Genomic DNA, 57,671 nt, shown 5'->3' with positions numbered 1-57,671 from the left:
AGGTACAGATGATGGAATTAAATTAGTAGCGGCAAATAAAGCTGACTTAGCTATAAGCTATCCTAAGCAAGTTATTTTAGCAAGAGGAGAAAACATTCCAGTTAAATCTGTTGGTGCAATAGTTAGAAGTCCACTAAACCAACTTATGGTACGTAAGGACTCAGGAGTTAAAACTTTAAAAGATCTAGAAGGTAAAAAGGTTGGATATGCATCCTTTGATATAGATAAGGAAACAGTTAAGGCAATGGTAAGTGCTGCTGGTGCAGATGCTTCAAAAGTAGATTTTGTAGATGTTGGTTACGACTTGATGCCTGCTATGGAAACAAAAAGAGTTGATGCAATAATAGGTGGATATATAAATCATGAAAAGTTGTTGTTAGAAAAAGAAGGTATTGAGCTTATCACTTTTAATCCAGTAGACTATGGAGTAGCAAACAGCTATGAACTAGCATTTATTGCAAGTGAGGATGGACTTAAGAATAACAATAGTGCAATACAAGCTTTTTTAGCAGCTGCAAAAAAAGGTTATGAATATACTAAAAATAATCCTGATAAAGCTTTAGATTTAGTGTTAAAGGCTCAAAGCAAAGATTTTCCACTGGATTCAGAAGTAGAGAAGAAAAGCTTAAGTATATTACTTCCGCTTATGGAGAATGAAAGTGGCAAATTCTTAAGCCAGGATGAAAATGTTTGGGATAAGAATATCAAATGGTTACAAGAGAAGAATTTACTTAAAGGAAAAGTTAAAGGTAAAGATCTAATTCAATAAACCTATACAGTATAGTACTTAGGGCAGTAAGCTCTAGGTACTTTTTCTTGAATAAAATATAACATAAGCTCTCATTAAAGTATATAATTAGAATTATATAGACATATAATGGCATAGTATTAAAATACTTTGCGTAAAAATAAGCATGGCGGTGATAATTTCGATAGTCATTTAATTAAAATATCACCTGATAATCTACTTTCTCCTTTAACTTCTGCTCATAGATATTTATAAGATAGAGAAATATTAGTAGATGAAATAGAAGACATATTAAGGGAAAGGATTTAAATACTCTTGTAGATGAACTAGGACAAGGCCAGTGCATTAGTTAGAAAGTTTGTAGATTATGGCTGGTTTTATATAGAAGCCACTATTAATTATAAAGATAATAAACTTTAATGATTATGCTGTAACCATGATTGAGGCTCTGAAAAAGCTAATAAATAAAGAAAGTGTTGAATATCAAGGAAATATAATTTCTATTTATCACTATCGATATTCCTCAGAAAATTTCGATAGTGGTATTTTGCTTAAGCAAATATTTGAAAACACAAAAGAGATTTTAAGTGCTTTAAAAACTCTTAATACAAATATAAAGAAGTACATAGATAAATTAACCAAACAACAAACTCCTGAGGAAATAATGGAGACCTTGTTTAAAGACTATATGATAAATATTATAGATAGATTTTATCATAAGATTAAAACCTCTGATAACATATCGAAATATAGACATAAGATTGTAGCAAAACTTGAAGAGTTATCCTATGATGATGATTTCATAAGATCAGCTTCTAGCTTTTATATAGAAGAAGGAAAATAAAAGGTAGTTAATCTAATTTAAGAGGTTATATATGCCTTTAACAACCTAGATAATTACATAAATAAAGAAAAGATAGATCAAGCACTTTGTTACCTATAACATGAACCTAGAAACCTTAAAACAAGGAAGAAACTACTGCAAGTCACTAACCTTAAATGATAGAAAAATTCTAGAGGAAATGTTAGAAGATGATTTTTATATAAAGTTTCATGAATTGTTTAGATATATGATAGATGAAGATTTAAAGCTAGAGCAGGAATGGTTTGGGTAGATGAATAATAAAATATTTTCAATGAAGAGGAACTGTCTATGATCAGGCAGTTCTTTTTATTTGGTAAGAGAATTTTAAAATATAAATTTTTATACGAAGTTGTAGATCCATATAAGGATGCAAATTGAGAAAGGTGGCATGGCTTCTGCAAATAATCATAGAAGTTAAGAACTAAAGAATTTAAAAAGATAAGAAGTTAAAAAAGTTAAATTTAAATGAAGATATAATTATATGTTTATATAATTAAAAAATCATATAAATATATAGGAAACATGCGGGTTTAGGGATGGTATTGATCCATTTGTAGTATAGGAATACGTAAAAATTGATTTAGTTGATATATTTTTAAGATAAGTATTATGGATGTATCACTTCATTATAAAATTTATATTTTCAAAGCTGCCTCTCAGAAGCTAGAGGCATTTTAAAAATAGTTTTCCGATTTAAGTGGTACAGCTGTATAACTATTTATATTAAGTTTAATTCAATGATTAGAGTAAGCTAAAATTAGTTGATCATTTTGAAATATTTATATTTGAAAGTTATTATAACAACAAAATATTACAGAAGACATTTTGACTGATTGCAATATAAAAATATATTATTACTTAGACGGCAAGCATGATAACTACAACTTTAATGAAATTGATAAGGATATTCTCTATAATTTTAATTTAATGGCTAAAAAAACTAAAATGTCAATAGAAGTACAAAAGCTTATTATATTAAGGATGATTGAATCAATAGACAATATGACTGGTGGAAGTTCTTGTAATAGAATGTATCTTGAATTATTAGGAGTTAATTTTACTGTATATGGAGTTTTAGGTTGCAGCTGGTATTCATAGTAAAAATATGTAGAATCTTTGAAAAACATGGTTCGATCTCCTTATATAATACGTGAGGTGAACAATAGAATGGGATTATTTAATAGAATGAAAGAACCAGTTTTTCTTAAGGAGAGCAGTGATGTGGAATTACAATTAGAAAAACTTAAAGAATTAGAACCCTTACTTAATTCAGAAGGTCAATATATAAGGCGATTTCATTAGAAGTAGTCTCGAAAATTAGCACAATTGAAGGAATTTTGCGAGCAATATTTCACAAAATGCGAAATATTGTATATAGAAATACACTAAAAATGAAGGTTGTACATTTTTATATTGCATATATTGAGCTATTAAAGATGTATCACTTCAATTGGAAATGCTATTTATCATAAAAATGTCCAAAGGCATATATTCCATGATAAATTCTAGTAAATTTAAATACGTGTTTCGGGCTTATATCATTATTTAATGTACTATTTATATATTATTCATGTGTAAATGATTTTAAAGATAATAAGTGCTCTTGTTTTGTACCATTAAAATAGGTCTTAAACTACGGAATTTAAATATTGAGGACGTCTTTGAAATGATTTATTACTGTAGGGGAATTGTAGAATAGAGGAGTAGCAGCAATAGAAATAGGTTATTTAAGAAATAAAAAATTAAAGAATTAAAGGAATTTATATTATAGATAGTATAGGTAATAAAGCCTTTGATAATAATTAAATATGTAACCCTTAAGAATGGAGTTATGTGGAAAATCAAAATGATAATAGTCCATTCTACAGAAAGTGGTTTAAGGGTTTCAATAAATAAAGAGCTGTTGAGAACTCTGAAGAGTTCTATGGGATAAAAAGAAGTGATATTATAGCTGTTTGATATAGCGTCACTTAGTCGAGTTTACTCCAAACTCATCGGTGCATAAACATTGTATTTGAAAGCTGGGGATATAATTTTGTTCACGATTTTGCTTTCTTCCTTATTGGCACAGTATGCCTTTATTGAAAGAGTCTTTGTCATCATCTGGTCATAAACAACACTGGTTTTTATGGCGATGTTTGCACTTCTTAAAATATCTGCAAACTCTTTGCCGCTGTGCATATTGTCTGCGGTTATATCAAAGATATAAAGTTTCTCTTTCTCAGACTTTTTAACTGCAAGCCCTGGAATTAAAGTGCCGATAAATGTTGCAGCACATATAGCAATGATGCTTAGTATCCCGTCTGACTTTGCCATCCTCACAACAGCAATCATGTATATAGTTGTAGATAACGCTGCTAGTAAGCTTGAAAAGAAGAACTTTCCACGGGCTAGATATATATTCTTCATTGTGCCCAAAGTGTTGTCCAGCAGTTTTAGTAAAAATACTATTAAAATTTCCATTTTTCCTCCTAATTTTTATTTAAATAAAAATAAAAGACTCTTGCAATAAAAATCACAAGAGCCAAATAATATCTTAATTTATGGATAAAATTGTTTTGCACCGTTAGGTACATTCTTCTGTAACTATCTTAGTATATCACAAAACATATGTTTTGTATATATCCACATTTTTACAACATATTAATATGTCTCTTTATTTGCTCTGAATTATATAGTTTTAACTCTAATTATTAATTTGTACATGTAGTAAAAGCTTGATAACACTCGATTTCTTAACAAATATAAAATGAGTTTTTGTAATAGAGCCTCATGTAGATTTCCAACTTCAATTATTTATTTATGCATGTCTAAAATTCATTGGTGCACGATTTTTGAACAGGCACAAATTAGGCTCTTGTAATGGAGCTCCATATTTACATTTACAATCAATAATGATATATTTTAATATATCAAATGGAAATAAGGTGCTGAGATGAAATATGCCGATTTGCATATACATTCTAATTACTCTGATGGGGTATTAAGCCCTTCAGAAATAATACATATCGCAGAACAAAAGAACATAAATACTATTTCTATTACGGATCATGACTCAATATGCTCACAATTCGTTTTAAAGGGTTGTGAGACTTCGGTTAATATTATATCTGGAGTTGAGATAAGCACAATCTGCAATGATTCGGAGTTACATATATTAGGCTATTTTATAGATATCAATAATACTGAACTTAACGATGCTATGAATAAGCTTAAGGCTATAAGGTTAGATAGGATAAGACAAATAATATCAAAGCTGAATGATCTTTCTGTAGATATAAGTATGCAAGACATTGAATGTTGTTGTAGGGATACTGCTGGAAGATCTCATATAGCTAAGATTCTTGTTGAGAAAGGCTATGTAGATAATTATAAAGCAGCTTTCAATAATTATCTTATAAAAGGTCGTCCTGCTTATGTAGAAAGATATAAATTTAATTATACTGAAACCATAAGTTTGATAAGAAAAGCTGGAGGAATTCCAATTCTAGCTCATCCTGGGAAGATCTATAGAAATATAGATGTAGAAAAGGTAATAAAAAGATTAAAAGATTACGGCCTTTGTGGCGTTGAGGTTTTCCATCCAAGTCATTCAGGTATGCAAGTAAATAAATTTTTTAATCTTTGTAAAAAATATAAACTTTTAGTTTCTGGTGGTAGTGATTGCCATGGAGTATGCTCTAATGATGGTAGTAACTTAATTGGACAGTATGGAATTGATAAAGAATACTTAGATAAGATTGTTAGATTTTATAATAAATTATAAAGGTGGGGTATCATGACATTATCAAAAAAAATAGAAGCTTTAACGCCTTCTATAACACTATCAATAACAGCAAAAGCAAATGAAATGAAGAAAACTGGGGTGAACGTAATAAGTTTTGCAGCAGGAGAACCAGATTTTAATACTCCTAAGAATATTATTGATTCTGCAATTAGTGCTATGGAAAATGGGCACACTAAATATACACCAGCGTCAGGACTTTTGGAATTAAAAAAGGCTGTATGTAAGAAATTTTCAGATGATAATCAATTAGAATATTCGTCTTCACAGGTTATTATATCTAATGGGGCTAAACAATGCTTAGGAAATTTATTTTTAGCTTTATTAAATCCCGGTGATGAGGTAATAGTACCTACACCTTATTGGGTAAGTTATCCTGAACTTATAAAAATAGCTGATGGAGTTCCTGTTTATGTACAGTGTGAAGAGGCAGATGACTTCAAATACACTATAGAAAATTTAAAACAAAGTTTAACAGCAAAAACTAAAGCTTTATTAATTAACTCTCCTAATAATCCTACTGGAACTATATATTCTAAAGAAGAGTTAGTTGAAATAGCTAATTTTGCAAAAGAAAATGATCTTTATATAGTATCAGATGAAATTTATGAAAAATTAATATATGGTGGAGAGAAACATTTTAGTATTGCAGCAGTATCAGAAGATACTTTTAATAGAACAATAGTAATAAATGGACTTTCAAAAACATATGCTATGACAGGGTGGAGAATAGGTTATGCTGCTGGTCCGGAAAACGTAATAAAGCTAATGTCTAGCATACAAAGTCATATGACATCAAATCCAAATACTATAGCTCAGTATGCTGCTATTGAGGCGTTAAATTCTCCAGTGAAATTAGTAGAGGATATGATTCTTGAATTTGAAAGAAGAAGAAATTATATGGTAGATAAGCTAAATGAAGTAGAAAACGTAAAAATAATTAATCCGAGTGGTGCGTTTTATGTTATGGTAAATATATCATATTATTTAAAAAAGAAATTTGGAGAAACTATAATTGAAGATTCGAAAATGTTTTCTGAACTTCTGCTAGAAACTAGTGCTGTAGCCACTGTTCCTGGTATAGCTTTTGGACTTGATGACTATATTAGATTATCTTATGCCACTTCTATAGACAATATAGAAGAAGGTGTAAAAAGATTAAAATCTTTTATAAATAAACTAAAATAACCAACTTGTCCAAAACTTATTGATATTTTGTCCAAAAATTATTATAATGTAATAGTTAATGATATAAAATATAATTAAAGAGGTGGATATAATGGTAACTAAAGAAGTATTAGTTAAAAATTCAACTGGTTTACACGCTAGACCAGCAACATTATTAGTAAAGAAGGCATCATCATTTAAATCTGATATTAGCATTGAATTCAATGGAAAGAAAGCTAATGTTAAGAGTTTAATAGGAGTTCTTTCTTTAGGCGTAACTAAAGATGCTAACATAAAAGTAATAGCTTCAGGAGATGACGAAACTTTAGCTGCTGAAGAAATCGTTAAATTAATCGAAGGTTTAGACGAATAATAAAAAAGGTTCCGAAAGGAACCTTTTTTATTTATGTTCAGCAACTTTTTTTGAAATCGGTTTTACTTCTTAGTAATACGACTATAAGGTTAACGGCACCAGCAAATACCAAAATATAAATTATTCTTTCGATATAACAGTTACCTAGAGAGATTAGCCTAACTAGATTAAAATTAAGTAATCCGATTAACCCCCAATTAATTGCTCCTATAAGTACTAGTAGAAAACTTAGCTTGTCGATAAGACTTAGCTTGTACACAATTTTCAACTCCCATCAAATTAAATTCCCATAGTATATATATTAAAATAAATAATAAAATATACCTGTAAAAAAAGAAAAAATATGATATAATACGAATGATAACTGTATTTTTTTACATTTTATTCGCAGGAGGAAAGAAAATGAGAAATTTGTATAGCACACCTTTAAATTCAAGATATGCATCTAAAGAGATGTCGTATTTATTTTCCGATGATATGAAGTTTTCTACTTGGAGAAAACTTTGGGTAGTACTAGCGGAGAGTGAAAGGGAATTAGGGTTAAATATCACTGAAGAGCAAGTTAATGAGCTCAAAGAGCATATATACGATATAAATTATGATGAAGCAATAAAGAAAGAAAAAGAAGTAAGACATGATGTTATGAGTCATGTATATGCGTATGGATTACAATGTCCTAGTGCTAAAGGAATAATTCATCTAGGAGCAACTAGTTGTTATGTAGGGGATAATACTGACATAATAATAATGAAAGATGCTTTATTATTAGTTAAAAAGAAGCTTATAAATGTTATAAATCATTTAAGTAATTTTGCAAATAAATATAAAGATTTACCTACACTTGGATTTACACATTTCCAACCAGCTCAGCTTACCACAGTAGGGAAGAGAGCTACATTATGGATTCAGGATTTATTAATCGATCTTGAAAACTTAGATTTTGTTATTGAAAAGCTAAAACTAAGAGGAGTTAAGGGAACAACTGGAACTCAAGCAAGTTTTATGACTTTATTTAATGGTGATGAAGAAAAAATAAGAACCTTAGATAAGATGGTTGCTGAAAAAATGGGGTATACTAGCAGTTATGCTGTTACAGGTCAGACATATCCTAGAAAAGTTGATTCTATAGTACTTAATACGTTATCAGAAGTTGCTCAAAGTGCTTACAAGTTCAGTAACGACTTGAGACTTCTTCAAAGCATGAAGGAAGTAGAGGAGCCGTTTGAAAAAAATCAAATAGGATCTTCAGCAATGGCGTACAAGAGAAATCCTATGCGTTCAGAAAGAATGGGAGCTTTGGCTAGATACATAGTTGTAGATGCTTTAAATCCTGCTATAACAGCTTCAACTCAATGGTTTGAAAGAACCTTAGATGATTCTGCAAATAAGAGAATAGCTGTAGCTGAAGCTTTCTTAGCTTTAGATGGAGTTTTAAATCTTTATATAAATATAGCTGAAAACATGGTTGTTTATGATAAAGTTATATCAGCACACGTGTTTAATGAATTACCTTTTATGGCTACAGAAAACATAATGATGGAAGCTGTAAAAAGAGGAGCAGACAGACAAGAAATGCATGAAAAAATAAGAGTGCATTCAATGGATGCAGCTAGAAGAGTAAAAGAAGAAGGATTGAACAATGATCTAATAGAAAGAATCGTTGCTGATGATAGTTTCTTATTATCAAAAGAAGAAATATACAGTATAATAGACCCGCTTAAATTTGTTGGTAGAGCACCAGGTCAAGTGGATGAATTTTTAAGAGATGAAGTTTCGCCAGTGCTTGAAGCTAATAAAGAATTATTAGGTGTAGAAGCTCAAATTAATGTTTAATAAAATTTAAATTCAAATTAATAAGGTTAAGAAATCAAATTAGATTTCTTAACCTTATTTTATTAGTATTAACTTTACATAATGTTTAATATGTTATTATGTAAAGTTAATAGAGAGCATTAGCAACAAAAAAACGAAGAGAAAACAATTCTCATTTGTGAGAGTTGAAAATGTAGAAGTCTAAAAATATAAATGAAGTAATAAGTCTAACTTATGATTTTAGCTGAGAATATTTTTTACTTAAGAAGAGAATTAGGATAATATATATCACTTATAAATGAAAAATTAAGTTTTAAGTATATATTTAAATATAAGCTTAAATAAAAAAATAATTAAGAAACTATTATTAATTATTATAAAAATATTCAAGCTCGTATTTTAAATAATTCTAATAAATTTTAATAAAAATATATGGTTAATTTGTAGAAAAATAATATTTTTAGAAATTATGTAAGATATATAGTAATGATTTTGAAAATTCTCCGTAGAAAATTTTCGTCAAAATCAATGATAATTTTTAATAAAGATTTTACTGTCAAAAATTGTAGTTTTATGATCGGAAAATAAAATTCTTATAATAAATAAAAAATATCATTTCAAGTGAATAAATTGAATTTATTTCAAACTTATTAAAATTCAACGCGAGATTATTGATTTTCAAATAAATTTACGAAATCCAAGTAATAAATGATGATTTATATGATATAAACCAATAAAAGCACCTAAAAATGCGTAAAATTAATTTCGCTAAATGCTAATTTAGCGAAATTATACTATAATTTCAAAGGAAAATATGGTATAATTTAATAAGAACATATGATTAAGGAGATTTTTCAATGAAATATGATATAAAAGCAATTCAAGCATATAATAACTTGCCAAATTCAGTTATAGATTTTTTGAATTACTTAGAAACTATAAAAGGTAAATCAGAAAGAACTATTGCCGGGTATAAATTTGATTTAACAGTATTTTTTAGATTTATAAAATTATATAAAGGATTATGTAACTCAGAAATTGATTTTAATGAAATTCCTTTGACGGATATAGACGAAAACTTTCTAAGAACTATAAAACTTACGGATTTATATGCTTTTATGAGTTTTGTAGAAAAACAAAGAATCAATGGAACTTATGCTAGAGCTAGAAAAGTTGCTGCCTTAAAATCTTATTTTAAATTTATTTCTACAAAAGCAAAAATACTTACCGAAGACCCTACTGTAGAATTAGAAACGCCAAAGATAAGCAAAAGACATCCAGTATATCTTACATTAGATCAAAGCATTAATTTGCTTAATTCCTTAGATCAGAAAAACAAAAACTACTTAAGGGATTATTGTATTTTAACATTGTTTTTAAATTGCGGATTAAGATTATCTGAACTGTGTAATATACAAATAGATAAAATTAAAAATGATACTCTTACTATAATAGGTAAAGGAAATAAAGAAAGAACTGTATATTTAAACGAAGCTTCTCTGGATTCTATCCAAAAATATATTGCTGCAAGAGATTCTTCTAAATGTGATGCAGAAAATAAAAGATTTTTATTTCTTTCTTCTAGAAATAAAAAAATTGATAAAAGAACCGTTGAAATATTAGTTAAAAAGCATATTACAAATAGCGGGCTGACACAAGATAAATACACTCCTCATAAACTTAGACACACTGCTGCTACCCTAATGTATAAGTACGGCAATGTTGACATAAGAAGCCTTCAACAGATATTAGGTCATGAAAGTGTTTCAACAACCCAGATATATACTCATATTGATGACGAAGGTCTAAGAGAAGCTGTAAATTCAAACCCACTTTCAAAAATAAATAGATATAAATAGAGCGTTCAAAATGAACGCTCTTCTACTCTCTTCTTTTAATTTTAATTAAACCAGGATAAACTTCTTCGGTTAGTTTTTGTATACTTGTATCATCATCTAATATATCTTGTAAATCATCTATGTACTCTATGTGATCCCAGGCATCTTCATACTCTTCTTCTTCGTAAATCACTTCATCATTTTCATCGTCAACGACGTCTAGATCTAAATCATCATAATTATCTTCATCTAACTCTATTAATTCTTCTTCAACAAAATCATTTTCATCGACATTTCTAGCTATATCTTCAATTTTAATAGCTTTTAGGTCTATCCCCTCATTTTCAAGGCATTTGCCGCAGTTATCACATACCTTGTTAGGGAAAATATCACATAACTCATCTGCTAGATTACCGTTTGTATTCATTTCTTCTCTCCTATCCTAAAGATTATAATATTAAGTTTATATTGTATAAGATATTGCTTATATAGATTATTGACTGTACAAATTAACTTATTCACTTAAATTAGCGGAAATTGAATATCTTTTCTCTATAATCACATCCACTATATTTTTTAATTATAAGTTTATAATCACTCTCAATTATCTAATTACTTTACAACATCAACTCAATAAAATAAAACATAAAGTTATAGTTCTACTAAAGTATACTATTCTACTTTGCATGTATTGTCAATATTATATGTTAATATACCCAGTAATTATATCAAAACTTAGTAATAATATCAATAAATAGAGAACGTTCGTTTGATTAGCGCTAACATCTGTGATATAATCAAGTTAATTAGATTGAGAGGTGTAAGTTATGCTTGAAAATACTAAACAAAATGAGATATATGAATTCCTGAAAAATTATACTGAAAACAAAGGATACCCACCTTCAGTAAGAGAAATTTGTGAAGCTGTTTCATTAAAATCAACATCAACTGTTCATGGTCATCTTAAGAGATTGGAGAAAAAAGGGTTAATTAAAAGGGATCCTACTAAACCAAGAGCTTTAGAAATAGCTGAGTTATCTACTCCTAGAAAAGAAATGATACATATTCCTATAGTTGGTAAGGTAACTGCAGGCGAACCAATACTCGCAACCGAAAATGTAGAAGATGTTTTTCCTATGCCTATAGACTACATAAAACATGATAATGAATTATTTGCTTTAAGAGTAAGCGGTAGTAGCATGGTGGATGTCGGTATTGAAGATGGCGATCTTGCTATAATAGAGCAATCTAGTCACGCTAACAACGGCGAAATAGTTGTCGCTTTGATAGAGACAGAAGCAACTATAAAAAGATTCTTCAAGGAAAATGGCCATATAAGATTGCAACCAGAAAACAAGACAATGGATCCAATAATAGTTGATGATTGCGCTATCTTAGGACGCTTAGTTGGATTGTTCAGATCATATTAAATTACATACTTAAACTTAAATCGCTCATATATCTATTGATATTAAGAAATGTAGGTTTAAAAGTAAGAAGAGTTATACCTTTTGTAAGAGGTATTTATATCTATATACTAGGATGTTTGTATAATTTATATTGTATTCCTAGATGATTTTAATTTTGTTATTTTAACTTATAGGTTAAAAATGAAAAGAACGGTTTAATCCGTTCTTTTTATTTTGCATATATGTATTAGCCTATATTAGATAAAGCTATTAATATACCTATTTTTGCATGATCAAAGGTTAATCCACCTTGCAAATATGCAATATAAGGTTCTCTAATTGGAGCATCTGCAGACAATTCAATTGATGACCCCTGTATAAATGCTCCTGCAGCCATTATAACTTGATCGTTATATCCTGGCATATCCCATGGTTCGCATTCAACAAAAGAGTCTACAGGAGATCCTTTTTGGATTCCCTTACAGAAATTAATTAACTTTTCAGGATTATTGAATTTTATAGCCTGAATTATATCGCTTCTTTTTTCATCAAACTTTGGAAGAACTTCAAAATCTGCAAGTTCCATAATTCTAGCACAGAATACAGCACCTTTTACTGCCTCAATAGCTACATGAGGTGCTAAAAATAAACCTTGGAATAACTGTCTCATCACTCCGAAAGTAGAACCGCACTCTCCTCCTATTCCAGGTATAGTTAATCTGAATGCAGCCTGTTCTACATATGCGCTCTTCCCTGCTATATATCCACCTGTAGGCGCTATTCCTCCACCTATATTCTTGATTAGGGAACCAGCTATTAAATCAGCTCCAACATCTGTTGGCTCAATAGTGTCGATAAATTCACCATAGCAGTTGTCCACAAACACTATAACATCTTCTCTAATTGATTTAACAAGCTTTATAGCTTCTCCTAATTCTGCCACAGAAAAAGAATTTCTCCAGCCGTAGCCAGTGCTTCTTTGCATATGTACAACTTTTATACTCTTATCTTCTTTTAACTCTTTTTCTATTAAGTCAAAATCAAATTTACCTTTTGAAGTCAAATCTGCTTGTTTATAATTAACGCCATATTCTTTTAAAGAACCTATGTTTTCATTTCCACTTATTCCAATAATATTATGTAATGTATCATACGGCTTACCACTTACAGTAAATAAAGTATCATTAGGTCTAAGATTACCAAATAAAGCAGCTCCTATAGCATGAGTTCCATTTACAAAGTGCGGTCTAACTAAAGCGCTTTCTGTATTAAAAATCCTTGCATAAACCTTATCTAAAGCATCTCTACCAACATCGCCATATCCATAACCAGATGAGTTAGTGAAATGTGTATCACTTATTCTTTCTTCTTGAAGTGCATTAAGAACCTTTAATTGATTAAACTCTCTTATTTTATCGTACATATCAAATTGCTCTTGTACATCTTCAATAGCCTTTTCATAAAGAGCAAAGGTATTTTCGTTAATATTGTAGCTTTTTCTTAAAAAATCTTTTGTAATATCTAACATGTATAAACCTCCAAATTTATCCTATAGCAATAAAATTATATTAACACATAAATGAAAAAATCGCTAATGTGTCTTTCATTAGTGATTTTTTGCGCATCTATTTAAAGCATAATTGCTTAAAGAGCAAAAATTAGGCAAACAATTTGTTTGCCTATGCTAATACTTATAAACTTTCATCAACTTGTGGTGTATTAAATAGTATTGGCTTTGCTGGGGTTACTGTAGTTATCGCATGTTTATAAACTAGCATCTGTTTTCCATCTGAATCTAGAACAACAGTAAAGCTATCAAAACCCTTTACAAAACCTTTCAATTGGAATCCGTTAACTAAATGTATTATAACTAAAATCTTATTCTTTCTTGCACCATTTAGGAAAATGTCCTGTAAATTATTTGTTGACTTGTTCATAACCGTAACCTCCAAATTTTCTTAATCTTATATATTATTATAATGCTATTGAATATTTATGTCATCAACTATTTTGTTTATTATTTCGGCATCTGACAATATATCCTTATCTAAATAAACAACTCTAGGGTCTTTTCTAAACCAAGTAAGCTGCCTTTTGGCATAGTTTCTGCTGCCCTGTTTTATCATCTCAACAGCTTTTTCTAAGGAAATTTTATCCTCAAGATAGTATAGTATTTCTTTATAGCCTATTCCCTTCATTGACTGCATATCTGGAGTAAGCTCCATATTCATTAACATCTTTACTTCTTCAATCAGTCCATTATCAAGCATAATATCTACTCTTTTATTAATGCGGCTATAAAGCTTCTCTCTATCCATAGTTAGAACATAATAATAAAGATCATAATCACATTGGTAAATTGATTCTTTTTCTTTATACTCACTAAATTTTTTACCTGTAGTTTTGTATACCTCAAGGGCTCTTATAACTCTTTTTCTATTATTAAAATGGATATTTTCATAACTTTCAATATCAATAGCTTTAAGCAGCTCATGAATATATTGGTTACCATGTTCGTCAGCCAAACTTTCTAGGTAAGCTCTATATACTTCATCTTTCTTACTTTCCGTAAAGCTTAAGTTACAAATTATTGAATCTATATAAAGCCCTGTACCTCCAGCAATTATAGGTAATTTCCCCCTGCTATGTATATCTTCAATATAACCTTTAGCTAGATTTTTAAAGTCAGAAACACTAAATTCTTCTTTTGGATGTACTACGTCAATCATATAATGTTTAACTCCGTCCATCTCAGTTTCTGTAACTTTCGCAGAACCTATATCCATATATTTATATATTTGCATCGAATCAGCTGATATTATTTCCCCATTTAGCTCTTTAGCTAATTTTATGGATATATCAGTTTTCCCAACTGCAGTAGGTCCTCCGAGTACTAATAATTTATTCTTTTCCATAAGTCTATTCCTTTATTGTATCCTTCTAAATTTCTTTTCTAATTCATTAAGCGTTAATTTAATTATTGTAGGCCTTCCATGCGGGCAATGAAACGGATCATCGATGAATCTAAGAGTATTTAGTAGTTCATACATCTCTTCGGTACTTAACAAATCATGTGCTTTTACAGCAGCCTTGCAGGCCATAGTAGCGATTCTGTTGTACTTTACTTCACTAGTCTTACCAGAACCGAGATTTTTTAAATTGTCAATAATATCTAGAAGCAAACTTTTAGGGTTTAGTTTATCTAAAAAGTAAGGAACTTCCTTTAACAATATACTATTATCTCCAAAATCCTCGATAAGAAAACCTGCTTTTTCAAATATTGATTTATTTTCTAAAATAATCTCATAGTCGTCCATTATTAAATTTATTACACAAGGTACCAGTAAGCTTTGTACTTGTATATGAGAGTTTTCTATATCCTTTAGATATTTTTCAAAAAGGATTTTTTCATGTGCAGCATGCTGATCAATTAAGTACATGGTATCGTCGTACTCACCTATTATATAGGTTTTGTTAAACTGGCCTATAATTCTAAGGTTAGGTATTTTAGCATTACCCTTTTCTTCTACGGCTTTATAATTATTCTTAACTGAGCTATCAGTTTCAATAACCTGGTTATTTTCAATATAAGATTTATTTGCGTCTGAAGCTCTGTTACCAGTGTCAGTAATTTGGTTATTATCTGTTACCTCTTCCTTAGTAAATGAAATAGGCTTTAAATCAATCGGTAAGTCTACAACTTTCTGCTTATCCTCATAAGTAGATTCATCATCATTTTCTTTAACTATATAATCATTTTGAGTATTTACATATGGATGATAAACTTTATCAAAATTATGAAAATCTAAATCTAGAGGAATATTTTCTACCTTTTCCTCTTGCGCTTGTTCTTCAGGCAATCTAAAAGATTCAAAAACATCATCTTTTAATGCTTTATGAACACTATCAAAAGCAATCTTATATATACTTCTATCATCTTTAAACTTTATTTCTGCTTTTTGAGGATGAATATTAACATCTATAAGCTCAGGGTAAATATCAATAAGTAAAATAAAAAACGGAAACTTATTCACTGTACTGAAGGATTTAAAAGCGTTTTCAACAGCTACAGTAGCTAATCTGTTTTTTACATAACGCTTATTTACAAAAAGAATTTGATTATTACGAGAACCTCTGCTTATTTCTTCTTTACCTATATATCCATAAGCAGAAGAAGTATCTGTATGTCCTTCAAAGTATATAAGGTTATCTACTATATTCTTGCCAAATATTGTTCTGATAGCATCTAGCATGTTGCCATTTCCATATGTATTAAATACTTTTTTCCCATTGTTATGATATTCAATAGCTATATCAGGATTAGCTATTGCTATTCTACTTATTATCTCATTTATCAAAGCAGCTTCTCTAGATTGAGATTTTAGAAACTTTTTTCTAGCAGGAACGTTGAAAAACAAATCTTTCACTTCGATTTGAGTTCCATTTGGCATACTTACTTCTTCATTTATAACTGTTATTCCACCTTCAATTTGAAGCATTCTACCAGTATCAAATTCTGTGCTCTTAGATTTTATGTTTATATGAGATATTGAAGCAATACTTGGAAGCGCTTCACCTCTAAAACCTAAGGTGTTTATATTATAAACATCTTCAATTGATTGTATTTTACTAGTAGCATGAGGCATAAATGCTTTCTCAATGTCATCTGGGTGTATTCCATTACCATCATCAGTAACCTTTATAAGACTTTCTCCGCCATTTTCTATCTCTAGGACTATCTTCTTAGCTTTAGCATCTATACTGTTCTCAATCAACTCTTTAACCACTGAAGAAGGCCTTTCGACAACTTCTCCAGCAGCTATTTTATTTGAAGTATTAGTATCTAGTAGATTAATTCTTTTCAAATTATCACCACCTATAATAGCTCCTTAGCTCTTTTCACCAAATCATACAATTTATTCATTGTTTCAAGTGGTGTCATTGACATAATATCCATTGAAGCTATTGATTTTAACAAGGTTTCTTTTTCTATATCAGTAAAGTTCAATTGCATCTGCGGTTCAAAGAAATCTTCTTTTTGTTTTTTGTTTTTACCAGTTTTAATATGTGAGTTAGCAGTATCTTTAATTGTATCTACAGCTACTTCTGATTCATCACTTTTAGACGTATCATTGTTACTTGCAGCTACCCCGTCAAGTTTGTCGTGAATTTTATTATCTTCAAGAGAAGATAGTATTTCTTTAGCTCTATCTATAACCTTATTTGGTAAGCCTGCAAGTTTTGCAACTTCAATACCATAGGATTGATCGGCTCCACCTTCAACTATCTTTCTAAGGAATATTATTGTGTTGTTTACTTCCTTAACTGCAACTGAAAAATTCTTAACACCTTTAATATCTTTTTCTAATCTAGTAAGTTCATGATAATGAGTAGCAAATAATGTTTTGCATTTTAAGCTATCATCTTTTGTCATGTACTCTATTACTGACCATGCTATGCTTAAACCATCATAAGTACTAGTACCTCTTCCTACTTCATCTAATAACACCAAACTTTTTCTAGTGGCGTTATTTAAGATATTTGCAACTTCCCACATCTCTACCATGAAGGTACTCTTTCCACCAGCTAAATCATCAGATGCTCCGATTCTTGTAAAGATCTTATCACATACAGATATATTGGCATAAGATGCTGGAACAAATGAGCCTATTTGAGCCATCAAGGTAATTAAGGCTACCTGTCTCATATAGGTAGATTTACCTGCCATATTAGGTCCAGTTATAATCAGTAGCTGTTCATCATTAACATCTAATTTTGTGTTATTAGATATAAATTCACCTTTAGAAATCACCTGTTCTACAACTGGATGTCTTCCGTCTTTAATATCTATTACATCATCTTCATTAATAAGTGGCTTTACGTAATTGTTGTTAATAGCTACATTAGCTAAGGAACATAAACAATCCAGCTCAGCTATTATTTTTGCAGTGTGTTTCATTCTATCTATTTCTGCTTCAATTTTATCCCTTATTTCAACGAAAATACTGTATTCTAAACTTGTTAATTTTTCTTCAGCTCCAAGAATTTTTTCTTCCATTTCTTTAAGCTCTTGAGTAACAAATCTTTCAGCATTAGCTAAGGTTTGTTTTCTTATATATCTTCCTTCCGGAATAGATGAATAATTTGCCTTAGATATTTCTATATAATATCCAAAGACCTTGTTATAGCCAACCTTTAGAGATCTAATGCCAGTAAAATCTCTCTCTTGATTTTCCAAAGCAGCAATCCACTCTCTACCATGAATTTTTGCTTGCCTTAGCTCATCAACTTCTATTGAATAACCACTTTTTATTATGTTTCCTTCCTTTACAGAAAGAGAAGGTTCATCAGCAATTGAAATATCAAGTAACTCACTAACATCTTCTAATTCATCTATGCTATCATAGAATTTTGTAAGCATTGATGAGTTACAATCTTTTAGTAATTGCTTTAAATTTGGTATCTTTTGAAGTGATACTTTTAAAGATATCATGTCTTTAGCATTTACATTGAAGTTAGCTATTTTACCAGTGATTCTCTCTATATCGTATATATCCTTTAATGTTTCTTTTAGCTGTTCCATTAGATATAAATTGTTGTGTAATTCCTCTACTCCACTTAGCCTATCTTCAATTAATGACTTTACTATTAGAGGCTGGTCTATCCATCTTCTAATTTCTCTACTTCCCATAGCTGTGGAGGTCTTATCTAATACCCATAAAAGAGAGCCTTTTTTTGTCTTCTCTCTAATATTTTCTGTAAGCTCGAGATTTCTTCTTGAATTGGTATCTATAGTCATAAAATCTACTATTGAGTAGGTATCAATTCTATTCAAGTTGCTCAAAGCTATCTTCTGGGCATCAATAACATATTTAATTAAACCTATAGAGCTATATAAAGAGAATGAATCTAGTTTTTTCTTTTCATCACCAAATTGAGAAGACAATAGATCAGTTGTATCCTCTTCAAAATAATTTACAGGCTTTCTTGTGATTAGAGCATTACAGCTATCTGATATAGAAGATATTAAACTTGTATCTTCTAGTATATTTAATATTATCTCCTTAGGAGAGAATTTTGATATCTCATCTAAAATAATATTTTCATTATATTGAAAGCTTGTAGTCAAAAAATCACCAGTAGAAATATCGGTCGTACTTAATCCTACAGTGTTTCTTGAAGGATCCACAAATATGCACATTATATAATTGTTCTTAGATTCGTCTATGTAATTTGAGTCGCTATATGTACCAGGAGTAATTATCTTAATAACATCTCTTTTAACTAATCCTTTTGCTAGTGCTGGATCTTCAACTTGTTCACATATCGCTACCTTGAAACCTTTAGAAATAAGTCTTCCTATATATGAATTTGAAGCATGATAGGGTATACCGCACATAGGAGCTCTACTTTCAAGTCCACAGTCTCTGCCTGTAAGAACAAGCTCTAATTCCTTGGCTGCAACCTCAGCATCTTCAAAGAACATTTCATAGAAATCCCCTAATCTGAAAAAAAGAATGCAATCCTTATAATTTTCTTTTATCTCCATGTATTGCTGCATCATTGGAGTTAATCCCATAGTTAAACCTCCTTAAACGAAAAAGCTCTTATAATAAGAGCTTTATACTTCTTCACCTACAAGAGAGAATGATTGTGCTCTTGTTATTTTAACATTTACAAGCTTTCCTACGCTTTCCTTGCAGCCGTCAAAATTAACAAGTTTACCATTTCTAGTTCTTCCCATAAGTCTGTTTTCATCATTTTTACTTGTGCCTTCAACTAGAACTTCAACAGTCTTTCCTTCATAAGTAGAGTTCTTCTTTGCAATAATTTCATTTACTGCATCTACTAATTTATTAAATCTTGCATGTTTTACTTCATCTGATATTTGGTTTTCCATTCTGTCAGCTGGAGTATACTTTCTTCTAGAGTATATAAAAGTGAAGGCTGAATCATATTCTACTTCTTTCACTAAATCCAAAGTATCATTAAAGTCTTCCTCTGTTTCTCCAGGGAAACCAATAATTATATCTGTAGAAATAGCAACATCTGGTATTTCCTTTTTTATCATTCTAACTAATTCGATGTATTGTTCTTTAGTATAACTTCTATTCATTTCTTTAAGAACTCTAGAAGAACCACTTTGAACAGGAAGATGTATTTGCTCACAAAGCTTATCACATTCTTTTATGGCCATTATAACATCTTCAGTAAGATCCTTTGGATGTGAAGTCATAAATCTTACTCTTTCAAGTCCATCTATTTCATTTATTCTTCTTAAAAGACCAGCAAAAGTAAGCTCTTCTTCTAAGCCATTACCGTAAGAATTTACATTTTGACCCAGTAGAGTTATTTCTTTATATCCTGCTGCTACTAGTTCCTTTATTTCTTTTTCAATATCTTCTGGCTTTCTGCTTCTTTCACGTCCTCTTACATATGGTACTACACAGTAAGTACAGAAGTTATTGCATCCATACATTATTGTAACAAAAGCTTTTATATCACTTTTTCTATCTATCGGAATGCCTTCTACTATTTGTTCTTCTTTATTAACAATTTCCTTAACCTGAACGCCTTGTTGTTTTACTGTATTTAAATATTCAGGGAATTTATAAGCATTATGTGTTCCAAATATAATATCTACATAAGGGAACTTACTAAGAACTGTATCTGCCATATCCTTTTGTTGCATCATACATCCGCATATAGCAATTATAAGTTCTGGTTTCTTTGCTTTTAAAGCCTTAAGAGCACCTAAGTTACCAAATACTTTATTTTCAGCATTTTCTCTAACACAACAGGTATTAAAGATTATTATTGAGGCCTCTTCTTTTTCTTCAGTACGTTCGTATCCAATTCTTTTAAGCATACCTGAAAGCTTCTCAGAATCTTCTTCATTCATCTGACAGCCCCATGTTTCTATATAATATTTATCCATTACGTTACTCACTATTTTATTCCTCCAATTATTCAATTCTTTAATATTATACTGAATTTGTGAAGATTTTTAAAGTGTTTATATATAAGTTTCACTAATTTAATTACATATATTGTGGAAAAAATAATTAATTTAGGTCTTACAATACAAATTAACTAAAACTTATTGACTTCTTTTTCTATTTTAACCGATAATAATAGATAATTAAATTATCTTAATTAATTAATATTGAATTGGGGGCATAACATTTATGAAATTCTCGAAACGCGCGAGTAACATTAAAACTTCTGAAATAAGGGAGATTTTAAAACTGATTGAGAATCCAGAAATTATTTCTTTTGCTGGAGGGCTACCAGCACCTGAATTATTTCCCAAAGAAGAAATAATAAAATTAACTGCAGAGGTGATTAATAACGAAGGAAATGAAGCACTTCAATATGGTACTACCGAGGGATACAACCCATTAAGAAAAGCCATTCTTGAACAAAGACTCAATCCTTTTGGAATCACAGGAACCATTGATAATATTTTAATAACTAGTGGTTCTCAACAAGGTCTAGATTTTACCGGAAAGTTATTTATTGATAAAGATGACGTAATTATAGTAGAAAAGCCAAGTTACCTTGGTGCTATAAACGCTTTTAGAGTTTATGAAGCACAATTTGTAGAAGTTTCAATGGATAAGGATGGTATGATAATTGAAGAGTTAGAAGAAAAATTAAAACTGTATCCAAACGCAAAATTTATATATACCATACCAGACTTTCACAACCCTTCAGGAATAACTATGTCTTTAGAAAGAAGAAAACAACTTGCTGATATTGCAAATAAATATAAAGTGCCAGTGTTAGAAGATAGCCCATATGGTGAACTTGTACTTGAAGGCGAAAAACTTCCTCCTATAAAAAGCTTTGATACAGATGGATATGTTATATATTTTGGCACTTTTTCAAAAACCTTTTGCCCTGGATTAAGGCTTGGTTGGATTTTTGGTGATGAAAAAGTAATTTATAAATATGTAACTCTAAAACAAAGTTCTGACCTTCAATGCAGTTCATTAGATCAAAGAATAATTGCTTATTATCTAAATAGCTATAATTTAGATGAGCATATAGAAAGAATTAAAAGCGTATATAGAAAAAGAAGAGATCTAATGTTTGATTGTATGGATGAATTTTTGCCTAAAGAAATAAAATATACTAGATCTAAGGGTGGATTATTTACTTGGTTAGAATTAAGGGAGAATATAGATACGGTAAGGCTACTAGAAGAGGCATTAAAATTTAATGTGGCTTTTGTTCCTGGAAGTTCTTTTTTTGCTAACGGAGGACATAATAATTATTTGAGACTAAATTATTCAAATATGCCTGAGGATAAAATAGTGGAAGGTATTAAAAGATTATCAAAACTTTTAAAAGAATATTATAAAGAAAGTTAGTTGAATAAATAAAATCCCTGCTTATTGGAATAATAAATAAGGAGGGATTTTTTATGTATGATTTAAAGAAAAATCAAGAAACAAATGACACCTCTAAGGAAACAGACTTAAATAAAGAAAATGACTCAAGAAACATAGGTGACAGAGCGTATTACAGAAGTCATTTAACTGACAGTGTATTATACACTAAGTCATCCTATGTTCCAACAGAATCCCTATTCTAAGAAAATGAGCAATAAGGTAGTAATGTTGCTACTTTATTGCTCCCAAATGCTCACCATGTTTACAAACTTGAACCCATTGTTTAAGTAAAGCTTTTTAGCAATTGCATTCTGCTGATCGACTCTAATATAGATTTTTTTTATACCTCTATCATAGCAAACCTTTATCAAATAATTAAGTAGATATGTACTAAAACCCTTCCCTCTTTGTTCTTTTACAATACCTAAATTAACAATAAAAAAACTATCATTATTGAGTATTATTTGCCCATAACCTACACATTCATCATAATCTTTTATAAATATCGATGCATTTTCTAAATAATAGTCTTGACACTGATCATAATATATATCATCTATTGTTAAAGGAATTCTGCTGTCATCTTCAAAGATGTTGTTTTGTAAGTTGCACCTTAAGTTCTCATCTTTATTATTTTCCATAAATCTAAATGTTATATTAGATGGCACGTTTTCTATATATTTATCTTCTATAGATTTTTCCATAAGCAATGTTTCACCAGATTTTTTAAAACCCAGTGTAGTTAATATAATATTACTTAAAGAATTATCTTCGCACTCATATATAAAGAGACCCTTGGAGAAGAAACCGTTTTTCACTGTACTTTCTTCTAAGGCTTTTGATAAATCAGCTCTAGTATTTACTACAAAATCTTTTATCGAATAAGTTTTTTCATATATCTTTTCAAACCAAAAGTAGCCTACAACTTTTTTGTTTAAATATATAAATCTTATATTCCTTAGCAAAAGTAATCTTATGATTGGTGGTTTAGATTTATAGAATTTAATAAAACTATTATTGAAGGAATTGAAGCTTTTGGACCTTTCAAATAAGTTAATTAGTCTATTTTTATCAAAACATAGTCTCTTAATTTTAATCATACCATTATGTCCTTTACATTATTTACCTAATAATATTTTAATATTGTTCGTAAAATAAATCAACTAACTATTATATTACTTTCCTACACAGTAAAAAAATCGCTGAAAAAAGCAACAGAATTATCTGCTGCTTTTAGGTTATACATCTTTAATGCTTAAACCAATACGCTTATTGTCTTTCTCAACTTTTATTATTCTAGCTTTAACTAACTCTCCTGCCTTTAATACTTCTGAAGGATGATTTATTTTGTTGAAGGATATTTTTGATATATGTGCTAATCCATCAACTCCAGGTTCTAATTCAAGGAAAGCACCAAAATCATTAAGTCTAGCTACCTTACCTAAAACTATGCTTCCTTCAGGATATTTCTCTTCAATATCCATCCAAGGGTCTTGAACTAATGCTTTAATGCTAAGAGATACTTTTTTATTTTCAATATTTAAAGCTATAACCTTTGCTTTAATTTTTTCACCAACTTTTAATACATCTGAAGGATTATTTATTTTGCCCCAAGAAATTTCAGATATATGAACTAAACCATCAATACCATTTACTTCAACGAAAGCCCCAAAATTAGTAAATCTTCTAACTGTACCTTCAACCACATCACCTACATTTAATGAGTTAAGAGCGTCTTGCTCACGTTGATGTTTTTCTTGTTCTAACAATACTCTTCTTGATGCAACTATTCTTACATGTCTTTCCTTTTCAACTTCAATAAATTTAACTTCTATGTCCTTACCAACAAAATTATTAAATTCCCCGGTATATCTTATATCTAATTGAGATGCAGGAATAAATACCCTAAGCCCTTTAAAAGTTGCAACTACTCCACCGTTCACTACTTCAGTTACTTTTACAGTTACTATACTTCCGTTTTTGAAAGCTTCCAAGGTTTCATCAAAGGCTTTTTCTTTTTCTAATTCAATTCTTGATAAAACAACATAACCTTCTTCATTTTGTAGCCTTAAAACTTTAGCATCTACTAATTCTCCAACTTTAAAATGTTCTGATAGCTTTGACCTAACACCGTCATTAACTGAAATTTCTGAATTAGGGATTACACCGTCAGCTTTATATCCATCAATAGCAACAATTAACTCGTTTTTAACTATTGATAAAATTTCGCCATTTAATATTTCACCCACATGTATCTTTTTTGTAGATTTCTCCATCAATTCTAGTTGTTCATTATATTCGCTGTTATTCATAGTCATTTTATCAATAACCTCCTTAATTATCCAGTCAGGTGTAGAGGCACCTGCGGTTACACCTATGGCGCGGATAGAATTATCATTTATCAGTTCTTCAGGCAGTTCTTCTATGTTTTCTATGTGAATAGTATTTTCACAGTTATTTCTGCATATTTGAAATAACTTTGTTGTATTCGAACTATTTTTTCCGCCAATAACAATCATTGCATCAACCTTTTTTGATATTTCTTCAGCACTTCTTTGCCTTACATCCGTAGCTGAACAAATGGTATTAAATGCAAGAACATCAGTGCTTTTCTCATTAACTACATTTAATGCCTTATCCCAATTAGATTTTTTCTCTGTTGTTTGAGAAACTATACAAATCTTTCCTGGGATATCATCATTGAATTCACCACTTTTTGTTACCATAGCTTCGTTATTACACCATCCGTTGATTCCAACAACTTCAGGATGATCTTTATCACCTACTATGATAATATTGTATCCTTCATCATGATATTTATTTACTTTCTTCTGAATATTAGTAACGTATGGGCACGTAGCGTTTACTACAGTTAAGCCTTTATCATTTAATTTATCAACTAAAGCTTTTGGAACACCATGTGAACGAATTACAACTACATCATCATTCGCTAAGGAATCAATATCATTGATATCAATAGCAAAAATATTATTATTTTCTAACATTTTTACTACATCGTTATTATGTATTAAAGGCCCTATCGTAAAAATTTTCTTATTATATTGCTTTTGAACTTTTAAAGTTTCATCAACAGCTCTTTTAACTCCAAAACAAAATCCAGCACTTTCAGCTAATAATATTTCCCTCATATTTTTACCTCATACTAAGTTCTAATCCATTATTTATATACTCGCAAATTTTACTAACAACCTGATCTATATTTATTCCAGTAGTATCTACTTCCAATGCATCATCCGCCTTGGATAGAGGGTCAACTTCTCTGTTACTATCTAAATAGTCTCTTTGAATTATATCCTTCAAGATATTACTGTAATCTACTTCCAGACCTTTAGCTTTTAGTTCTTCATATCTCCTAGTTGCTCTTTCTTCAGGACTAGCTGTTAAGAAGAATTTAAAAGAGGCATCCTTTAAAACTACAGTACCAATATCTCTACCATCCATAATTACGTCATACTTTTTAGACATATCTCTTTGAAGCGTTACGAGTCTAGTTCTTACTTCCTTGATTGATGCGTAAGCAGAAACATTCTTACTAATGTTAGGTATAGTCAACTGATCATTTATATTTACACCGTTAAGATATAATTCATCATTTTCAAAATGCATTTCCATAGTCTCTATTAAATTGCATAAAGCCTCAATGTTTTCAGGAGGTATATCCTTTTCTAAAGCTTTATATGTAACAGCTCTATACATAGAGCCAGTGTTTATATACATTAAGTTATATCTTTTAGCCACAATTTTAGCTATTGTGCTTTTACCTGCACCAGCTGGGCCATCAATAGCAACTGATAATCTCAATTAAATCGTCCTCTCTTTATGTAGTTTTCTTTCTGATTATACCACATTTTATGAAATTCAATAAATACCTTTTCTGGTATATAAAAAAACGTTTTTATCTAATCATTTATATGAGTTCCTGCTATATAACCAGTTGAAAGTGCAATTTGAACATTATATCCACCAGTAAATGCATCAACATCAATTACTTCTCCAGCAAAGAATAAATTTGAAACTATCTTTGATCTCATAGTAGATGGATCTATTTCTTTTGTATCTACGCCACCAGCTGTAACAATAGCCTCTTCAATGGGTCTTAGACCTTTAACTGTAAAACTGAAATTCTTTAGAAGATTTACAAGTTTCTTTCGTTCTTCCTTAGTTATTTCATTTACCTTTTTATCACCAGAGATCTCACTCAAATGAATTATTGTTTCAATAAGCCTCTTTGGCAATAAATCAACCAATGAATTTTTAAAATCTTTATTTATATACTTTTGAAAATCTTTCTGTATCCTTAAATCTAATTCCTTGTCGTCTAAGGCTGGCTTTAAATCCAAAGATGCAGTATATGTAATACCATCACTTTTAACGAATCTACTACCACTAAGTACCACCGGTCCAGATATACCGAAATGTGTAAAAATCATCTCGCCAAAATCTTTGAATAACACCTTTTTCCCATTACTTATAGTAAATTCAATGTTTTTAAGCGAAAGTCCTTGCAATTCCTTTACCCAGTCCTCTCTAATTTCTATTGGAACCAAAGATGGTTTTGGATCAATAATCTTATGCCCTAATTTTCTTGCAAAGTTAAACCCTTCTCCAGTAGAACCTGTAAGCGGATATGATTTTCCACCAGTACACAAAATAAAACTATCACCTTCTAGTACTTTACCATCAGCCAAAACAACTGCCTTTATAATATCTCCTTCAGTTAGTATCTTACTAACCTTAGAATTAAGCATTACTCTGACATTAGCTTCATCTAAAGCCCTGCTAAGACCGCTTATTATATCTGAGGATTTATCTGATTCAGGAAACACTCTGTTTCCTCTTTCAATCTTTAGCTTAACTCCAAGTTTTTGAAAAAAATTCATAGTATCTTCATTTGTAAAAGTATATAAGGAACTATATAAAAAATGTGGATTACCAGGAATCATATCGAAGAAATCACTGATATCTTTAGCGTTAGTAACGTTACATCTACCTTTTCCAGTAATAAAAAGCTTTTTACCTAATCTATTATTACCTTCTAATAAAATAACTTGATTATTTTTAGCAGCAGAAATAGCTGCCATCATTCCTGCTGGTCCAGCTCCGATAACAATAACCTTACTCATGTGCATTACTCCTTCTATAAAAATAGTTCATTTATTTTTTTGTTTTTTTACTGTATCGCAATAAAAAGCTTCTAAAAACATTAAAATATCTAAGTTCAATAGACATAAAAATTTTATATTTTCGTTTACAGTAAAAAAGTCGCTGAAGCGACCTTCCTATACAGTAAAAAGAGGCTACTATGCCTCTTTATCTAGATTCATTACCACTTTTGTTGTATGAATATACATGATATTCTTTCCAAAGGCTTTCAAGATCAGCAAAAGTCTTGGATATTTTTTCCTTTTCTCTCATTCCAACCGCTATTATTAGTGCATTTATAATGCTTAGAGGTGCTACAAGAGAATCAACAAAAGAAGCCATATTACTTTGTGCTATTAAAGTATAATCAGCCTGTGAAGCTAATGGTGAAAGTAAGCTATCTGTTATTGCAACAACCTTAGCGTTTCTAGATTGTGCAAATTCAAGTGCATCTATAGTTTTTACAGCATACCTTGGAAATCCTATCCCAATTACTAAATCACCATCTCCAATATTAATCATCTCTTCGAAAACATCGCTTATACCATTACCTATTATCTTAACATTATCTAATATTAAGTTTAAGTAGAAACCTAAGAATTCTGCTAAAGCAGATGAACTTCTAAGACCAATTATATAAATTCTTTTGGCAGTAAAAATATTATGAACAACATCTTCAAAGGTTTTATGATTTGTTTTTTCTAAAGTTGCTCTTATATTTTCCATATCAGCTTTTAAAACACCTTTAAGAGCATTTTCTTCACTTATATAGTCATTAGAAAGCTGCAACCTTTGAACCGATGTCAACTTATTTTTTATAAGTTCTTGAAGAGCTTTTTGCAGCTTTGGATAGCCACTGAATCCTAATTCATTTGCAAATCTAACAACTGTTGACTCACTAACCCCTACGCTAATTCCTAATTTTGCAGCAGTCATAAATGCTGCTTTATCATAATATTTAAGTATGTATTCAGCAATCAGTTTTTGACCTTTACTTAAACGTGGAAATTTTATTTGTATTAATCTCATTAAATCGTGATTATCGTTGATACTCATACTAGCTATCCCTTCTTCCATTGCCGATGATAAAATGCAATATTTATTTCATTTTATCATCAAATATGAAGATATTCAATATTATAGAAACTTATTTCTTTTCTATAACAACTAGTTCTGGTGGGCAATTAGTGCGATTTAGATATTTATGATGCATTACACCGAAGAACTTTTTATCAAGATTTCTTGCAAAATTTATTACTTCTGAGCTTTCTTTTTTTCCTTCATTATGTCCGTTATATAACGCAATAGTTATTATACCTCCAGAGGATAAAAGATTAATTGATGCATTTAAACATTTAAGTGTTGAATCAGTAAGTGTAGTAATCTCTTTTGAGCCACCAGGTAAAAATCCGAGGTTAAACATGACACAATTAACCGTTTGAGTTACATATTTTTCTATGTATTCATGAGAATCCAATATAAGTTCTACATTATCTCTTTGTTTTAACTTATAATTATTAATAGCTTCTTCTTGAATATCAAAAGCATATACTTTTTTAAAGTTATCACTTAAGAAGTCTGAATCATAACCATTGCCTAAAGTTGCATCAATAGCAATAAATCTTTCATTCACAAAATTACTCACTATATAGTGGGTAATGCTGCTTATATCTCCAACATACTTAAACATTCAATCACTCCTATAGAGATTTTATGTAATTTAACTCAGCTTCAGTTAGTTCTCTAAAATTGCCTTTTTCTAAGGTTCCAAGTTTTATTTCACCAATACTTACCCTAGTTAGTTCTAGAACTTCATGATTTAAAGCTGCACACATTTTTCTGATCTGCCTATTCTTACCTTCATGAATTTGAAGTCTAATCTTTGAACGATCTTCTTGAATTTCAAGAACTTCTATTTTCGCATCAGCAGTTATATATCCACCTATATCTATACCATTTTCAAATCTGCGTATATCATCCTTTGAAAACATTCCGTTTACAATAGCAATATACGTCTTAGCTATTTTTTGTCTTGGATGAATAAGTTTGTTGTATATTTCACCATCATTAGTAAGTAGCAATAGACCCGAACTATCAAAATCAAGTCTTCCTATAGGAAATATTCTTTCCTGTATTCCAATCAAATCAATTACTGTTTGTCTATCGTGTTCGTCTTTTACTGAGGAAATGTATCCTTCAGGCTTATTAAGCATTATATATCTTTTTTTCTCCTCAGGTCTTATTTCCTTACCGGAAACTTTTACTATATCTTTATCACAATCAATTTTTGTTCCTAATTCCTTTATAATTATATCATTTACACTTACTATTCCTGAAAGTATAAGTTCCTCACACTTTCTTCTGGATGCAACTCCGCATCTAGCCATAAACTTTTGAAGTCTTTCTTCCATAATTATCACCTCTAATAATCCATTCTAATAAATAACAGTAAGGATTTCAATAACTATTATTGTTTTACATTTCCTGGAAAATAATTTGCAGGGGTTCATTTGGTTTTGATATACTAAAAATATATATTTATAAGAGAGGATACATCGTATGTAGAGATGTATCACTTCGAACCGAAATCTTTTTTAAAACTCTCACGGCTTTTGGTGAGAGAATTTAAAAATATTAATTTAGATACGAAGTGGTACGTCCAAATCAATAAGATATTTTTTAAAAATTTAGGATAATCTATAGTTGTACTCGTTTAGATATTTACATCGTCATCATGTTCTATCTAAACAGTTTTTATTAAATATTATTTATTGAGTTCGCTTATCTAAATTAACTGCTCTTATGTTGAAACGAAAGGATTACTAACATGGAAAAATTATTATTCGGAATTTCAGGTTTGCCCATTGGCGATGGTAAAAATAAATTCACTTACAAGACTGGAATAGATTACCTTCATTCAATAGGACTAGATGCAATGGAACTACCTTTTGTACGTTCAATTAACGTAACTGAAAAAAATAGACAATCTATTTTGGATATAAAAAATGAAAAGAACTTTTATTTATCTGCTCACGGATCTTATTTTATAAACTTAAATGCAATAGAGGAAGAGAAACGAGAGAAGTCAAAGGAAAGAATAGAAAATGGCGCAAATGCATTAAAAAAAGTAGGAGGAAGAAGCCTTGTGTTTCATCCAGGATATTATTTAGATTCTACCAATGAAGAGGCTTTTAATAATATAAAGCAAGAACTCGAAAATTTATCATATGAGGGAGTAGATTTTAGATTAGAGACAACAGGAAAACCTACTCAATTCGGTTCTTATGATGAGCTTGTAAGACTTTGTAAAGAAGTACCAACATGTAAAATATGTGTTGACTTTTCACATGTTCATGCACGAGGTAATGGTATATTAAAGGACTATGATGATTTTGCTAAAGTCCTAGATTTAATAGGAACTGAGCTTGGTGATGAAGCAATCAAAGATATGCATATACACCTTTCAGGAATTGCATACACAATTAAAGGTGAAAAAAATCACTTACCATTTGAAGAAAGTGATTTTAACTATAAGGCTTGCTTAAAAGCATTTGTGAACTTTAATGTAAAAGGATGTATCATTTGTGAAAGTCCTATATTAGAAAATGACGCATTATTACTAAAGAAAATTTATGAATCATTATAAAAATGAAAAAAAAGCAAAATTAAAGCCATAGGCGAAATGCCTATGGCCTTTTACTAGCAGCGGAATGAACCTAACAATAATAATAAAAATAATGGGTTGTTGTAGTAACCACCAAAACCACCACCGCCACAGCCACAATTATTAAATCCAGCGCCACATCCCATTGGGCCGTAATTGAATCCATTGCCACAGCAGTTATTACCACAACAGTTATTTCTACAACAATTATTTCCTCCACAGCAACATCCGTGTCTTCTTGACAAGTTAATCACCCCATCTCTTTTGTATAGTACATAGTATTCAATTATGTTATAAATTGACAGTAATTTTAATATTATTTTGAATTATGCTTTTTGTAGAGCTTATCAAGCTAAAAAATATAAAATATTACACATGAACACGGTTATATTGATAAAGGCGCACATATGTTTTATAATAAGTATAATTGAAATGAGGTGTTTTTATGTCGCAAAGTCGTAATAGGATGGTTGCTCCAAGAAATGTTGTAAACATAAAACAGATATATATTTTTTATGTATTAAAAGAATTAGCTAAAGGCAAAGAGGTTTTTGGTAATAGAATTTTAGAAGATTTTAGGGAAGCTTTTGTAAATAATAATTTACCACTACCAGTATCCTCAAGCACAGTTTATGATACTTTGTATGACTTGGAAACTAGAGGTTATGTGAAAAGTAAATGGGAAGGTGATGAGTTTCTCAATAAGAGAAGCAAGAAAATATATTCTATAACTGATGCCGGCTTGTTATATTATACTACTCACGTAGCAGATTATATTGATAATATTAAGAAGACGAAAAGCCTACTAGATCAGCTTATTTATATGTTGCAAAAATAAAAAAATATGAACAAAAATCACTGAAGAGATCTCTTCAGTGATTTTTTATGTTAAGGTGTATAGAATATTTGAGTTGCCATTACCTTACCGTTCTCGTAAGTAACACCTATCCCTATTTGTGTATAGTTTTTATTTAATATATTTGCTCTATGGCCTGGTGAATTCATCCATGATTGTACAATACTTTGACCACTTGTTACGTCTTCTACTCTTTGCCCTGTAAAATTCATTGTATAAATATTCTCGCCTATATATGAATATCTCCAACTATCTCTTTGAGCAATATCAGATATATAACCGTTCACTGGTGATTTGTGATCAAAATAATTAAGTCTAATCATTTCTTCACTCTTACTTCTAGCATATTTAGCAGCTGTTGTATTTATAGTAAATGGAGCTAACCCAACTTTTTGTCTTTCCTGATTTGTATATGTCAAAATATCCGCTTCTATTGTTGACATATATTGTACACCAGTGCTACTTTGGTTAGGTTGAGCTTTATTTGTTCCAGAACCATTGCTATTTGTTCCTGAACCATTGGTATTTGTTCCATTTGTATGATCAGTTGATGGTGTATTATATTGTGTTCCGCCACCTTGCTGATTAGGAACAGGTTGTGTTGAAGGTGGAGTGTTTGGAGCTGTTTGAGTTTGAGGCGCTTTTGTACCAGAATTATCATTTGTTCCAGCAGTATTGTCATTTGGTGCGCTATATGTGCCGTTAGGTTTTTGCGCAGTTGTGTTCTTTTTAGTAGCTGTACATCCAGTAAACATAACTACAGCTGATAAAAAACAGCTGATAACTATAAACTTTTTTCTCATAAAACACCCTCCTATTAAATTTAAAATTATTTATCCATAAATATTTTGCCCTTTTTTTATTACTATATGTCTTTTTATTAATAGGGAGTTATATATGTAATTTCTAATATATATTCTAACCTTACGTTTTTTTCTTTGAAAGGATATATTTATTATAAATAGAATACTTAAAACTTTTTAAAGAGCTTATTTTCTTTAGATAATGTTGCTATAGTCATGAATAAATCCATTGAAATAGATAAAAGTATTAAAATAATAAATACAAAAGAGATATCTTTATAAAATAAAAAAAACTTATTTATTATAGGATGTATGAAAAACATACCTAATAAACTCAAAATCATCCAATAGAACGAAAACTTTGCACATACTAATCCATTATAATTTGCTCGTTCATTTGAATAATCCCAATAAGTTTTATTAAAAAATTTTTTTAAATAATAGCCACTTAAGTACTCTATAGTTGTAGGAATTATTAAGCAGATAACCAATGCAAGTATAATGTTGTTATGAATAACGTCATTAAGCAAAACTAGAATAGAAAAAGCAAAACCATACATAGGTTTATATGGCCCATATAAAAAACCATCTTCTTGGAATCTCTTAAACAGATGATAGCAGTATAGGTTTTCAATTATCCATCCAAGAAAAGAGTAAATTATAAAATTAAATCCTATAGAAATAAAAAAACTCATTAATTTTGCCTTCTTTCTAAAATGTAATTTAGCTTATTTTTGGCAAAGATTAATGAATTTATTTACTAATTTATAATTTTTTTTTCCTTTTTTAAAATTTACAACCTATTTAGATGTATCTTAAGATATTTATACAACAAATTTTTCTATAACTTCTGAGATTGCATCATGATCATTGTCTCTAATAGTTATATAGTTTGCCACTGATTTAACATAATCTTTTGCGTTACAAACAGCAATTCCAAGTCCTGCCTTTTTAATCATTTCAATATCATTTTCATCGTTTCCGACCGCAATGCACTCTTCAAGAGAATATCCGTAATGTTTAGCCAGAACCTCTAGAGAACTGCCCTTACTTAATCCCTTATTAGTAATTTCTATTCCATTTAACCCAGAGGAAACTATTTCAATGTCAAACAGGGTTTCAAATCTAGCTCTTATTGCATTTACATTACTTGAGTTATCATCGTAGATCTCAAATTTAGATATCCTCGGATTAGATTCCAGTATAAAATCTTTAGCATCTCGTATCATTTTCAATTCCATCCTATACTCAACTGGTAATGTTAAATTGTATTCATTAAACTTTTCAGCAAATGGATGAAGTTTTTCAGAATAAATAATATCCTCTGAAAAAAAGCTAAAAAAAGTATCCTTAAAATCATTTCTTAGTATATCAATCATAGTGATTAACGAATTATTGTCCATTGCACCATAGGCTATTTCGTTATGGTTATGATCAAGAATTATACTTCCATTGCAAGCTATAATAGGTTGATTTTTGGGCATATCTTTTATAATGTATCTTAAAGCTGATGGGATTCTTCCAGATGAGATAACCACTTTAGTGCCAAGCTCCACAGCCTTTTTTACTGCTTTAAGGTTTCTTTCTGTAATTTGCCTTTCCTCATTTAAAAAAGTACCATCCATATCTATTGCAATTAATTTATATTTCATTCACTTTCCCCCTAAATCATTATAAAAGGTCCAACTGTCCTATAAAAGATTATAATGAAATTTTGAGAATAAAAAAAGTTATTTTCTTATTTAGAAAGTTTAGGTTTCTTAACAAGAATGCCATTTCAAAATGTAACCTAATACAAGTTCAAGGAAAACGAAGGCTATAACACTGTCTACATAGTGTTATAGCCTTCGTTATATTTATCTTCTAGCTTTTCCTGTAACTTTAACTATCTCAATACCAACTACCTTTGTTCTATCCTTGGCTTTTTCTATATATATTTTGCCTTGTTCAAGAAAATCCTTGGAGTATTTTTCGATAAGCTTATATAAAACCTTATCCTTCATATCTCCATTTACCTCTGATGCATGTCCATACGCAACTACACTTTTAAATCTTGTACTAAATTTATCTGGAAGAACTTCAGTATCCAAAACAACACAAAAAGATACGTTGCTATTTTTTTCTATGTTATCAAGTTTCTCTCCTTCTGTTGCACTGTGGAAGTATATGTAATTATCAAAATATATATAACTTAAAGGTAACGCTACTGGGTATCCATTTTCTGATAGTGTGGCTAAGATACCGTATTCCCCATTTTCTAAGATCTCTATTACTTCTGTTTCATCTATTTCTCTGTCTTTTCTTCTCATTTCTCTAAACATAAATATTCTCCTTTTTATATAATTTTATGAATATATTAATTTTATCTATATTCACATAGTGATGAAAAACAAATTTTACTATGGATGTACCAATTCGTAATAAAACTTATTATTTTTAAATTCTCTCACCAGAAGCCGTGAGAGTTTTAAAAATAGATTTCGGTTCGAAGTGGTACATCTATAATAAAAAAAGATATCTCACCTTAATTTGAAAGTCTTAGGTGAAAGTTTGTATATTAAAACTAGTGCTATTATTGAGTAAATAATAGTTACAAAAAGAATTCCTAATGTAAAATTAGCAGTGCTTGTCTTTAAATTTAAACAAAAATAGCTAATAAAGTATATTATACCATTACTTATTCTAAAAAGCGGGCTTTTTACTGTAAGTTCTGAAGTATATGGTTGTAATACATAGTACATCAATAGATGGTGAATGGAAAAAAAGCAGGATAAGCATAGTATGGAAAGAAAGAATGGAACCATTGATACTATGTCTTGATTATGATTACATAAAAATATTAAGATAATAAGTGCAAAGATTAAAGTTACAGCTGGAATCAAATTTAATAATATAATTACGTTAGCTCTGTACGTAAAATTACTCAATATAGATTTACTATCTCTATAAAACTTGTAACTTAAAAGACTTACATCACAGTTGTGAAACATAGCTTTGCATACTCTTTCGCCCGTAGAAATTGAATACATAATAAAAACCATAAGTGGTTGACTTCTTCCTATTATTTCAATCATTGCAAGTTTGCTACTAGGGAAAAAAATTGATAATGCTATAAAAAATAAAGTTACAGCTAAAATAACTAAAACACGATATTTAATTGGATTTATTATCATTTTCCTGTGACGATAAAAAAATATAGAATCTAAATAATCATACCCTTTTTTATTGTTAAATTTACTAGTATCAAGCAAGTCCTTGCCTAGCTTTTTTTCATCTAACTCAACAGTTGCAAAAGTTACACTTGCACTAAAGGCTTCTGAATTAAAAATGCCATCTTTCACCAGGACGGTTCTTGCTATATTCTTATATCTTCTATATGTGAATAAATATATAATAGAAAAACATCCTATAATTAATATAGCAGCCTGTATGAATATATTTGTTAATATAATCTCCAGGTTCAAAATGAATTTTAATAGAGGTAAACCATATGCAAATAATAAGCAACCTATTATTGCTGGTAAAATGATTTTGCTATTTTTAGCAATAACATTTCCTTTCTTTTCAAAAAAAAGCACTTGAACGGCTTCTCCAAAAAACTTCAATATTATAATTTCAATCAGTATTAATAATGTTTGAGATATAGGTCGATTAAATATTGAACCGATAATTATCATTGGTAAAATTGAATATATAAAAACAAGAAACTTTTCATATAACATAAAGATAATAAAGTACTCTTTTGCATCACATCTCATTAAATTTATCATATCATAAGCTTCTTTATTGTTAAAATTGAATATGGAACTATTCATAAATACACTTAGAACAAAACTCATAAAAAAGAATATATTAAGAAAGACTCCATAAAAGTTATCTGAATATCTTGAAATAACAAATGCCGGCAGTATCAATATTATTCCAAAGTAGAGCAATGTCTTAAATAAGCCTCCTATAATCTTAAATACTGTACTTAAAATTGCAAAAAACACTTTAAGTCCAGTTGCTTTATACAATTTTTCTGGGAAGAACTTACCAAAAAGAGGTATCCTTTTTAAAAAGAAAATAAAAGAGTTTGCATTTTGAATAAAGGAAATCTTAAAACTAGCCAGAAAAGTGTTAAGCATCGCGTTCCTCCTTCAAAATATCCATTATTCTATCTTCAAAATCGATGCTATTTAAAATATCGTTATCTACTTCTTCAAGAACCCCATTGTTTAAAACTACTATTTCATCGCATAAATCTGTAGCAATTTGAAGTATATGCGTGGAAAAGATAATGATATGATCAGTTTTAATTTCTTTTAATAAGTTTTTTATCTGAAGTGCAACTACTACATCAAATGAAGTTAGAGGTTCATCTAGTAGAATAATTTGAGGGCGTGTTATAAGAAAACAAAGCATTTGTATCTTATTTTTCATCCCGTGTGAATATCCTTTTATCAGTCTATACCGATCATCTTCATCAATTTTTATCATATTAAAATATTCATCAATTGTAAGGAGATTTGATATCTTATTTATATTTATATCAATAAAAAACTTCAAAAACTCATAACCTGTTAAAAATTCTGGTAATAAAGGCTGTGAAAATACAAAACCTATATTAGAATAATCTAACTCATGTTCACAGTCACTCTCATCATATAAAGTCACTGATCCATTATCACACTGCATATCTCCGCTTATACAATTAAAAAGCGTTGTTTTACCTGCACCATTGCGCCCAAGTAATCCATATATCTTTCCTTTTTCGAAAACAAATGATACATTTCTTAAAACCTTTTTTTTATCAAAACTTTTCTCAATTTCTCTCAACACTAATTTCATGATATGTTCTCCTTAGTCGCTCTAAAATTAGATTTTCATAATTATCTTATTTTTGTCAATCTTCTTCTACTTTTTCTTTTAATTGATATAATATAGTTTGGAGTCCTGAACAAATATAGGATTAATAAATAATTTAATACCTTGTCATAATTAAATATAATTTTTTAGCTGTATTATCTAACCCTCATTTTTATTCGCTTTTTGTAAATTAAGTTAATTATAATATATTTTTGATAAGTTGGAAATTACCAACAAGTAATTTTCTTAAAAAGTTATTTTATCATAATAACATTTGTGATATAATTAACAACAGTGTGTTTGTAGCTATATGAATATACTAACTTATTGTAAAGATTAAGCCTCTTCTTGATTTACAGAAGAGGCTTTGAGTATGTTCATTCTGCTTAAGTAACATACGTATAGCCAACACTACTAACTAATACAACTTTATATTTATTAATTATTTGAAATAAGGAAGGCGATCAAATGAAGAAATATTTAATGTTAATAGGATCTCCACCAGCATGTGGAAAAACTTATGTGGCTAATGAAGTAGCTAAAAGACTTCCTAATCCAGTTTATTTGGACAAGGATACTGTAATTCCATTATCAAAAATGATATATAGAGCAGCAAATGAGCCTTACAATAGAGACTCTGCTTTCTTTAAGGAATATGTAAGAAATGCTGAATATGAAGCAATAATGGATATTGCTTTTGAGGCGCTACCATTTAACTCTCACGTTATGGTTAACGCACCTTTTGCTAAAGAATTTAGAGATGAAATATATATAAGCAACTTAAAAGAAAAATTAAAAGCTTATGATGCTGAATTGGTACAAGTATGGGTTCATTGTGACATTGAAGTATGTCACCAAAGAATGATTGAAAGAGCATCAGATAGAGATACTTGGAAACTTCAAAATTGGGATGAGTACGTAAGTGGACAAGACTTCTCAAAACCTGAAGTACCAGGAATACATATAATAGACAACTCTGGTTCAGAAAAAGTAAAAAATGACATAGAAAAGCTATTAAAGGTATTATAGGATTCTTCCTATAATACCTTTAATTATTTAAAATAAATTTTTACACAAATCTTTAATTAAACCTGTTTTTTCTGCCACTTCCCTTTCCTATAAACAATATACCCATATATACACACAATCAAATTGCTAAAGGACATAGAGAACCATATTCCTACAGGACCAGCTGATGTAATATATTTAAACAGAAGTATCATTGGTAATCTCACAAACCAAAGTCTTCCTACTTCCATGTTCATTGAATATCTAGTATGCCCTGACCCTTGAAATATGCCTTGGTAAATACTGAATAACCCCATTAATGGCATTGAGAACGAAATGTATATTAAATATGTTATACCTTGAGTTATAACAGAAGGGTCATCCTTAGATTGAATAAAAAAGTTAATAATAGGCTCGTCCTTCCATACCATAAGAATGCCGCCTATTATTGAAAATGTCATAGTAAGCTTTACAGCTTTTATAAAGGCTTCTTTTACTCTGTGTACTTTATCAGAACCTAAGTTTTGTCCAACAATAGCTGTAAGGGCTGCTCCCACTCCCATAGCTGGTTGCATTATTAAGGAGGTTATTCTATTTACCATTCCAAAAGCAGCAATAGTAGCTGTGCCGTAAGATGCTATAAAACCATTAAGAACTATAAAGCCTAAAGCAGAACCAGATTGTCCGATTGCAGACGGAATAGCCACTCTAAAAATTCTTTTTATTAACCGTATATCAAACCTAAAATCTCTAAAATTAGGTTTTACTTCAGATTTAGACTTATGAAGTATATATAGACCTACAAATGCAAGAACAGCCTTTGCAATTAAAGTGGCAACAGGAGCACCTGCCATTCCTAGATTAAGATTAAAAATTAGTATAGGATCTAGAATTACGTTCAATATTACACTACATCCGCTTAATATTGTAGACATCATTGTATTACCTTGGGAATTCATTATTGCATTGAAGCTAAAGAATATAAAAGTAAAAGGCATATCTAAGAAAGTTATTTTCAAAAATATATTACTATAATATGCTAAGTCACCACTTGCTCCCATTAATTTTATTATTATTGGGCTAATTAAATATCCTAATGCTGAAAAAATAACAGCGCATATAACTGAAATTACGATGAGCTGAGAGGCATATTTTGATGCTTTTTCGTATTTTGATGCTCCAATTAGCTGTGATAATAAAGAAGTTCCTGCAATAGAAATTCCTGATCCTATCGAGATAAACAGAAAAATAACCGGCCAGACAAAAGATGTGGCTGCGAACTGGACAGAGCCTAGTTTTCCAACCCATATTCCATCAACTAAATTATATAATGTTTGTATTAGATTACTTATCATTATAGGCAGTGATAAAGTTAAAATCACTTTATACATGCTACCATTGAGTATTAAATTTTTACGGCTGTCTGTATTCATTTGTATGCCCCCCTAAGTTTTTTACAATAATCAATTTTATCAAACTTAGGTAACTTATTCTAGTACTTCATTCAATTAATTTTATTATTAAAAATATTTTACATAAAAACTAATATACTTACTATCAACATATAATTTTTAAAAATGAGTCAAAATAACTCAACTTTATTATATTTTAACCAAAAGCGATGTAATCAAAAATTACACCGCTTACAGTAAAATCAAAACGATTTGTATTTATTTACTAATAATATTAGTCTTTACAATCTTTTATACTTTCTTCCCACCATCCAAGGGCAAATATTGCTTTGATATCTTGTCTTGCTTTTGCTTTAACAAATACACCAAAATTCCCACCTGGAGGGATTAAGAATTTTCCATCTTCCTCACTGACAAGTGTTGTATCTACCGGAACTATTCTATCATAAATATTTACGCCACCTTGAGGAAATCCGCATACACCATTAGAATATACTATTTTACCTTTAGGTATTGTTTCAGAACATGGAATCGTATTAGTTGAAGTAAATTTGTTAGATATAATACCCTTTCCAGGAAAATCACCGTTAATCCACAATTGTCCTAAAAATGGACTGTCACTCAAATTTGAAAAAGTTATTACGTTTACAAATATATTGACTCCAGAATCAGATGGATTAAATAAAGCCCCCCATATATTTAGGCCATTTGAACAGATTATATCCGTTTGTCCAACATAATATTTTCCTTGAACAGCCTCGTAAAAGATTTTTGATAAACTCACAACTTCAGTAGGTTTAAAATAATTTTTCCCAAATGTCAAAATAACACCTTCTCTTTTGTTTATTAATTAAATTAAATGAAAATAAACTGTTGTAACCTAATATATGCTAATACCTCTTAGAATGTTACTGCCTTATTATTCTTAAATTTTCCTTAATTTCTGTCATTTTCGATAATAACATTAACAGTTATGCTAATATAATATATGGATGGTTATAAAAAATAGTGTTCTAACTTAAGTTTTTTTAATAGAATCTATAATTTATAACTAAATTTAAATGAATGGTGATATAAATGATTTTAGGATTTATTTTAATGGTACTCGTGTTAGGATTTGGGCTAATTATAAGTCTAACAAAGTTTGTCTTTGGAGCTGTTTTCGGAGTAATTGGAGCTATAATTGGAACAGTAGTTTTAGTTTTCATAGGACTTAATCTGATGTTTGCTTTTATTCCAATAGTTGTCATAGTTTTTTTAATTTTATGTTGTCGTAAGTTAATTAAATGATATACAAATAGCAAAAAGGCTTAAACCAATTAGCTGTCATTGGTGTTAAGCCTTTTTTACTGTAGAGAAAGTATAAAACTTTAATGCTAGCTAAGCCTGGTAATTTCAAGTGTTTAGAGTAACCTTTTAGAAAATAAAGTATAAAACAAAACTTGTTCGCATACCAAATTTCCCTAATATACATCGGAAAGGTAGATGCTTAAAAAAACTTACTAAAGGAAATCACTTCAGCTATTCTTTCATTAATAATTTTAAAAAAGCTAATCTTCAAGCTTCAAATTCTTAAGACTTAAATCAAGAATATTTGATGAATGAGTTAGTGTTCCAGAGGAGATATAATCCACACCAGTCATAGCAACTGTTCTTATATTTTCTATAGTTATATTACCAGAGGCCTCAGTTAAAGCTTTTTTATTTATTATCTGCACTGCTTTCGTCATAGTTTCAATATTCATATTATCCAGCATTATTATATCTGCCCCTGCATCTAAGGCTTCTTGTAGCTGAGTCAAATCTTCAACCTCTACTTCTATTTTTCTCACAAAGGGAACGGCATTCTTTACTAAATTAACAGCGTTATTTATTCCCCCTGCAGCAGCTATATGATTATCTTTTATGAGTACTCCGTCGCTTAGTCCTAGTCTGTGGTTAATTCCTCCTCCAACTTTTACAGCATATTTTTCAAACACTCTCATGTTTGGGGTGGTTTTTCTTGTGTCTAAAAGTTTAGCACCAGTTTCTTTAATTTCATCAACATATTGCTTTGTTATAGTGGCAATTCCACTTATTCGTTGAAGAAAATTTAAAGCCACCCTTTCGCCTGTTAGAACAACATCAGACTTTCCATGAATCTTTGCAATTACTTGTCCCTTTTTTACTGATTCGCCATCTTTTATATAAAAATCTATTTCAATAGGCCCTAGAATTTCAAAAATTCTTTTAAATACACCTAGCCCAGCTATTACTCCATTATCTTTAACTATTAAATCTGCAGTGCACGTTTTAGATTCATTAGTTATAGCCATTGTGGTTATATCACCATAGGGTGCATCTTCTTTAATTGCATTCTTAAAAATATCATCATAAAGCGACCAATTCATTTATAATATCTCCTCTAACCTTTTTTATTTCCTGTTGCAATATAATAGATAGACTATTATTATAATAATCTTTATCTCCATCACTCTTCTTTATTAATTCTTTAAAAATTACTGAATAAGGAGAAATTGTCCTGTTAATATATTCTACAGCCCTATTTGAAAAAACTAATGATTCAAGAAGTGAATTACTGGCTAACCTATTAGCTCCATGTAAACCGGTAGAACTTACTTCCCCCGCGGCATAAAGGTTTTCCATGGAAGTTCTACAATACATATCAACCTTAATTCCACCCATAAAATAATGTTGTGCAGGTGTTACCGGAATAGGTTCCTTTGTTATATCTATTCCTCTTTCCAGACAATTTTTATAAATGTTAGGGAACCTCTTTAAAACAAAATCCTTTTCTAGAAAACTTATATCTAGATATACGTGATTGCTTTTATACTTAAGTTCTTCCTTAATAATAGCTTCTGTAACCTTATCTCTAGGAAGAAGCTCATTAACAAAACGGCTACCTTCTTTATTTAATAGCCTTCCACCTTCTCCTCTCACTGCTTCAGATATTAAAAGACGTCTTTTATCTTCTATATCTTCATAAAAGGATGTAGGATGAAACTGGATATAGTTTAAGTGTTCCACTTTGATATTGTTTTTTATAGCTATTGCAATACCGTCGCCGCTGATAGAATGAAAATTAGTTGAATTTTTAAATAATCCTCCTATTCCTCCAGTAGCAATAATTGTTGTTTTAGCAATTATATTAAGCTCTTTACCTTCGTTAATTGCTAAAGCTCCAACACATCTATTTTTTGATGCCAATAAATCCGCGAAGAAACAGTTTTCTATGAGCTTTACATTTGTCTTTTCTCTAACTTTCTTCTCCAAAACTTTGTGGAGCTGCTCACCGGTATTATCATCACAGTGTACTATTCTATTAATGCTATGTGCCCCTTCTCTTGTATAAATAAGTTCACCGTTTTTATCTCTATTAAAAGGAACTTCTAATTGCTCTAGCCTTTTTATTGCAGCTCTCGATTCTTTAACTAATATTTCAACTGCTTGTCTTTTATTTTTAAAACCACCAGCAGATAAAGTATCTCCTATATAAGCTTCATAATCATTTTCATTCCTAAGTACTGAAATACCTCCTTGAGCTAGGTAACTATTACATTCTTGTAGACTATTCTTAGCTAGTACAATTATATCAAGATCATCTCTTAAATTTAATGCAAAGTTTAATCCTGTAATTCCTGCACCAATTATTAGAACATCAGTATTTAATATCATACCCTAACCTTCCTTCAAAATAAAACTTTAGAAATAGAAAAATACTGTTTAAATTTTATAAATCTTCTTAAACTGTATGCATCCTCATCAGGCAGTCAAAGGCATTAATTCTTAATTCTTCATCAAGTAAAATTTCATTCTTTTCAAAAAGTAATGCATCTCTTACATCATTTATAGAAGTTTTTTTCATATTAATACACATTAATCCTCCTCTCGGAGTGAAGAATTTTTTATTAGGATTTCTCTTTTTTAGTTCATGAATGACTCCTTCTTCAGTGGCTATTAAAAAGTTCTTATTATTGCTTGAAGTTGCATAATCTATTATTTCTGAGGTGCTTCCTATAAAATCAGAAAGATCTCTTATTTCCTTTTCACATTCAGGATGAGCTAAGATTAATAAATCTTCAATTGCTTCCTTTGCAGTAAGAATTTCTTCCTCTTGAATTCTTTTGTGAGTAATACAGAAGCCAGGCCAAGGTATTATTTCTTTATTTGGCACCTTCTCTTGAATATAGGAGGCTAAGTTCTTATCAGGTAAAAATATAATCTGTTCATTGTCAATTGAATTAACTATCTTTAATGCATTGGATGAAGTACAACATATATCACTTACAGCTTTTACTTCTGCAGAAGAATTTATATAACACACTACAGCAGCCTTAGGGTACTTGCTTTTATACTCAAGTACTTTTTCAGCAGTGGCCATATCTGCCATAGGGCAGCCCGCATCTAATGCTGGCAGAAGCACCTTCTTGTGAGGCGATAGTATTTTAGCGCTTTCAGCCATAAATTTAACACCACAAAATACTATGGTGTTTTGATCAGAATCTTTAGCTATTTTACTTAAGTAATACGAATCTCCTATATAATCAGCAATTTCTTGTACTTCTGGTCTCTGATAATAGTGCGCAAGTATTATTGCATTTTTTTCTCTTTTTAAAACTTGGATTTCTTCAATCACCGACATGATATTCACCATTCCTTTACAGATGTATATACACTAGTATACATAAAATATACCATCATATAACTTCTATTTCAAGAAGAACATTCTACTGTATCTTAATTATATGTCTTTTAAAATAGAAAATTGTATAACATCATCTAATAAAAAAGTGGCTAAAGTGATCTTCTTATTGAGCCTTTTTGCGCATCTGCCCTTCTGAATGTATATGAGGAAAATTTACCAGGCAAATATATTTAAAATGATCTGCGTAAGAAAGTTACATTTAAGTCATGAGCCTTTAAATGTACAATACTATAATTAAAATTGTATTATATTAATTAAAGATAAATACCCAATGATACAAAGAACTGCCGTAGTAAGAGAAAACATAGTTACAATTCTAGTTTCATGAAATCCAGATAATTCAAAAGAATGATGTATTGGAGTCATCTTAAATACTCTCTTTCCTGATATCTTGAATACTATTATTTGTATAAATGTAGTCAACGTTTCAATTAGATATACTCCTCCTACTATTGGTATAATTAGTGGCAACTTAAGTACAATTGCTATAGAAGCAACAAAACCACCTAAAGCTAAGGAACCAGTATCTCCCATAATTATTTTTGCTGGAAATATATTAAATCTTAAAAAACCTATTAATGATGCAAACAGTGAACTACAAACTATTGCTAAGTAATTCTTATCAAAAAGAAGACAAGCTGATGTAAAGAAGATTGCTATGAGCATTGTTACTGTGCCAGCTAAACCGTCTAGCCCATCAGTTAGATTTACAGCATTTGTTACACAGGTATAGAAAAATAAAATAAACGGGATGTAAAATATGCCAATATGAATGTTTTTAAGTGTAAACGGAATCACTAATATATCACTTACATTTAAATTTTTATTAGCAAAATATATGAGGTAGCTAGCTCCTAGCAATATGAGAATAAGCTTTTGAAGTACATTTAACCCCTCATTCTTCTTTTTGAAGGTTTTTAGTACATCATCTAAAAACCCAATAGTACCAAAAATTAAAAATGATAATATTACAAACATTACTTCATTGTTAAAATCCTTTATCATAATAACAGAAGTAACTACCGTTGAAATGATAAATATAAATCCTCCAAAGATTGGTGTTCCAGCCTTCTTTAGATGCGCCTTGGGCTGTTCATCTCTTATGTACTGTCCTATATTTTCTTTTTTTAGAGCAGGTATGATTAGCCTTCCGATAATTATTGAAAGTAAAAACGAAAAAATTATACAGGTAGTAATATCAAACATAATAGTAGTCCTTTCTTTAAGTTAATTAATTTTAATAATTTTGATATTTATTGAAAATCCATTATTATGGTAATATATAAGATGTCAATACTCAATAAAACTATAAAAATATGTGATTAAATTGAAAATGTTATAATTTTAGTTGAATATTATTCAACTAAAATCATAATCAAATACTTTAAGGAGGTTTTTTATTGAATAAAGGAACAAAGAACACTAAGGAAATGAGCCAAATAGACAATGAAAAACTCTATACAATAAAAAAAGAGTCTTTAAATGAAATTAATATTGTGAAAGCATCTAAAAATAGTTTGTTTGAAAACATATCGACTAACTTCATATATAACCTAAAAAGGCTAATTCAACTAGAAGGCACACAAAAGCAATTGGCAAAGAAAATTGGAGTATCAGAAGATTTGCTTTCCAAATACAAAGCAGGTGATGCATTCCCTTCTATTGAAACATTAGCTTATATATGTAATGTATATAATATTAAGATTGATAGATTTATAAGCTTGAGATTATCAGCATTAGAATTAGAAAGTATTGAGAAAGGACTCAATTCAAATAGTAATATATTTTTCGATAGTTATTATTGCTATTTTTTTGCCACCAACATAGGTAAAGAAGACTCTATTCATGAAGGAATCTTAGAATTTCATAATAAAAGAATTAGTTTTAAGATAATGTTAGGTGATTCTCTTATGAAGAACTTTTCAGGAAACATTAATAATTCTGAAAAAATCATGACTTTTAATATGCAAAGTACAGAAGATGGTATTAGCTATATAAGTATGACAAAACCAAACATAAACAAGGGAAAATATGTTGGCGGTCTTGCTATGCTTTTCTTGCCTTCAGATGCTAATAGTAAGCCATGTTGTCAAAAATTATTAATAAGCAATATCAGGATTAATCGACATACATATTATGAAGAGCTAAAAAAACTCTTGACTTTTAATTCATGTAAATCTGAACTTAGAAATTTGAAACTTTCCTCTTTTGAAGATGAAAAAGCCTATAATTTTATAGAGTCATTAATATAGACCAGGTTAGAGAACTTAGTACTATAGCCTATAAATTTGTAAAGTTATTATATTAAATCCTATATTTACCGGGTATTCAATCTTGCCAAAAGGTTATATTAATAGTGTAAGAAACATAGTGATGAAAAGAGTCAGTTAATTCTATCAAATTTTCAAAACTATCGATTTTGTATTGATATAAGATGAAATAATTTGATTGGAATGATTGAATTTCTTTAGTCTATACTTATAATATTAGTATTTCTATTTAATATAAGTAATATCCAAGGTATAAACTCTCGGATAAGATTTTATATGGTTAGGAAAAGCTTTATTACAGTCATATAGTTTTAGTATTTTGATTGTAATAAGGTTCCAACTTATCATATAAGGTCGAGATAAGATTTTATTAGGTGTTGTAATGGTTATATATAGCCGAAAGGTTATATATAGTTGTGTAAATATCTAATAAGGTCGAGTGAACCATTAATATTTGGTAGTGATGTGCTTATTTATAGTCGAAAGATTATAATTAGGTAATAAATTATCTTTATTAGTGCTAACCGCATCACTATGTTTCTTATATCTAATAATTAAATCATTTTTACACCTTCTTATCTGGTACGATAGTATGCTAAAATTACTATCGTTTTTTACTGTAAAAAAGTATGAACTTTTATGACAGTTAAACATTGATATTTCAATGTTTCTAGAAACCTTTTATGACTATACTAAAAAAACAAAACCTATTTGTCTGCCAAGTTTTTCTCATGTTAATTAAGAAAGACAGATGCGAAAAAAATTAATGAACAAGGTGGTTTCAGTGCCTTTTTCATTAACCCTATAAATAACATAAAAAGGCTTAACCATAAACTATATGATTAAGCCTTTTTGCTTTACAGTATATTATAAAATTATCCTATAGTAACTTTTCTATATCTGTGTTAGAAACAGGCCTAGAAAATAAAAATCCTTGTATCTTATCACATTTATGTTTTTGTAAGTATTTCAATTGTTCATTAGTTTCAACACCTTCTGCGATAACCTCTAAATTTAGCTTGTGAGCCATAGAAATTATATCTTCAATAATTATTTTTGTATTTTCAATTCCGCAGATATCATCGACAAAGCTTTTATCTATTTTTATTACATCTAATGGCAGTTTTATTAGATAAGATAAAGATGAATATCCTGTGCCAAAATCATCGAGCGATATACCAATGCCCATTTGTTTTAGCTTATTTAAAATACTAATATTGTTGTCAAAAGATTTTATGACGGTTCCTTCTGTAATCTCAATCTTTAAATATTTAGGATCCAAATTTGTTTCTTTTAGGACAGTCTTAACTCTCTCAACAAATAAAGGAGACTGAAATTGATGTTCAGATACATTTACAGCAACGGGAATTTTCTTCAAGCCCTTTTCCTGCCAGATTTTATTCTGTGTACATGACTCCATAAGAACCCAATCGCCAATTTCCTTAATTAAGCCAGTCTTCTCGGCTAAAGGAATAAATTCATATGGCGGGATTACACCTCTTATTGGATGATTCCACCTTATTAATGCTTCTACACCTTCTAATTCACCACTTATTGCATCGAAATACGGTTGATAGTTTAAGTAAAATTCTTTTTGCATTATAGCTTTTCTTATGCTCTTTTCAAAATCACTTTCCAATTGGACCTTTTTAGACATTTCTTCATCATAAATTTTAAATCTGCCCTTGCCTTCTTCTTTAGCATTATACATAGCTATGTCGGCTTTTTTTAAAATCTCAACTGATTCTATTCCGTGTTCTGGTATAATTGCTACTCCGATACTTGCTGCAACATAAAAAGGCTGATTGTTGATCAATATTGGTTTATCAAAAATTTTTATTATTTTTTGAGCTGTGTCATTAAGTTCATTTTCTTCATCTAATTTATGTTGAACTATTATAAACTCGTCCCCACCAAATCTGGCTACGGTATAATCTTCCCCTAATACAGACAATAGTTCGTTACTAGCGCATTTTAGAACTATATCACCATAGTCATGTCCAAGTGTATCATTGATATTTTTAAAGTTATCTAAATCAAGAAAATAAACAGCTGCCTTTCCACCATTTTTAGTAACATTTTTTATTAATTCGTCTAATTTATCATTTAAATAAGTTCTATTCGGAAGTTTAGTTAAATTGTCATAGTAAGCCATTTTAAAAATCTTTGATTGATAATTTCTTTTTTCCGTAATATCAGAAATTGATCCTGCCATTCTCACAATTGATCCAGATTCATTTCTAAAAATCCTTCCCTTACACTGAATCCATATGAACTCTTCTCTTTCTAGATTTAATCTAAAGAAAACCTCATATGAATTGGTTTTTCCCATGAAATATTCTTCTAAAGAACTTAATACTGATTTTCTGTCCTCTGGATATACAATTCCTCTTAGGAACTCAAAGTAATTTTCAATTTCTTCCTCTTGAACGCCTAACAGTTCTCTCCAAGGCTTAGATAAGTAACCTATATCATTCTCTACGTCCCAATCCCAGACACCGTCGTTTGATGCTTCCAAAACTAAACGATATCTTTCTTCACTTTCCTTCAGTGCAATTTGATTTTTATATAGTTGTTCATATTGATTTTCTAAGTTTGTCTTTGTTTCAGATAATTCCATATTAACAACTGCTAATTCATCATAATTTTTCAAAACAGTAGATTTAAGTCTATCAATATAAATCTTTAAAAAGATAAATATCATGACAATTATACATACAGCAAATCCTAACAATGTTAGATAACTCTTATGCTGATTTGCAATATATTCTTCCGAATTAGCATAGAAATACTTTTTATATAGTTCTTCAAAGACACCTGATTTTTTTAATTGATCAATTCTAGTATTAATATAGGCTACAAGTTCAGGTTTATCCTTACTTACTGCATAAGCTTCTTCTACTGGAAATAAATTAGTAACTTGAGGAATTATCTCACCCTTTAAGTTTTTATGCATTAGTATATAATCCATTAACTGTTGATTCTCAAAGATTACATCTATCTTTTCATCTTCAAGGTCCTTAACAGCATCTTCCATGTTGTCGTAAGCTATGTAATCATTAACCTCCAGTTTGTCCCTTAAAATATTTTCAGTAAAATACCCTTTGCCTACTCCAACTTTATATTCTTTTAGTTTATTTAAATCAACTTGTCTATAATTATGACGAGTATAAATAGCAGAGTATGCTTTAAATAAAGGCTTAGTAAACAATACTTCTGTTTTTCGACTGTCAATTATACCAGCTATACCACCAACATCCACTTCTCCTGAAATTAATCTTTTGTAAACACAATTCCAAGTATCAGAAGATACATGCACGTCATATTTATCACTATTAAATATTAAGTTTATTAAATCCACATCGAATCCATGCAAATAATTTTTAGATGTAAATGTGTATGGAGGATAATTTTTATCAACTTGATAAGTAACTTTTGTTGTAGCTTTAACCCCAAAAGAAGTAAAGCAAATAAAATATATTAGCATCATTAGAAATATTTTTATCTTTTTTGTACTCATATCACGACTCCCTGCAAAGCAATTTTAGACTTTACATCGACTTAAAATTGTATTTAAATTTGTTTATTAAAAAGCTTTAGATCTTCTGAAATCATGTGTTGGTCTAGCCATGAATATATAAATTCAAACAACGTTTGTGAGCTTTCCTTGTTAGTGATAATCTCATCAAAATCATAATAACATAATCTTTTAATAAAAAAATAATGTTCTTGCCTATGGCTCACAAATTCTGCATATTCAATCTCCGACATATAATCTTCTTCAATTGAAAAACTAAATTTTGCATATGTTATAAAATCTTTAAGAGCATTTGTGAGATGGCATCTACTAACTTCATTGCTTTCTGATTGTATGAATGTTACTATATCGTAGCCAATTTCAAACAATTTTTTATGGTTATCATCTATAAAACTTGATCCTGTTTCATACTTCATAGACCACTCAAACATTCATTTTCTCCCTTCTACTGATACAAAATTTAGTTAATCAAATTAATATTATTTAAATATCTGTAAAACGCCACTAAATTTTTGTCGTATTTTGATGTTTTTTGTAATATGTATTTATCGGTTATAAAATTTAAAACTTAATTAAGTTTATAAATTTTTACAATAAAAAAGTCGCTGAAGTGGGTTGCTTCAGCGAGCTTTTTTAACGCATCTGCCTTTCCGAATGTATATGAGGAAAATTTGGCAGGCGAATAAGTTTTATTTTTTACTGTGTATCAATAAAAAGCTTGTAAAATAGTTAAAATATCTAGGTTTAACAAGCATAAAAACTTTATACTTTCTCAAACAGCAAAAAAGTCACTGAAGCTGCTTCCTTCAGTGATCTTTTTTATTGTAACCTATAAAGTAAATCTATATCCAATTCCCCATATAGTTTCAATGTACTCTGGATTTGATGGATCAAACTCTATTTTTTCTCTTAATCTTCTTACATGAACTGTAACTGTTGCTATACCGCCCACAGGATCTAATCCCCAGATTCTTTCATATAATTCTTCTTTTGAAAAAACTCTATTAGGGTTATTTAATAGTAAAAGTAAAAGTTCATATTCTTTTGATGTAAACTCTATTTCTTTACCATTAACATATACCTTCCTTGCAGTTTTATCTACTGAGATTCCTCTAACTTCTATTATTTCTTTATCTATTATGCTATTACCACTTTTTAATCTTTCATATCTTGAGATATGAGCCTTAACTCTAGCAACCATTTCATTAGGACTAAACGGCTTAGTCATATAATCATCTGCACCAAGCCCTAATCCTCTCATTTTATCAACGTCTTCCTTCTTTGCAGATACAATGATTATCGGAATCTCTTTTTGTGCACGAATCTTTTTGCATATTTCAAATCCTCCTATACCTGGAAGCATGAGATCTAAAATTATTAAATTATAGTCTTCATTTAAAGCCTTTGCTAATCCGCTATCGCCATTATTTTCAATATCAACCTCAAAACCATTGATTTGTAAATAATCCATTTCAAGATCTGCAATACTCACATCATCTTCAATTATTAATACTTTTTGCATTAAATCTCACCTACCTAGATATAAAATTTTATAAACATGCTACTACATTATTTTTTGAAACTAAGAAATATAGATGTACCTTTGTTCAATTCACTACTTACTGTAATTTTTCCATTGTGTTCATCCATAATCTTTTTGGCTATTGCAAGACCTAGCCCACTTCCACCAATAACGGTTTCTCTAGAAGTGTCTGCTCTATAAAATCTTTCAAAAATATAAGGTAATGATTCTTTAGGAATTCCTTTTCCGTTATCTCGTATTTCAACAGTCACCAAATCATTATTTGACTTAACAACTATATTTATAGCAAGCTTACTGTCTGTTCTGTACTTTATAGAGTTTTCTACTATATTCATAATAGCTCTTTTTACTTTTTGTACATCTATATCAATCAAAGTAGGCTTTTCAGGTACATCAGCTATCAATTCAACTTTAGATTGATCAAGGTCAAAATTTATTTCTTCAACACAATCTTGAATATAAATATTCATATCAACAGTTTGAAATTTAAAAGGTTCCTTATTCAATTCTAGCTTTGAATATAAGAATAAATCATTTATCAAACTATCCATGTAATTTGCCTTCGTCAAAATAGTATTTACGTACTTTTCCATTTTGTCTGGAGTGTCAGCTACCCCATCTTTAATTCCTTCTATATAACCTTTAATTGAAGTTATTGGAGTTTTTAAATCATGAGATATACTTGCAATAAGTTCTTTACGATTTTCTTCGTACTGATTTTGAATTTCTAGAGATTCCTTAAGTCGTAACCTCATTTCCTCAAAAGTTTCTGCAACTTCTCCTATTTCATCTTTAGAGTCAATATTAAGCTTATAATTCAAATTTCCTTTTAAAATTTCTCCTGCGCCCTTATCTAATTCTTTTAGTGGCTTAACAATGCTTTTTGACACAAAATAAGTTATTATGCCGTTAGTAGCCATTAATATAATTAAAACTAATACCATAACTATTAAAACATTTTGCTTAAACATTTTCTTATAGCTTTCAAGGTCTATTATATAATAGATACTACCTTTATCCTTTTTACTTGTTGTAAAGTCCTGTTTCCATAAAATTATAATCTTCTTCTTAAACTGATCATTAGAATTTGAATTAAAAGAAGTTAATGCATCTTCACTTAAATCTTTTCTTATAAAATTTGAAGAATAATCAATTTTATCGTTAACTAAAGTTACTATACCAGTATATTTCATATTTGAACTATTTTCTAGTTGGAGGAGATAATCATGATTTAAAAAGTTATCTGGAGTACTTAAAACTTCACTATTTACTTTTTGTAGTAATTTATTATTCTCAGTGACAAGTTCAGTAAAGAATGCAAAGTTACCTTTTCCGAGCTTGCCTGAAATATCATATTTTGAATTGCTTTCTGTTAATGCTATAAATATATTACTTAAACATGTCAAAAGTAAAAATGAAGTAATAAGAATGGTTACATATGTCAACTTAAGTTTCCTTTTTATGAACACGAAATCCCTCCTTTTATTTATCTATCAATATTAATAAATTGTCTGTTTTTAAAGAAATAGTCAACTGCATATATCACTGTCACTAAAAGTGCGATATACAATACCATATAAGGTATTACACCAATAAAGCTATTTGCTACATATTCTTTTACTTTATGAAAATTATAATCAATACTCATTTTTGAAAGCAGTATTATTATAGAACTCATTTGGAAAACAGTTTTTACTTTTTCCAAAGTACTTTTTGCAAGCAAAAGCCCATCTGAATTACCTATTGATACAAGTCCGCCAATTGCAAACTCTACCGATATAATGGTTACAGCTACAAAACTAGGAATTATATTTGTTTCAACTAAATAGATCAAAGCTGTAGTAACAAGAATTTTATCAATCAATGAATTTATTAAAACAACTAATTTGTCTGATTTATTCTCTTTCCTAATAAAGTTCTCATAAAATACATCTATCATGGTAGCAGCAATGAACACCGCTGTAGCAATACTTCTACGATGAGGTATTCCTTTTATAGACATAAATACTAAAAAGATTGTTGCTAAAATCAATCTTGTCATAGTAAGTTTATTTACGAATTTCATATAAATTCACCCCTATTTAATAAAGTTTACTCATATCTTAACGCTTCAATAGGATCTAGCTTAGCAGCTTTTCTAGCAGGGTAAATTCCAAAGAAAATTCCTACTGCTGAAGAAAAAGCTATTACTCCTATAATTGCAGATATTGATAAAGATGGTGTAATACTTGCAAAACTTCCTATTCCATAAGCGCCTATTATTCCAACAAGCAATCCTATGATTCCTCCTATAAGAGAAATTATAACTGATTCTGTTAAAAATTGAAGAAGTATCTTATTAGTTGTAGCACCTATTGCTTTTCTTATACCTATTTCTCTAGTTCTTTCAGTTACTGAAACTAACATAATATTCATTACGCCTATACCACCTACAATAAGTGATATAGCAGCAACAGCTCCTATAAAAGTAGTGAAAATTCCAAGTACATTATTAATTTGATCAAGCTGACTTAATGCTCCCTGAGCAGTATAAATATCTTTTCCTCTGTTATTATGTCTACTTTCTAATACGTTTTTTGCACTATTGCCTGTTTCTTCTAAAGTATCTTTATCGGAAGCCATTATGCTTATTTTATCAATAGAAAATTCATTTGAGTACATATTTTGTAGTAATGTAGCAGGCACATAGAATATACCTGGTCTTTGATTTCTACCCATATTTTTGAAAGTAGATCCAAAAGGTGAAACAGTAACCCCTATTATTGTAGCTTTAATTGGAGATTTTGCAGATCCAATTTTAATACTCTTTCCTGTAACGTCTGTATACCCAAACAAGTCGTTTGCAGAATCCTCATCAATTATAACTACGTTTTTTCCTTCTGTATATTCTCTTTCATTAAAAGCTCTTCCATATAAGAATTCAGTGTTTTGTATTATAAATCCGTCTGTATTGGTCCCAGATATACTTGCTCTTTTATTACTTGTGTCAGAAATAGCTACTCCAGTTTTAGATACACTAGGAGCTACATATTTTGCAGTGTCCACCTTGTTTCTTATTTGTTTTATATCTTCAAAAGTTATCATATCACTTTCAGATGCCTTTGTTGTGTCAGTAGATACATTTACAGTTGACGAACCAAGCTTTTCAAACTCACCTGTTATAGACTCCTGACCACCTGCTCCTAACGATATAATTGCTATAACTGAGCTTATTCCTATAATTATACCAAGCATCGTTAGAAAAGAACGCATTTTATTAGATATGATACTATCAATTGCCATTTTGAAGTTTTCTAGTAAACTACTTATTATATTCATTAGTTTTACCTCCTATAGAATTATTCTATTTTCGACTAAGTAGTCATCAACTATTAGTCCATCCTTGAACCTAACTATTCTTTTTGTGTGCTGTGCTATATCTGGTTCATGAGTAACCATTATAACAGTTGCACCGTCGTTATTTAAGTCCTGGAATATTTTCATTATTTCTATAGAAGACTGAGTATCTAGATTTCCAGTAGGCTCATCTGCCATTATTACTGCCGGAGTATTCACTATTGCTCTAGCAATAGCAACTCTCTGTTTTTGACCTCCTGAAATTTCATTTGGTTTATGCTTTACTCTATCACCAAGACCAACCTTATCAAGAGCTACTAAAGCTTTTTCTCTTCTAATCTTTTTAGGTATACCAGCGTATACCATAGGAAGTTCAACATTCTCTAAGATTGTCATTCTAGGTAGTAGATTGAATGCCTGAAAAACAAATCCTATTTCTTTGTTTCTAATAAAAGCTAATTCTTTATCATCAAGATTTGATACGTTTTGTTCATTTAAAATATATGTTCCGCTATCCATTCTATCTAAACATCCGATTATGTTCATCAAAGTAGATTTACCAGAGCCTGACGGTCCCATTATAGAAGTAAATTCACCTTTTTCAATTTTAAGGTTTATACCTTTAAGTGCAGTAAAATTAATATCTCCGTTTACATACTTCTTAATTATATCTTTAACCTCTAGCATTACTTACCATCACCCGCTTCTTTAACTGTTACCCCATTCTTAACACTTGAACTCGGATTAAGAATAACTTTATCTCCATTGCTTAACCCTTCAGTTACTTGAGCCTCCATATCAGATTGAAGTCCAAGTTTTACTTCTTTCTCTACTGCTTTACCGCCACTTATAACATATAAATAGTTCCTATCATTTTTATCTGTTCTTAAACTTTCAGCTGGTACTTTTATTACATTGTTTACTTGTCCAAGAAGTACATCTACATCTGTGTCAAAATCAATCTTTAATCCGTCTGGTTTATCTAATATATCTATTTCTACTGGAAGTGTTGATTCAGTACCGGTTGCAGATGTAGTAGTTTTTGCAGATGGTCCAATAAATGAAACCTTTCCTTTTAACTTTTTATCTCCACTTTTTATAACTGCTTCTTGTCCAAGTTGAATTTTCGCAGCATCAAACTTTCCAACTGACATAACAGCCTTTAAATTATTCACATCCTGTATTGTTATCGCTGGTTGAGCTGCAGCTACTGTAGCTGCGCCCTCTGCAACATTTAATGCAGTTACTACTCCATCAAAATCAGCTACAATTGTACTTTGACTTTTTGAAAGGTTATCTTTAGCGGTATCTAATGCAATTTTTTGAAGTGCAATAGTATTATCTGATTGCTTAAGCTGTTCATCACTAAATTGTGGCTTTGAGGCAGCATCTCTTTTTGACTGAACCGTTGCTAATTGTGACTGTAATGCTGATATATTATTTGCAGTCTGCGGATTCTTCTTCGCCTCATTAATTTGATTATTTAAATCAGAAATCTGTTTATCTAAATCAGGTATGCTATTTTTAAGAGCATTATTTGCATTCACTTGAACCTGCTTTGCAAGTACTGCATTATCGTAGTTTATCTGAGCTTGCTTTACACTTATATTTGGATCAGTTACATCAAATTCCACAAGTACTTGTCCCTTTGTTACGGAATCTCCAACCTTTACATTTACCTTTTTTACTTTACCTTGGATTGGATAATAATCTTTACTATTCTTAGATTTTATAGTTGCAGTAGTTGAAAGATAGGATTGAATATCACCAGTTGATACACTTGCAGTTTTCACACTTAAATAGTGAGTTGTGTTTTTTCTGCTCCTAGCATAACCTAATCCTCCAACCACTACTATTGCTACTAATACTATAGCTATTACTTTCTTTTTCATCCAAAATTCCTCCCATGTAATCAAACATATATTCAATAATTAAATTCAAAGACTTATACAAACATGCACCATTCAACTTAAAATAATATCTCTATATTGAAATAGTACATCTTTATTGTACATGTTGATTATAAAATTAATTGAAAGAAATTATTAAATAATTCTAAACTAAATCTAAAATCTTTTATAAATTTCAAAAATCTATACAATTCATTTATATAACATACAATACTGCTC

At 29.7% G+C, this 57,671-nt stretch carries 55 protein-coding genes (1 of these 55 only partly in view); 18 read left to right on the top strand and 37 right to left on the bottom strand.

Annotation, left to right across the window (positions count from 1 at the left end; genetic code table 11):
* The 5 genes from OCU55_RS07685 to OCU55_RS07665 all read left to right on the top strand — a co-directional run.
* Positions 1 to 769, top strand: the 3' portion of a protein-coding gene (locus OCU55_RS07685; RefSeq protein ID WP_261851735.1) for an ABC transporter substrate-binding protein. The gene continues 236 nt to the left of window position 1, outside the view; 769 of the gene's 1,005 nt are visible here — the last part of the coding sequence; the start codon falls outside the window, past its left edge; its stop codon occupies positions 767 to 769.
* A 376-nt stretch (positions 770 to 1,145) separates the two neighbouring features.
* Positions 1,146 to 1,592: a Wadjet anti-phage system protein JetA family protein gene (locus OCU55_RS07680; protein WP_345795591.1), complete on the top strand. Its 447-nt coding sequence runs from the start codon at positions 1,146 to 1,148 to the stop codon at positions 1,590 to 1,592.
* A gap of 100 nt (positions 1,593 to 1,692) precedes the next feature.
* Complete coding sequence (locus OCU55_RS07675) at positions 1,693 to 1,863, top strand: toprim domain-containing protein (RefSeq protein ID WP_261851734.1); 171 nt, start codon at positions 1,693 to 1,695, stop codon at positions 1,861 to 1,863.
* 575 nt (positions 1,864 to 2,438) lie between these two features.
* The gene (locus tag OCU55_RS07670) at positions 2,439 to 2,711 is read left to right on the top strand and encodes a hypothetical protein (protein ID WP_261851733.1); all 273 of its coding nucleotides are present in this window, start codon (positions 2,439 to 2,441) and stop codon (positions 2,709 to 2,711) included.
* Between the two features lie 69 nt (positions 2,712 to 2,780).
* Positions 2,781 to 2,915 (top strand): hypothetical protein, encoded by a 135-nt coding sequence (locus OCU55_RS07665; RefSeq protein ID WP_261851732.1) that lies wholly within the window; start codon positions 2,781 to 2,783, stop codon positions 2,913 to 2,915.
* Between the two features lie 678 nt (positions 2,916 to 3,593).
* Here the strand turns inward: OCU55_RS07665 and OCU55_RS07660 are convergent.
* The gene (locus tag OCU55_RS07660) at positions 3,594 to 4,076 is read right to left on the bottom strand and encodes a hypothetical protein (RefSeq protein WP_261851731.1); all 483 of its coding nucleotides are present in this window, start codon (positions 4,074 to 4,076) and stop codon (positions 3,594 to 3,596) included.
* 472 nt (positions 4,077 to 4,548) lie between these two features.
* On the opposite strand from OCU55_RS07660, the gene OCU55_RS07655 reads away from it, so the two are divergent.
* The 3 genes from OCU55_RS07655 to OCU55_RS07645 all read left to right on the top strand — a co-directional run bounded on the left by OCU55_RS07655 (position 4,549) and on the right by OCU55_RS07645 (position 6,937).
* Positions 4,549 to 5,379: a PHP domain-containing protein gene (locus OCU55_RS07655; RefSeq protein WP_261851730.1), complete on the top strand. Its 831-nt coding sequence runs from the start codon at positions 4,549 to 4,551 to the stop codon at positions 5,377 to 5,379.
* 12 nt (positions 5,380 to 5,391) lie between these two features.
* A complete protein-coding gene (locus tag OCU55_RS07650; RefSeq protein WP_261851729.1) occupies positions 5,392 to 6,585 on the top strand; it encodes a pyridoxal phosphate-dependent aminotransferase in 1,194 nt (397 codons plus the stop codon).
* Positions 6,586 to 6,676: 91 nt separating this feature from the next.
* Entirely contained in the window at positions 6,677 to 6,937 is a 261-nt protein-coding gene (locus OCU55_RS07645; protein ID WP_206867639.1) for an HPr family phosphocarrier protein, read from the top strand.
* A 37-nt stretch (positions 6,938 to 6,974) separates the two neighbouring features.
* Here the strand turns inward: OCU55_RS07645 and OCU55_RS07640 are convergent, their stop codons facing one another.
* Positions 6,975 to 7,196: a DUF378 domain-containing protein gene (locus OCU55_RS07640; protein WP_261851728.1), complete on the bottom strand. Its 222-nt coding sequence runs from the start codon at positions 7,194 to 7,196 to the stop codon at positions 6,975 to 6,977.
* A gap of 143 nt (positions 7,197 to 7,339) precedes the next feature.
* On the opposite strand from OCU55_RS07640, the gene purB reads away from it, so the two are divergent.
* Together purB and OCU55_RS07630 are read left to right on the top strand one after the other, a co-directional pair.
* On the top strand, positions 7,340 to 8,770 hold the full coding sequence (gene purB / locus OCU55_RS07635; protein ID WP_261851727.1) for an adenylosuccinate lyase: 1,431 nt from the start codon (positions 7,340 to 7,342) through the stop codon (positions 8,768 to 8,770).
* Between the two features lie 836 nt (positions 8,771 to 9,606).
* Entirely contained in the window at positions 9,607 to 10,608 is a 1,002-nt protein-coding gene (locus tag OCU55_RS07630) for a tyrosine recombinase XerC (RefSeq protein ID WP_261851726.1), read from the top strand.
* Positions 10,609 to 10,630: 22 nt separating this feature from the next.
* Here the strand turns inward: OCU55_RS07630 and OCU55_RS07625 are convergent, their stop codons facing one another.
* Positions 10,631 to 11,014: a hypothetical protein gene (locus OCU55_RS07625; protein WP_261851725.1), complete on the bottom strand. Its 384-nt coding sequence runs from the start codon at positions 11,012 to 11,014 to the stop codon at positions 10,631 to 10,633.
* 400 nt (positions 11,015 to 11,414) lie between these two features.
* Between OCU55_RS07625 and lexA the strand changes: the two genes are divergently transcribed.
* Positions 11,415 to 12,017, top strand: coding sequence for a transcriptional repressor LexA (gene lexA, locus OCU55_RS07620; protein ID WP_200267058.1), 603 nt, complete (start codon positions 11,415 to 11,417; stop codon positions 12,015 to 12,017).
* A 226-nt stretch (positions 12,018 to 12,243) separates the two neighbouring features.
* Here lexA and OCU55_RS07615 read toward each other — a convergent pair whose 3' ends face one another.
* The 6 genes from OCU55_RS07615 to miaB all read right to left on the bottom strand — a co-directional run bounded on the left by OCU55_RS07615 (position 12,244) and on the right by miaB (position 20,934).
* Positions 12,244 to 13,524, bottom strand: coding sequence for a methionine gamma-lyase family protein (locus OCU55_RS07615; RefSeq protein WP_261851724.1), 1,281 nt, complete (start codon positions 13,522 to 13,524; stop codon positions 12,244 to 12,246).
* A 163-nt stretch (positions 13,525 to 13,687) separates the two neighbouring features.
* Entirely contained in the window at positions 13,688 to 13,933 is a 246-nt protein-coding gene (hfq, locus tag OCU55_RS07610) for an RNA chaperone Hfq (protein WP_183277363.1), read from the bottom strand.
* Between the two features lie 45 nt (positions 13,934 to 13,978).
* Positions 13,979 to 14,911, bottom strand: a complete 933-nt coding sequence (miaA, locus tag OCU55_RS07605) for a tRNA (adenosine(37)-N6)-dimethylallyltransferase MiaA (RefSeq protein WP_261851723.1) — start codon at positions 14,909 to 14,911, stop codon at positions 13,979 to 13,981.
* A 12-nt stretch (positions 14,912 to 14,923) separates the two neighbouring features.
* Complete coding sequence (mutL, locus tag OCU55_RS07600) at positions 14,924 to 16,861, bottom strand: DNA mismatch repair endonuclease MutL (protein ID WP_261851722.1); 1,938 nt, start codon at positions 16,859 to 16,861, stop codon at positions 14,924 to 14,926.
* A gap of 11 nt (positions 16,862 to 16,872) precedes the next feature.
* Positions 16,873 to 19,575 (bottom strand): DNA mismatch repair protein MutS, encoded by a 2,703-nt coding sequence (mutS, locus tag OCU55_RS07595; protein ID WP_261851721.1) that lies wholly within the window; start codon positions 19,573 to 19,575, stop codon positions 16,873 to 16,875.
* Between the two features lie 42 nt (positions 19,576 to 19,617).
* Positions 19,618 to 20,934, bottom strand: a complete 1,317-nt coding sequence (gene miaB, locus OCU55_RS07590) for a tRNA (N6-isopentenyl adenosine(37)-C2)-methylthiotransferase MiaB (protein WP_261852198.1) — start codon at positions 20,932 to 20,934, stop codon at positions 19,618 to 19,620.
* A gap of 250 nt (positions 20,935 to 21,184) precedes the next feature.
* Here miaB and OCU55_RS07585 point away from each other — a divergent pair, with 250 nt between their 5' ends.
* Positions 21,185 to 22,372 (top strand): aminotransferase-like domain-containing protein, encoded by a 1,188-nt coding sequence (locus OCU55_RS07585; RefSeq protein ID WP_261851720.1) that lies wholly within the window; start codon positions 21,185 to 21,187, stop codon positions 22,370 to 22,372.
* Positions 22,373 to 22,425: 53 nt separating this feature from the next.
* Positions 22,426 to 22,596 carry a hypothetical protein gene (locus OCU55_RS07580; protein WP_261851719.1) on the top strand — a complete coding sequence of 57 codons (171 nt, stop codon included), beginning with the start codon at positions 22,426 to 22,428 and terminating at the stop codon, positions 22,594 to 22,596.
* A 33-nt stretch (positions 22,597 to 22,629) separates the two neighbouring features.
* On the opposite strand, the gene OCU55_RS07575 is transcribed toward OCU55_RS07580, so the two are convergent.
* The 7 genes from OCU55_RS07575 to OCU55_RS07545 all read right to left on the bottom strand — a co-directional run bounded on the left by OCU55_RS07575 (position 22,630) and on the right by OCU55_RS07545 (position 29,967).
* Positions 22,630 to 23,493 carry a GNAT family N-acetyltransferase gene (locus OCU55_RS07575; RefSeq protein WP_261851718.1) on the bottom strand — a complete coding sequence of 288 codons (864 nt, stop codon included), beginning with the start codon at positions 23,491 to 23,493 and terminating at the stop codon, positions 22,630 to 22,632.
* 138 nt (positions 23,494 to 23,631) lie between these two features.
* Entirely contained in the window at positions 23,632 to 25,542 is a 1,911-nt protein-coding gene (locus OCU55_RS07570; protein ID WP_261851717.1) for a bifunctional 4-hydroxy-3-methylbut-2-enyl diphosphate reductase/30S ribosomal protein S1, read from the bottom strand.
* Between the two features lie 4 nt (positions 25,543 to 25,546).
* Positions 25,547 to 26,215: a (d)CMP kinase gene (gene cmk, locus OCU55_RS07565; protein WP_261851716.1), complete on the bottom strand. Its 669-nt coding sequence runs from the start codon at positions 26,213 to 26,215 to the stop codon at positions 25,547 to 25,549.
* A gap of 98 nt (positions 26,216 to 26,313) precedes the next feature.
* Positions 26,314 to 27,537, bottom strand: coding sequence for a BaiN/RdsA family NAD(P)/FAD-dependent oxidoreductase (locus tag OCU55_RS07560; RefSeq protein ID WP_261851715.1), 1,224 nt, complete (start codon positions 27,535 to 27,537; stop codon positions 26,314 to 26,316).
* A 187-nt stretch (positions 27,538 to 27,724) separates the two neighbouring features.
* Positions 27,725 to 28,612, bottom strand: coding sequence for a MurR/RpiR family transcriptional regulator (locus tag OCU55_RS07555; protein ID WP_183277354.1), 888 nt, complete (start codon positions 28,610 to 28,612; stop codon positions 27,725 to 27,727).
* 91 nt (positions 28,613 to 28,703) lie between these two features.
* Positions 28,704 to 29,246, bottom strand: a complete 543-nt coding sequence (gene mnmM, locus OCU55_RS07550; protein ID WP_261851714.1) for a tRNA 5-(aminomethyl)-2-thiouridylate-methyltransferase MnmM — start codon at positions 29,244 to 29,246, stop codon at positions 28,704 to 28,706.
* 10 nt (positions 29,247 to 29,256) lie between these two features.
* Positions 29,257 to 29,967 (bottom strand): pseudouridine synthase, encoded by a 711-nt coding sequence (locus OCU55_RS07545; RefSeq protein WP_261851713.1) that lies wholly within the window; start codon positions 29,965 to 29,967, stop codon positions 29,257 to 29,259.
* Positions 29,968 to 30,383: 416 nt separating this feature from the next.
* Here OCU55_RS07545 and OCU55_RS07540 point away from each other — a divergent pair, with 416 nt between their 5' ends.
* Complete coding sequence (locus OCU55_RS07540; protein WP_261851712.1) at positions 30,384 to 31,202, top strand: TIM barrel protein; 819 nt, start codon at positions 30,384 to 30,386, stop codon at positions 31,200 to 31,202.
* A gap of 53 nt (positions 31,203 to 31,255) precedes the next feature.
* Here OCU55_RS07540 and OCU55_RS07535 read toward each other — a convergent pair whose 3' ends face one another.
* The gene (locus OCU55_RS07535; protein WP_261851711.1) at positions 31,256 to 31,465 is read right to left on the bottom strand and encodes a hypothetical protein; all 210 of its coding nucleotides are present in this window, start codon (positions 31,463 to 31,465) and stop codon (positions 31,256 to 31,258) included.
* Between the two features lie 200 nt (positions 31,466 to 31,665).
* Here OCU55_RS07535 and OCU55_RS07530 point away from each other — a divergent pair, with 200 nt between their 5' ends.
* Positions 31,666 to 32,058 carry a PadR family transcriptional regulator gene (locus OCU55_RS07530; protein ID WP_183277349.1) on the top strand — a complete coding sequence of 131 codons (393 nt, stop codon included), beginning with the start codon at positions 31,666 to 31,668 and terminating at the stop codon, positions 32,056 to 32,058.
* A gap of 50 nt (positions 32,059 to 32,108) precedes the next feature.
* Here the strand turns inward: OCU55_RS07530 and OCU55_RS07525 are convergent, their stop codons facing one another.
* The 6 genes from OCU55_RS07525 to OCU55_RS07500 form a co-directional block, all read right to left on the bottom strand.
* The gene (locus OCU55_RS07525) at positions 32,109 to 32,879 is read right to left on the bottom strand and encodes a CAP domain-containing protein (protein WP_261851710.1); all 771 of its coding nucleotides are present in this window, start codon (positions 32,877 to 32,879) and stop codon (positions 32,109 to 32,111) included.
* 167 nt (positions 32,880 to 33,046) lie between these two features.
* Complete coding sequence (locus OCU55_RS07520; protein WP_261851709.1) at positions 33,047 to 33,574, bottom strand: putative ABC transporter permease; 528 nt, start codon at positions 33,572 to 33,574, stop codon at positions 33,047 to 33,049.
* A gap of 129 nt (positions 33,575 to 33,703) precedes the next feature.
* On the bottom strand, positions 33,704 to 34,531 hold the full coding sequence (locus tag OCU55_RS07515; RefSeq protein WP_261851708.1) for a Cof-type HAD-IIB family hydrolase: 828 nt from the start codon (positions 34,529 to 34,531) through the stop codon (positions 33,704 to 33,706).
* 204 nt (positions 34,532 to 34,735) lie between these two features.
* Positions 34,736 to 35,200 (bottom strand): pyridoxamine 5'-phosphate oxidase family protein, encoded by a 465-nt coding sequence (locus tag OCU55_RS07510; RefSeq protein WP_261851707.1) that lies wholly within the window; start codon positions 35,198 to 35,200, stop codon positions 34,736 to 34,738.
* A gap of 198 nt (positions 35,201 to 35,398) precedes the next feature.
* Positions 35,399 to 37,006: a hypothetical protein gene (locus OCU55_RS07505; RefSeq protein WP_261851706.1), complete on the bottom strand. Its 1,608-nt coding sequence runs from the start codon at positions 37,004 to 37,006 to the stop codon at positions 35,399 to 35,401.
* Positions 36,999 to 37,709, bottom strand: coding sequence for an ABC transporter ATP-binding protein (locus tag OCU55_RS07500; RefSeq protein WP_261851705.1), 711 nt, complete (start codon positions 37,707 to 37,709; stop codon positions 36,999 to 37,001). The genes OCU55_RS07505 and OCU55_RS07500 overlap by 8 nt, the downstream gene beginning before the upstream one ends.
* 486 nt (positions 37,710 to 38,195) lie before the next feature.
* On the opposite strand from OCU55_RS07500, the gene OCU55_RS07495 reads away from it, so the two are divergent.
* Positions 38,196 to 38,756: a P-loop nucleotide/nucleoside kinase family protein gene (locus OCU55_RS07495; RefSeq protein ID WP_261851704.1), complete on the top strand. Its 561-nt coding sequence runs from the start codon at positions 38,196 to 38,198 to the stop codon at positions 38,754 to 38,756.
* Positions 38,757 to 38,812: 56 nt separating this feature from the next.
* Here the strand turns inward: OCU55_RS07495 and OCU55_RS07490 are convergent, their stop codons facing one another.
* On the bottom strand, positions 38,813 to 40,168 hold the full coding sequence (locus tag OCU55_RS07490) for an MATE family efflux transporter (protein WP_261851703.1): 1,356 nt from the start codon (positions 40,166 to 40,168) through the stop codon (positions 38,813 to 38,815).
* 253 nt (positions 40,169 to 40,421) lie between these two features.
* Positions 40,422 to 40,970 carry a DUF6143 family protein gene (locus OCU55_RS07485; RefSeq protein ID WP_261851702.1) on the bottom strand — a complete coding sequence of 183 codons (549 nt, stop codon included), beginning with the start codon at positions 40,968 to 40,970 and terminating at the stop codon, positions 40,422 to 40,424.
* Between the two features lie 275 nt (positions 40,971 to 41,245).
* Between OCU55_RS07485 and OCU55_RS07480 the strand changes: the two genes are divergently transcribed.
* Positions 41,246 to 41,437, top strand: coding sequence for a hypothetical protein (locus tag OCU55_RS07480; protein WP_261851701.1), 192 nt, complete (start codon positions 41,246 to 41,248; stop codon positions 41,435 to 41,437).
* Between the two features lie 260 nt (positions 41,438 to 41,697).
* Here the strand turns inward: OCU55_RS07480 and nadC are convergent, their stop codons facing one another.
* The 4 genes from nadC to mraY all read right to left on the bottom strand — a co-directional run bounded on the left by nadC (position 41,698) and on the right by mraY (position 46,061).
* Positions 41,698 to 42,537 carry a carboxylating nicotinate-nucleotide diphosphorylase gene (gene nadC, locus OCU55_RS07475; protein WP_261851700.1) on the bottom strand — a complete coding sequence of 280 codons (840 nt, stop codon included), beginning with the start codon at positions 42,535 to 42,537 and terminating at the stop codon, positions 41,698 to 41,700.
* The gene (locus OCU55_RS07470; protein WP_261851699.1) at positions 42,518 to 43,825 is read right to left on the bottom strand and encodes an L-aspartate oxidase; all 1,308 of its coding nucleotides are present in this window, start codon (positions 43,823 to 43,825) and stop codon (positions 42,518 to 42,520) included. Before OCU55_RS07470 ends, nadC begins: the two co-directional genes overlap by 20 nt.
* A gap of 67 nt (positions 43,826 to 43,892) precedes the next feature.
* A complete protein-coding gene (gene nadA, locus OCU55_RS07465; RefSeq protein WP_261851698.1) occupies positions 43,893 to 44,792 on the bottom strand; it encodes a quinolinate synthase NadA in 900 nt (299 codons plus the stop codon).
* Positions 44,793 to 45,089: 297 nt separating this feature from the next.
* Positions 45,090 to 46,061, bottom strand: a complete 972-nt coding sequence (gene mraY / locus OCU55_RS07460) for a phospho-N-acetylmuramoyl-pentapeptide-transferase (protein WP_261851697.1) — start codon at positions 46,059 to 46,061, stop codon at positions 45,090 to 45,092.
* 194 nt (positions 46,062 to 46,255) lie between these two features.
* Between mraY and OCU55_RS07455 the strand changes: the two genes are divergently transcribed.
* Positions 46,256 to 47,107, top strand: coding sequence for a helix-turn-helix domain-containing protein (locus OCU55_RS07455; RefSeq protein ID WP_261851696.1), 852 nt, complete (start codon positions 46,256 to 46,258; stop codon positions 47,105 to 47,107).
* An 898-nt stretch (positions 47,108 to 48,005) separates the two neighbouring features.
* Here OCU55_RS07455 and OCU55_RS07450 read toward each other — a convergent pair.
* From OCU55_RS07450 to OCU55_RS07415, 8 genes are all read right to left on the bottom strand, one after another.
* A complete protein-coding gene (locus OCU55_RS07450) occupies positions 48,006 to 50,645 on the bottom strand; it encodes an EAL domain-containing protein (RefSeq protein ID WP_261851695.1) in 2,640 nt (879 codons plus the stop codon).
* A 53-nt stretch (positions 50,646 to 50,698) separates the two neighbouring features.
* Positions 50,699 to 51,094 (bottom strand): bacteriohemerythrin, encoded by a 396-nt coding sequence (locus OCU55_RS07445; protein ID WP_261851694.1) that lies wholly within the window; start codon positions 51,092 to 51,094, stop codon positions 50,699 to 50,701.
* A 398-nt stretch (positions 51,095 to 51,492) separates the two neighbouring features.
* Positions 51,493 to 52,185, bottom strand: a complete 693-nt coding sequence (locus OCU55_RS07440) for a response regulator transcription factor (RefSeq protein ID WP_261851693.1) — start codon at positions 52,183 to 52,185, stop codon at positions 51,493 to 51,495.
* Positions 52,186 to 52,232: 47 nt separating this feature from the next.
* Entirely contained in the window at positions 52,233 to 53,675 is a 1,443-nt protein-coding gene (locus OCU55_RS07435; protein WP_261851692.1) for a sensor histidine kinase, read from the bottom strand.
* 17 nt (positions 53,676 to 53,692) lie between these two features.
* A complete protein-coding gene (locus OCU55_RS07430; RefSeq protein WP_261851691.1) occupies positions 53,693 to 54,271 on the bottom strand; it encodes a CDP-alcohol phosphatidyltransferase family protein in 579 nt (192 codons plus the stop codon).
* A gap of 26 nt (positions 54,272 to 54,297) precedes the next feature.
* Entirely contained in the window at positions 54,298 to 55,524 is a 1,227-nt protein-coding gene (locus OCU55_RS07425; protein ID WP_261851690.1) for an ABC transporter permease, read from the bottom strand.
* 12 nt (positions 55,525 to 55,536) lie between these two features.
* On the bottom strand, positions 55,537 to 56,229 hold the full coding sequence (locus tag OCU55_RS07420; RefSeq protein ID WP_261851689.1) for an ABC transporter ATP-binding protein: 693 nt from the start codon (positions 56,227 to 56,229) through the stop codon (positions 55,537 to 55,539).
* The gene (locus tag OCU55_RS07415; RefSeq protein WP_261851688.1) at positions 56,229 to 57,434 is read right to left on the bottom strand and encodes an efflux RND transporter periplasmic adaptor subunit; all 1,206 of its coding nucleotides are present in this window, start codon (positions 57,432 to 57,434) and stop codon (positions 56,229 to 56,231) included. The genes OCU55_RS07420 and OCU55_RS07415 overlap by 1 nt, the downstream gene beginning before the upstream one ends.
* Between the last annotated feature and the right edge of the window lie 237 nt (positions 57,435 to 57,671).

The organism is Clostridium folliculivorans, from assembly GCF_024341905.1.
Classification (GTDB): Bacteria; Bacillota; Clostridia; order Clostridiales; family Clostridiaceae; genus Clostridium_AR; species Clostridium_AR folliculivorans.
This window is presented reverse-complemented; position numbering and strand designations above follow the sequence as displayed.

What these genes read in the sequence shown, in the direction of transcription:
- OCU55_RS07675 (WP_261851734.1), top strand. Translation starts at nt 1,693, where the DNA reads ATGAACCTAGAAACCTTAAAACAAGGAAGAAACTACTGCAAGTCACTA.
- OCU55_RS07665 (WP_261851732.1), top strand. Translation starts at nt 2,781, where the DNA reads ATGGGATTATTTAATAGAATGAAAGAACCAGTTTTTCTTAAGGAGAGC.
- OCU55_RS07660 (WP_261851731.1), bottom strand. Translation starts at nt 4,076, where the DNA reads ATGGAAATTTTAATAGTATTTTTACTAAAACTGCTGGACAACACTTTG.
- OCU55_RS07655 (WP_261851730.1), top strand. Translation starts at nt 4,549, where the DNA reads ATGAAATATGCCGATTTGCATATACATTCTAATTACTCTGATGGGGTA.
- OCU55_RS07650 (WP_261851729.1), top strand. Translation starts at nt 5,392, where the DNA reads ATGACATTATCAAAAAAAATAGAAGCTTTAACGCCTTCTATAACACTA.
- OCU55_RS07645 (WP_206867639.1), top strand. Translation starts at nt 6,677, where the DNA reads ATGGTAACTAAAGAAGTATTAGTTAAAAATTCAACTGGTTTACACGCT.
- purB (WP_261851727.1), top strand. Translation starts at nt 7,340, where the DNA reads ATGAGAAATTTGTATAGCACACCTTTAAATTCAAGATATGCATCTAAA.
- OCU55_RS07630 (WP_261851726.1), top strand. Translation starts at nt 9,607, where the DNA reads ATGAAATATGATATAAAAGCAATTCAAGCATATAATAACTTGCCAAAT.
- OCU55_RS07625 (WP_261851725.1), bottom strand. Translation starts at nt 11,014, where the DNA reads ATGAATACAAACGGTAATCTAGCAGATGAGTTATGTGATATTTTCCCT.
- lexA (WP_200267058.1), top strand. Translation starts at nt 11,415, where the DNA reads ATGCTTGAAAATACTAAACAAAATGAGATATATGAATTCCTGAAAAAT.
- OCU55_RS07615 (WP_261851724.1), bottom strand. Translation starts at nt 13,524, where the DNA reads ATGTTAGATATTACAAAAGATTTTTTAAGAAAAAGCTACAATATTAAC.
- hfq (WP_183277363.1), bottom strand. Translation starts at nt 13,933, where the DNA reads ATGAACAAGTCAACAAATAATTTACAGGACATTTTCCTAAATGGTGCA.
- miaA (WP_261851723.1), bottom strand. Translation starts at nt 14,911, where the DNA reads ATGGAAAAGAATAAATTATTAGTACTCGGAGGACCTACTGCAGTTGGG.
- mutS (WP_261851721.1), bottom strand. Translation starts at nt 19,575, where the DNA reads ATGGGATTAACTCCAATGATGCAGCAATACATGGAGATAAAAGAAAAT.
- miaB (WP_261852198.1), bottom strand. Translation starts at nt 20,934, where the DNA reads ATGGATAAATATTATATAGAAACATGGGGCTGTCAGATGAATGAAGAA.
- OCU55_RS07585 (WP_261851720.1), top strand. Translation starts at nt 21,185, where the DNA reads ATGAAATTCTCGAAACGCGCGAGTAACATTAAAACTTCTGAAATAAGG.
- OCU55_RS07580 (WP_261851719.1), top strand. Translation starts at nt 22,426, where the DNA reads ATGTATGATTTAAAGAAAAATCAAGAAACAAATGACACCTCTAAGGAA.
- OCU55_RS07575 (WP_261851718.1), bottom strand. Translation starts at nt 23,493, where the DNA reads ATGATTAAAATTAAGAGACTATGTTTTGATAAAAATAGACTAATTAAC.
- OCU55_RS07570 (WP_261851717.1), bottom strand. Translation starts at nt 25,542, where the DNA reads ATGAGGGAAATATTATTAGCTGAAAGTGCTGGATTTTGTTTTGGAGTT.
- OCU55_RS07560 (WP_261851715.1), bottom strand. Translation starts at nt 27,537, where the DNA reads ATGAGTAAGGTTATTGTTATCGGAGCTGGACCAGCAGGAATGATGGCA.
- OCU55_RS07555 (WP_183277354.1), bottom strand. Translation starts at nt 28,612, where the DNA reads ATGAGTATCAACGATAATCACGATTTAATGAGATTAATACAAATAAAA.
- mnmM (WP_261851714.1), bottom strand. Translation starts at nt 29,246, where the DNA reads ATGTTTAAGTATGTTGGAGATATAAGCAGCATTACCCACTATATAGTG.
- OCU55_RS07545 (WP_261851713.1), bottom strand. Translation starts at nt 29,967, where the DNA reads ATGGAAGAAAGACTTCAAAAGTTTATGGCTAGATGCGGAGTTGCATCC.
- OCU55_RS07540 (WP_261851712.1), top strand. Translation starts at nt 30,384, where the DNA reads ATGGAAAAATTATTATTCGGAATTTCAGGTTTGCCCATTGGCGATGGT.
- OCU55_RS07530 (WP_183277349.1), top strand. Translation starts at nt 31,666, where the DNA reads ATGTCGCAAAGTCGTAATAGGATGGTTGCTCCAAGAAATGTTGTAAAC.
- OCU55_RS07525 (WP_261851710.1), bottom strand. Translation starts at nt 32,879, where the DNA reads ATGAGAAAAAAGTTTATAGTTATCAGCTGTTTTTTATCAGCTGTAGTT.
- OCU55_RS07520 (WP_261851709.1), bottom strand. Translation starts at nt 33,574, where the DNA reads ATGAGTTTTTTTATTTCTATAGGATTTAATTTTATAATTTACTCTTTT.
- OCU55_RS07515 (WP_261851708.1), bottom strand. Translation starts at nt 34,531, where the DNA reads ATGAAATATAAATTAATTGCAATAGATATGGATGGTACTTTTTTAAAT.
- OCU55_RS07510 (WP_261851707.1), bottom strand. Translation starts at nt 35,200, where the DNA reads ATGTTTAGAGAAATGAGAAGAAAAGACAGAGAAATAGATGAAACAGAA.
- OCU55_RS07505 (WP_261851706.1), bottom strand. Translation starts at nt 37,006, where the DNA reads ATGCTTAACACTTTTCTGGCTAGTTTTAAGATTTCCTTTATTCAAAAT.
- OCU55_RS07500 (WP_261851705.1), bottom strand. Translation starts at nt 37,709, where the DNA reads ATGAAATTAGTGTTGAGAGAAATTGAGAAAAGTTTTGATAAAAAAAAG.
- OCU55_RS07495 (WP_261851704.1), top strand. Translation starts at nt 38,196, where the DNA reads ATGAAGAAATATTTAATGTTAATAGGATCTCCACCAGCATGTGGAAAA.
- OCU55_RS07490 (WP_261851703.1), bottom strand. Translation starts at nt 40,168, where the DNA reads ATGAATACAGACAGCCGTAAAAATTTAATACTCAATGGTAGCATGTAT.
- OCU55_RS07480 (WP_261851701.1), top strand. Translation starts at nt 41,246, where the DNA reads ATGGTACTCGTGTTAGGATTTGGGCTAATTATAAGTCTAACAAAGTTT.
- nadC (WP_261851700.1), bottom strand. Translation starts at nt 42,537, where the DNA reads ATGAATTGGTCGCTTTATGATGATATTTTTAAGAATGCAATTAAAGAA.
- OCU55_RS07470 (WP_261851699.1), bottom strand. Translation starts at nt 43,825, where the DNA reads ATGATATTAAATACTGATGTTCTAATAATTGGTGCAGGAATTACAGGA.
- nadA (WP_261851698.1), bottom strand. Translation starts at nt 44,792, where the DNA reads ATGTCGGTGATTGAAGAAATCCAAGTTTTAAAAAGAGAAAAAAATGCA.
- mraY (WP_261851697.1), bottom strand. Translation starts at nt 46,061, where the DNA reads ATGTTTGATATTACTACCTGTATAATTTTTTCGTTTTTACTTTCAATA.
- OCU55_RS07450 (WP_261851695.1), bottom strand. Translation starts at nt 50,645, where the DNA reads ATGAGTACAAAAAAGATAAAAATATTTCTAATGATGCTAATATATTTT.
- OCU55_RS07445 (WP_261851694.1), bottom strand. Translation starts at nt 51,094, where the DNA reads ATGTTTGAGTGGTCTATGAAGTATGAAACAGGATCAAGTTTTATAGAT.
- OCU55_RS07440 (WP_261851693.1), bottom strand. Translation starts at nt 52,185, where the DNA reads ATGCAAAAAGTATTAATAATTGAAGATGATGTGAGTATTGCAGATCTT.
- OCU55_RS07430 (WP_261851691.1), bottom strand. Translation starts at nt 54,271, where the DNA reads ATGAAATTCGTAAATAAACTTACTATGACAAGATTGATTTTAGCAACA.
- OCU55_RS07425 (WP_261851690.1), bottom strand. Translation starts at nt 55,524, where the DNA reads ATGAATATAATAAGTAGTTTACTAGAAAACTTCAAAATGGCAATTGAT.
- OCU55_RS07420 (WP_261851689.1), bottom strand. Translation starts at nt 56,229, where the DNA reads ATGCTAGAGGTTAAAGATATAATTAAGAAGTATGTAAACGGAGATATT.
- OCU55_RS07415 (WP_261851688.1), bottom strand. Translation starts at nt 57,434, where the DNA reads ATGAAAAAGAAAGTAATAGCTATAGTATTAGTAGCAATAGTAGTGGTT.